We start from the raw sequence: 57095 nt of genomic DNA, 5'->3' as shown, positions 1-57095 counted from the left end.
TTCATCGGGGGGAGCGGCAGCGCGGCGCCGGCCGGTCCCGCTTGCGTCTCAGGTGCCATGCGTTACAGTTTCACACATCATGTCAAGTAGTAACGCCGAGTCCCCTGGCAGTCCCGCGCGCAGCACCGACGACGCGATCCTGGACGCCGCCGCCGACCTGATCGTCCATCTCGGCGTGCGCCGAACGCAGTTGGCGGAGATCGCCCGCCGCGCCGGGGTCAGCCGGCCGACCGTCTACCGGCGCTGGCCGGACGTCCGGGCGGTGATCGGCGCCCTGCTCACCCGGGAGATCCGGGCCACCCGGGAGGGCGTCGCCCTGACCCTCGGGGGCGACGGCGCCCCGATCGGCCGGGAGGCCTTCGTCGACGGGGTCGTCGAGGTGGCCGTCCGGCTGCGGGACCACCCGGTGCTCGGCGCGCTGCTGCGCTCCTCCGACTCCGACCTGCTGCTGGAGTACGTCGTCGAGCGGCTCGGCACCAGCCAGCGCGGCCTGCTGGAGGCGCTGCGGGCCGGCATCGAGCAGGGGCAGGCGCACGGTTCGATCCGGGCCGGGGAGCCGGTCGAACTGGCCGCCATGGTCCTGCTGATCGCCCAGTCCACCGTCCAGTCGCACCGCATGGTCGCCTCCCTGCTGTCGGAGGCCGCCTGGCGGCGCGAACTGACCAGAGCACTGAACGGATACCTCGCGCCATGACCTCGACGCCCGCCGGATCCTCCGCCGCTCACTCCGCCGCTCCCTTCGCCGGCTCCAGCCGACTCGACGCCGGCCGGCGCCAGGCGGAACTCGAAGCGCTGGGGGACCGCCCGCGGGTCGACCTGCTGGTGATCGGCGGCGGCGTCACCGGTGCCGGGGTGGCCCTGGACGCCGCCTCGCGCGGGTTGCGCACGGTGCTGGTCGAGTCCCGCGACCTGGCGTTCGGCACCAGCCGCTGGAGCTCCAAGCTGGTGCACGGCGGCCTGCGCTACCTCGCCTCCGGACGGATCGGGGTGGCCCGGGAGAGCGCGATCGAGCGCGGCGTGCTGATGACCCGCACCGCCCCGCACCTGATCCGCGCGCTGCCCCAACTGGTGCCGCTGCTCCCGGGGTTGCTGCGCCCCGGGCAGGCCTCGCTGATCCGGGTGGGCTTCCACGCCGGGGACGCGCTGCGGATCGGCGCCGGGACGCCGGGCGCGCTGCTGCCCCGGGTGCGCCGGATCGGCGCCGCGCGGACGCGGCAGCTGGTGCCGGGCGTGCGGACCGCCGGGCTGTCCGGCGCGCTGGTCGCGCACGACGGCCAACTCGTCGACGACGCCCGGCTGGTGGTGGCGCTGGCGCGAACCGCGGCGCAGTACGGCGCCACCGTGCTGACCAGGGTGCGGGCGGAGTCCGTGACCGGCAGCTGCGCCCGGCTCACCGACACCGTCACCGGGCAGTCGCTGACCGTCGAAGCCGGCGCGGTGGTCAACGCCACCGGCGTCTGGGCGGGCGAGGTGGACCCGTCGATCAGGCTGCGCCCCAGCCGGGGCACCCACCTCCTGGTGGACGCCGCCGCGCTCGGCCACCCGACCGCGGCGCTCACCGTGCCGGTGCCCGGTTCGACCAGCCGCTTCGTCTTCGCGCTGCCCCAGCAACTCGGCCGGGTGGCGATCGGGCTGACCGACGAGGACGCGCCCGGTCCGATCCCGGACGAGCCGCAGCCCGCCGAGGGGGAGCTCGCCTTCCTGCTCGACACCGTCAACGCCGCCCTGAGCACCGCGCTGACCAGGGCGGACGTGCGCGGCGCGTACGCGGGGCTGCGGCCGCTGATCGACACCGGGGGCGGCAGCACCGCCGACATCTCCCGGGAGCACGCGGTGCTGGAGTCGCCGTCCGGGCTGGTCACGGTGGTCGGCGGCAAGCTCACCACCTACCGGCGGATGGCCGAGGACGCGGTGGACGCCGCCGTGCGGCTGCGCGGCCTGCCGGCCCGGGCCTGCTGGACGGCCCGCCTGCCGCTGGTCGGCGCCCCGGCCCACCGGGACAGCCGCCCGCTCCCGGCGGGCGCCGTGCCCGGCTCGCTGCTCGCCCGCCACGGCGGATCGTCCCAGGAGGTGGTGGCCGCCGGGGAGTTGACGCCGATCGCGGAAGGCCTGGACGTGACGCGCGCCGAGGTCGCCTACGCCGTCACGCACGAGGGCGCGTTGGACGTCGCCGACGTGCTCGACCGCCGGACCAGGATCGGCCTGGTCGCCGAGGACGCCGAGCGGGCCCGGAAAGCGATCGAGGAGATCGTGGCGCAGCGCCTGTAGCGGGCGGGCGGAGGGCTCAGCGCGCCGCGCGCTCCGGCATCGGGTGCTCGGCTCCCGCGACCTCCAGGACGCAGGAGTACGGGTGCTCGGCCGCGCCCGTGCGGTCCAGCCGCACCGAGAGCGGCAGCGGCGGCTCCTCGGCGAGCTGGGCGGCGAGCGTCAGCGGGTAGACGCCGTGCCCGTGGACGCGGTGGAAGGCGCACTCCTTGCCGTCCACCAGCAACTCGGTCTCGGTGATCCAGCCGGAGCGGACGTTGACGGTGACCGAGTGCCCGGCCTGGTCGAAGTGGAAGCTGTACCGCTGGCGCATGGGGAACCTCCCGCGCGGGGGCCGCCGGTCGGGGCGGACCAGGGGATCCACCGCCAGTCTAGGGCGTGTCTTCCAACCCCCGCCTGCGCGGCGGCGTGGGGGCGGTGCGGGCCGGGGTGATGGGTGGTTCCCGGTGGAACCCCTGAGAAATCCCCGGGGTGGGGCCCGACCGCAGGTGGATTCCCGTGATCTCTACAGTGTTGTAGATTCGTCCGCAGGGAGAGATCGAGGAGGGCATTGTGGGAGTTTCACTGGCCAAGGGCGGCAACGTCTCGCTGAGCAAGGAGGCGCCCGGTCTGAGCGCCGTGATCGTGGGTCTCGGCTGGGACGTGCGCACCACCACGGGCGCCGACTACGACCTGGACGCCAGTGCGCTGCTCTGCAACGCGCTCGGCAAGGTGGTCTCGGACCAGCACTTCGTCTTCTTCAACAACCTGCGCAGCCCCGACGGTTCGGTCGAGCACAGCGGCGACAACCTGACCGGTGGCGGCGACGGCGACGACGAGCAGATCAAGGTCGACCTGGCGCGGGTGCCGGCCGACGTGGCGAAGGTGGTCTTCCCGGTGTCGATCTACGACGCCGACGCCCGGCTGCAGAACTTCGGGCAGGTCCGCAACGCGTTCATCCGGGTGCTGAACCAGGCCAACGGCCAGGAGATCGCCCGCTACGACCTCAGCGAGGACGCGTCCACGGAGACCGCGATGGTCTTCGGTGAGCTGTACCGCAACGGCGCGGAGTGGAAGTTCCGCGCGATAGGGCAGGGTTACGCCTCCGGTCTGCGCGGCATCGCGACCGACTACGGCGTCAACGTCTGATCGCAGCAGGTGGATCGCGGCAGGTGATCTGACGGGGTTTCGGCGGCCACCGGCCTTTGCGGCCCACGCTCACTCGGGACGCCCGAGGGCGTGGCCGCCGAAACCCCCGCTGCCGGTCAGCTGACGGCGCCACCAGGCGTCCATCCCCGGTCCGTCCATGGCCGACCAGTCCGGTGCGGCGGCGACCTGCTCCCGGCCGAGCCGTCGGCCCAGTTCCACCAGCTCCCGCCCGACCACGCCCCGCTCCTGGTCGTACGCGGCCAGCAGGGCCGGCCAGAACCCGCCGTCCGCGGCGGCGGCCCGCCCGGCCTGCTCGAAGGCGTGCGCGTCCTGCAAGGCCTTCACGGCGCCGCTGGTGTTGTGCGGGCGGACGACGGTGGCCGCGTCCCCGCCGAGGAGCAGCCGGCCGGCCGTGCGGCGCGGGGTCTCCAGGTCGTAGACGGGCTGGAGGAAGGTCCGCTCGCGCGGGGTGAGGGTGACCAGGGCGGCCCAGTACGGCGGCAGGTGCCGTTCGGCGAGCTGGCGCAGGTCGTCCAGCCGCCCGTCGGTGAGGGTGCCCGCCGGGATGCTGGTCGGGCCGTCGAGGCGCAGCCAGGCGGGGGTGGGCGCGTAGAAGACCCAGTTCACCTGGGTGGTGCCGGGGGTGAGCCCGGGGATGCGGTAGATCACGACCTGGCCGCCGGGGTAGCAGACGGTGGCGCACTCGTCCTCCGGCCAGGCCGCGGCCCCGCCGGGCAGCTCCGCCAGCAGTGCGGCGTCGTAGCTGCCGCGCCAGCACACGTACCCGGCGTATGCGGGCCGGGCCTGCGGGCAGACCGCCGCGCGGACCACCGAGCGGTAGCCGTCGGCGCCGATCACCAGGTCGTACGGTTCGCGGGTGCCGTCGGGGCCGGCCGTCCAGGCGCCGTCCTGGTCGGTGCCGGCCGCGGTGACGGTGTGGCCTTGCCGGAACTCGACCCGGTCGGGGGTGCGTTCGCGCAGGGCCTGCCAGAGGACGGCCCAGTGGTGGGAGTGGAACGGCATCGGCTGGTTCCAGAGCACCCGCCCGCGCCCGTCCGGTCCGTCGCCGCCGCGGTCCTCGGCCGTCTCCCGGGTGACCCAGCGGCGGACGGTGAGGCGGTGACGGCGGACGCCGTCGTGGAGGTGGCCGGCGTGGACCAGTTCGTCGAAGCGGTCGTCGTTGATGCAGATCCCGACGCCGCGGTCCTCCAACTGGCCCTCGCTGCGTTCCAGGACCACGATCCGGTCCGCTCCCAGCCGGGCGGCGGCCCCGGCGAAGGCGCTTCCGGCGATGCTGCCGCCGATCACGGCTATCGAGCTATCCCGCATGGCGGTCCTCTCCCAGCTGCCCACACTACCGATCTGACAATACGCGGATCATGTCCGCGAGTTGGTGGGAACCGGCAGAGCGCGGGGCCTCGACCCGCGGCCCCCTTATGCAACTAGTTGCACATCGAGCCGCCGTCCCCTACTCTGCGGTAACACCGACCCCCGCCGCCCCCAGGAGACGTCGATGAGCGCGTCGATGAGCACCACCCCCGGCAGCAGCCGCTACCCGCACCTGCTCAGCCCGCTCGACCTCGGCTTCACCACCCTGCCCAACCGCGTCGTCATGGGCTCCATGCACGTCGGCCTGGAGGAGGCCCCCGACGGCTACCGGCGGATGGCCGAGTTCTACGCCGAGCGGGCCCGCGGCGGCGTCGGCCTCATCGTCACCGGCGGCATCGCCCCCAACGAGGCCGGGCGCCCCTGGGAGGGCGGCGCGATGCTCACCACCGGGGCCGAAGCCGACCGCCACCGCGTCGTCACCGACGCCGTGCACGCCGCCGGCGGGAAGATCGCCCTGCAGATCCTGCACTTCGGCCGCTACGCCTACCACCGCGACCTGGTCGCCCCCAGCGCCCTCCAGGCCCCGATCAGTCCCTTCGTCCCGCACGAGCTCACCGCCGCACAGGTCGAGCAGACCATCCAGGACTTCGTCCGCTGCGCCGAACTCGCCCGCCGCGCCGGGTACGACGGCGTCGAGATCATGGGCTCCGAGGGCTACCTGATCAACGAGTTCGTCGTCGCGGCCACCAACCGGCGCGAGGACGAATGGGGCGGCCCGTACGAGCGCCGGATGCGCTTCCCGGTGGAGATCGTCCGCCGGGTCCGCGAGCGGGTCGGCGAGGACTTCATCATCGTCTACCGCCTCTCCATGCTCGACCTGGTGCCCGGCGGCTCCACCCTCGACGAGGTCGTCCGCCTCGCCCAGGCCGTCGAGGCCGCCGGGACGACCATCATCAACACCGGCATCGGCTGGCACGAGGCCCGCATCCCCACCATCGCCACCTCCGTGCCGCGCGGCGCCTTCGCCTGGGCGACCAGGAAGGTGATGGGCACCGTCGGCATCCCGCTGGTCACCACCAACCGCATCAACACACCGGAAATCGCCGAGCAGTTGCTCGCCGACGGCTGCGCCGACCTGGTCTCGCTGGCCCGCCCGCTGCTCGCCGACGCCGACTTCGTCGCCAAGGCGGAGGACGGCCGCGCCGACGCCATCAACACCTGCATCGGCTGCAACCAGGCCTGCCTCGACCACACCTTCAGCGGCCTGATCACCTCCTGCCTGGTCAACCCGCGCGCCTGCCACGAGACCGAACTCGTGCTCACGCCCACCAGGTCGCGCAAGCGCATCGGCGTCGTCGGAGCCGGCCCGGCCGGGCTCGCCTTCGCCGTCTCCGCCGCCGAACGCGGCCACGACGTCACCCTGTTCGACGCCGCCGCGGCGATCGGCGGGCAGCTGAACACCGCCCGGCTCGTGCCCGGCAAGGAGGAGTTCGACGAGACGCTGCGCTACTACCGCACCCGGCTCGCCGAGTTGGCCGTCACCCAGCGCCTCGGCACCACCGCCACCGCCGACCGGCTCGCCGCCGAGAACTTCGACGAACTCGTCCTCGCCACCGGCGTCACCCCGCGAACCCCCGGCGACCTGCCGGGAGTTGACCACCCCAGCGTCGTCGGCTACCTCGACGTCCTGCGCGACGGCGCCCCCGTCGGCGAGCGGGTCGCCATCCTCGGCGCGGGCGGCATCGGCTTCGACGTGGCAGGCTTCCTCACCGACCAGGGGGACGCGGCCAGCCTCGACCCGGCCGTGTTCCAGGCCAAGTGGGGCATCGACCCGGAGTACCGCGAGCGCGGCGGACTGCGCCGCCCCGAGCGGCCCGCACCGCCGCGCGCCGTCCACCTGCTCCAGCGCAAGACCAGCAAGGTCGGTGCCGGGCTCGGCAAGACCACCGGCTGGATCCACCGCACCGAACTCCGGCACCGCGGCGTCACCATGGTCGCCGGCGCGACGTACGACCTGATCGACGACGCCGGCCTGCACTTCACCGTCGACGGCGAGCGCCAACTGCTGCCCGTGGACACCGTGGTGCTCTGCACCGGCCAGGAGCCGCGCCGCGACCTCTACGAGGCGCTGCGCGAGCGCGGCCTGGAGGCCCACCTGATCGGCGGCGCCGACGTCGCCGCCGAACTCGACGCCAAGCGGGCCATCAAGCAGGGCACCGAACTGGCCGCCGCGATCTGACCCTTCCTTGCGCGCTGGGTCCCTGTTCGGCCGGACAGGACCTGGGCACGCCTTGGGCACGCCCTAGGATCGACGGCATGTCGCTGCCGCACGCCATCCTCACCGCCCTGCTGGAGAAACCGTCCTCGGGGCTGGAGCTGACCCGGCGCTTCGACAAGTCGATCGGCTTCTTCTGGCCCGCCACCCACCAGCAGATCTACCGCGAACTGGGCCGGCTGGAGGCCTCCGGGCAGATCCGGGCCCTCCCGCCGTCCGGCCCCGTCCGCGGGCAGAAGAAGGAGTACGAGGTCCTGCCCGAGGGCCGTGCCGAACTCGCCCGCTGGACGGCCGAGGGCGCCGAGCCGCGCGCCGTCCGCGAACCGCTGCTGCTACGGCTGCGCGCCGCCGCGGTGGTCGGCACGGACGGCCTGGCGGCCGAGGTGCGGCGGCACCTGGCGCTGCACCGCGCGCAGTTGGACGACTACCGGGAGATCGAGCGGCACGACTTCCCGGCCGAGGCGACGGCCGGGGAGAACCGCCTCCAGCACGCCGTGCTGCGGGCGGGCATCGGGCTGGAGGCCTTCTGGGTGCAGTGGCTCGCCGAAACCCTCGAAACCCTCGAAGCGCTCGAAACCCCCGGCCCGCCCCCGGCGGACCAGGGGGACCAGCCGGACCAGGGGGTCTGACCTGCGGCGATCCGCGCCCGCGAGCCCCTTGCCAGGCCCGGTGGGACACTGGTGCCTGTCCCTGCCCGCACCCTCGACCGGGGGGCCCGCATGTCCCACCCGAAGCCGCTCCACGCCCTCGCCGCCGCCGCCCTCGCCGCGGCGGTCGCCTTGGGCCCGGCCCACCTCGCCGCGGCCGCGACGCCCGGCCAGCCCGCCCAGGGCCTGCCCACCTCCGAGCAACTCACCGCGGCCCTGCTCACCGTCGACGACGTCGGCCCAGGCTTCACCCAGGTCCCCAGCACGGCCAGCCCCAGCCCCAGCGCCGGCCCCAGTACGATGCCGTCCCCGGCCAACGGCTGCGACGCCCTCAGCGACCTGATCAACATGCACACCGGCGTCCCCGGCCCCGAGACCCCGCACGCCGAGGTCGAACTGGACGGCCCGGGCGGCAACCCGATGGTGACCGAGTCCCTCACCGCCGAGGACGCGGGAAAGCTCACCACCGACCTCGGCGCCGCCACCGCGGCCCTCAAGAGCTGCCACACCATCACCTTCAACGCCGGTGCCAACGACTCGGTGACCTTCACCGTCACCCCGGTCACCCTCGGCGACCGCCAGGACGCGCCCGCCGTCCGCCTCGACGGCACCCTGGCCGGCGTCCAACTGAACGCCTTCGTCGGCGTCGAGCGCTTCGGCACCGTCGGCATGGCCTTCGGCTTCTTCCAGCGCGGCGGCGACTCCCCCCAACTGGCCTCCTTCCAGTACCGCGCCGCCGTCGCCAAGGTCCAGCGCGCCCTCGGCACCACCGCCGGCAGCACCACCCCGCCCACCGCCACGGCCCCCGTCACCCAGGGCGCCTCGGTCTGAGCCGGGCAACGCGACGGCCCCCGTCGGGCAGGCAGCCCGACGGGGGCCGCGGCGTGCGGGGGCGCCGGTGCTGAGCGGATCGGCGCGCTGTTCGCCGACTACACGCCGGACGAGATCGCGGTGATCGCCGACTGGTTCACCCGGGCCAAGGGGGTGCTGGGGGAGTCGCTGGACGAGATCCGGGCCGAAACGCCGTAGCGGCCGGCCCCGGGGAGGGGCCGGCCGCCACGGTCGCGGGTTCACGGCAAGTAGGTCACCTCGGGGAAGGCCGCGGACGGGCCGTCGAGGAGGCGGCTGGCACGGTGCCGCAGGTGCAGGTCGAAGAAGGCCACCGGGTACGCCTGCTGGATCTTCACCGCGCGGGCCGGGTCGAGGGTGCCGATCATGCCCCGGACCTGCTCGTCGGTCAGGCCGAGGAGCTTCGCGGCCTGCGGGATCAGCACCTGGTTGTCGCCGTACGAGACGTGCACGGCGCCCTGGGCCTGGACGTCGAGGCGCCAGCCGCGCAGGTGCGGCCAGAACTCGGCGACGTCCGGCTGGCCGGCCCGGGTGAACGCGGCGGTCATCATCATGAACGGCCGGTCCAGGTCGGTGGTGATGGTCGGCTGCATCGGGCCGTCCAGGCTCAGCCCGGCGCGGACGCGCCGGTCGGTGAGCATGGTGTAGGCGGTGGCCGTACCGCCCTTCGACCAGCCGAACATGCCGATCCGGTCCGGGTCGAGGGCGTGCAGCAGCCCGGCGGGCAGCGGCCTGCCGTCGACGTCGGGGTTGCGCCCGGCGGCGAGGGCGTCGACCTGGTCGAGGAGGAAGCGGATGTCCGCGGCGAAGTCCTTCGGCCCCATCGGGACGCTCCGGTCCGGGGTGAGGACCAGGCCGTCGGGGAACTCGGTGATCGCGTCGCGGGTGTGGTCGACGGTGACCACCACGTAGCCGTGGCTGGCGAGTTCCTGGACCATCACGGTGTGGTCGGCGCGGTGGCTGTGCGCGCCGTGCGAGTAGACGACGACGGGCAGGCGGCGGCCCGCGCGGTGGACCGGGGCGCCCACGCGGCCGGAGGTGAGCGGGGCGAGGGCGGGGTCGATGGCGAAGCCCGTGTCCGCGAGGAACGCCCGCAGTGCGCCGTCGGCCATCCAGGGCGCGAGCGGGTACGCCCCGGCCTCGCGAGCGGGGTACCAGACGCTCGCCATCAGCTCGCGGAACCGGCCCGGGCCGGCCAGCGGGTCCGGGCGGGAGGCGTCGAGCAGGTGCAGCGGGACGGTGCCCACGGGGTGCGGCCCGGTGGGCTCGGGCAGGGTGAGGCGCGCCGGGCCGCCGGTGGCGGTGCTGGCGGCGGGCGTGGTGGTCCCGGGGGTGGTGGTCCCGCCCGCCGCCCACGCGGGGCGGGCGAGGGCGAGCGGTGCGGCGGCCCCGGCGGCCAGTGCGGCCCCCAGCAGGCGGCGGCGCGTCATGGCGTGTCGGCTCGTGAACGGCGTGGTGGTCATGGGCCCTCCCTGGGTGTGCTGGACAGAACCGGGCCGAGGCGCGCGGTCTTCGCAGGTGCGGCCGTCGTTCGACACCGGACCTCCGGGGAAGCGCCCCTGACGGGCCGTCCGATGGATCTCCGTGCACCTGAGCGGAAGGCTGTCATCGCGGCGCACCCGGCCACATCCGACCACCGGATGACAGTGCGGCCGCGCGCATTGGCCTGGGGGTTTACATCCGTGGGCTGATGCGGCGGCGCGCCGGGGCGGGGCGGCGCATAGCGTTCACGTGCAATCCAATGCAACGGTCGGCGCGACTGACGTTGCGTTAAATCTGCAACTGTTGCAACGATAATGAGGCATTGACCTGCGATGATGCTGATTGTACGCAACATAACTGTTGCCAGGAATCTTGAAGGCAACGTAGCGTTTCCGTTGTCAGAAACAACGAGCCGTAGGAGAGCATCATGCAGAAGTTCGCCACCCCCGCCCCGGTCTCCACCGTCCTCGACATCCCCGCCGGGCGCATCCGGTTCATCGCCGCCGACCGGCCCGACACCACGGTCGAGGTCCTGCCCGCCGACGCCTCGAAGAGCCGCGACGTGAAGGCGGCGGAGCGGACCACCGTCGAATACGCCGACGGCGTCCTGCGGATCGAGGCGGCGGCGGCCGAGAACCGGATCCTCGGCCAGTCCGGCACCGTCGAGGTGACCGTCCAACTGCCCGCCGGCTCCCGCATCCAGGCGAAGACGGCCAGCGCCGAACTCCGGGGCGTCGGGCGCCTCGGCGACGTCACCTTCGAAGGCGCGCAGGCCTCGGTCAAGCTCGACGAGACCGCCGGCGCCCACCTCGCCGTCCTCGCCGGCGACATCTCCGTCGGCCGCCTCAACGGCCCCGCCGAGATCACCACCGCCAAGGGCGACATCCACATCACCGAAGCCGTGCACGGCACGATCACGCTGCGCACCGAGGCCGGCGACGTCTCCGTCGGCGCCGCCCGCGGAGTCTCCGCCTCCCTGGACGCCGGCACCACCTACGGCCGGATCCACAACGCGCTCAAGAACGCCGACGGCGCCGCCGCCGGCCTGAGCATCCACGCGACCACCGCCTACGGCGACATCACCGCCCGCAGTCTCTGACGCGGCACCGCTCACCCACCCCTGAACTGCGCCGCGCACATCCCACCGCGAGACGAGGAACGACCATGACCAGCACCCTCCACACCGTCGAGAACGACACCGCCCAGGACCGCCCGGAACTGCAGCAGGCCACCCAGGAGTTCGTCGACGCCGGCTTCGCCGGGATACAGCTGCGCGTGCACGACGAGCGCGGGGAGTGGGTCGGCAGCGCCGGGGTGCGCAAGCTGGGCGAGGCCGCGAAGCCGTCGGTGGACGGGAAGTTCTGGGTCGGCAGCACCACCAAGACCTTCGTCGCGACCCTGGTGCTGCACCTGGTGGCCGACGGCGCCATCGGGCTGGACACCCCGGTGGCCGACCACCTGCCGCAGTTCGGGCTGGACCGGCGGATCACCGTGCGGATGCTGCTCCAGCACACCAGCGGATTGGCCAGCTACACCGGCGACCTCGAACCCGACGGGACGTTCGCACCGGGGATCCCCGCGATGGGCAAGGAGTGGGTGGACAACCGGTTCCACAGCTACCGGCCCGGGGAACTCGTGCAGTTCGCCCTCTCCAGGCCGGCACGGTTCGAACCGGGCACCGACCAGAGCTACTCCAACACCAACTACACGCTGGCCGTGCTCCTGATCGAGCAGGCCACCGGCCGCCCGTACGCCGAGGAGATGCGGCGGCGGATCCTGCGGCCGCTCGGACTGCGGGACACCGTGGTGCCGGGCGACTCGCCGGAGCTCCCCCGGCCGCACGCCCACGGCTACTACCGCTACCAGGACGGCGACCAGTGGAAGGTGGCCGACGTCGCCCGCCAGAACCTCTCCCTCCTGGTCGGCGCCGGCGACCTGATCTCGACCACCCGGGATCTCCACACGTTCTTCGCCGCACTCCTGGGCGGCACGCTCCTGCCCGCCCCGCTGCTGGACGAGATGCGCACGCCGCACGGGATGCTCGGCTACGGCCTGGGCCTGTTCGTCCAGGACCTCGGCCCGGACGGCGGCACCATCGTCCACCACAACGGCGGCGCCCCCGGCGGCTACGGGGCACTGATGATCGGAACCCCCGACGGCAGCAAGACCCTGACCGCCGGACTGACCACCGGCGACTCCGCGTCCGACCCGGCGCAGGAGTTCCCGAAGGCGCTGGACCGGCTCATCAAGGCGGTGTTCGGCGGCGGCGGCGTACGGGCCGAGGGCTGACGGGACTGCGTTTCGGCACGTGGAGTGGGAAGTCGGCGGGGCCGACTTCCCACTCCGTTCGTCTTGAGGGGTGGTGCCCCGGCGCGCGGTGGTGGTGAGGCAGGGGTGAAGCGCGAAGCCGCGCTCCGGAACGCGGGCTGCGCAGTCGCGTCGGCGGCGTGCTCCGCGATGGTGAAGCAGTTTGGCTCACTGTGAGACAAGTTCTTTCTCCAGATGGGCAGTTGCCTTTCGCCCGAGTGCTGGAAGATCGTGGCGCCCTGGGCGTGGCGGCTCGATCACTGAGGGGGATTTCGGCCGGCGCGGGAAAAATCGCGGCGCCCTGGACGTGCGCTGACCATGGATTCGATGGACACCGAGAGTGCTGGTTCGGATGCGGAGGGTTGACCCGTCGGTCGACCTGGATCAATGGGTCGAAAGGGTGGGTGGCGTCGAGCGCACGGTCTTCGATGACGGCGAGACGGTGGAGAACTCCGACGGGGTCGCGGAGTTCTATGCGGCGGTGGGGAAGCTGATCAAGCATTTCCGGGAGCGGGCCGGGCTGACGCAGCGCGAGCTGGCCGAGCGGCTCGGGTACAGCGAGGACCAGTTGGGGGCGGTCGAGCGCGGCAAGCGGACACCGAGAGTCGAGATCCTGACGAAGGCGGACGAAGTCCTCAATGCGGGTGGCGCGTTGCTGGTCGTCGCGGACGACGTGATGAAGGCGAAGATCCGGATCAGCGAGCGGCACCCGGCTTCCTCAAGGGCCTTCACGTCTGAGGAGGGCAGGGCAGTCGAGATCCACGAGTACAGCACGATGGTCATCCCGGGGCTTCTCCAGACTGAGGCCTACATCAAGAGCAGCTACAGCACGAACGAGGAAGCTCAGTGCGTCGAGGTCGCCGAGACGCCCGGCATCGTCCACGTGCGTGACTCCAAGGACAAGAGCGGCCCGCAGCTGGTGTTCGAGCCGGCTGCGTGGCAGGCGTTCGTGGCGTTCGCCGCGACCGCCGAGGTCTGATTCAGCCTTCTCCTGACGGCCCGTCGCTTCCACGCGGCGGGCCGTCGGCGTTCCGTCGGCGGTCCGCCGGGAGATGACGGCCAATCGGCGGACGGGCGGGCGGAGTGCGGGTGTCGTCGGGCCGGTGCCGGGTGGGGGCTGCTACCAACGGTCCCATGTCCCATCACCTCAGTGGCCCCAACCTGCGCTCCCCCCGGGGCGACGCGCGGCTCGACCTGACCGACGTGTTCGCCTTCCCGGCCGCCGATGCGCCCGGCCGGACCGTCCTGATCATGAACGCGAACCCCTACGCCCCCACCCAGGCGGCCGAGTTCCACCCCGACGCCGTCTACCGCATCAACATCGACAACGACGGCGACCACCGCGCCGACGTCGCCTACTCCTTCACCTTCTCCGCCCCCACCCACACCGGCGCCCAGACCGTCACCGTCCACCGGGCGACCGGCGCCGCCGCGCAGAAGCACGAGCCCACCGGGGACGTCCTGTTCTCCGAAGCCCCGGTCGCCTTCGGGGACGCGCCCGACGTCATCGAGGCGAACGGCCGCAAGCTCTCCGTCGGCCTGCGCAGCGACCCCTTCTTCGCCGACCTCGAAGGGATCGTCAACAACTTCACCTGGACCGGCAAGGACGCCATGGCCGACGCCAACGTCTTCGGCATCGCCCTCGAAGTCCCCGACACCGACCTCGGCCCCGACCCGACGATCGGCGTCTGGGCCCGGGTCAGCCTCCGCCAGGACGGCCGGCTCGTCTCCGTCGACCGTGGCGCGCACCCCTCCCTCACCGCCTACTTCAACAAGGAGGAGGTGAAGGACGCGTACAACGCGGGCGAGCCGGCCGACGACTGGGAAACCTACCGCGAGGCCTGGACGGCCGTCCTCCAGCACACCGGGGACTACACCACTGCGGCCGCCACCGAGACCCTCAAGCTCGTCCTCCCGGACATCCTCCGCTACGACCGCTCCCGCCCCGCCGCCTACCCCAACGGCCGCACCCTCGTCGACGACGTGACCTCGGCCCGCCTCACCATGGTCTCCGGCGGCAAGATCACCAGCGACCACATCCCCCCGCACACCGACGTCCTCCCCGTCTTCCCCCACCTCGGCCACCCGCACCCCGTCAAGTAGCGAGTCAAGTGGCCGGACGACAAAGCGGCGGTCAAGAATCCTTGACCGCCGCTTCGCACTTCCCGCTCTGATCATGTGCCAGGCTGTGCGCCCCCACCCGCGTATGAGGAGGTTCGGTGAACCACGCGCGCCCCCTGATCGAGGACTTCCCCGCCCACCCGGACGGAGACCCGGCCGGCGCCCTCGCCCGCGTCGTCCGCGAGCGCCGCACCGCCCTCGGCCTCTCCACCGCGGACCTCGCCAAGCGCGCCGACCTCACCGACGCCCAGATCCGCGCCATCGAGGCCGGCCACGTCGCCCCCACCCTCCCCCTCCTCACCGCCCTCTCCCGGGCGCTGGAGGTTGCGCCGAAGCCGTGAGCGCGGCGGCCCGCGCCCGGAGCAGCCCGCAGTACTTCACGCTGTCCGCGCCGAAGGAGACCCCGTGGACCGGGGAGCGGAGCGTCAGGACCAGGCCCGGAACCCCGGCGAGGACGATCGGCATGAGGTCGTCGACCCTGGTGAAGAACGCCGCCGACGATGCCGCGATCAGTGCGCACACGAGCCCGATCGGGAAGTACGCGAGAGCCCAGGGACTGCGCCTCTTCTGCATGTCCCACCCCAGTTGCGTTGTGCGTAGGGGCGCCATCCGAACTTCGGATGGCGCCCCTACGGGTTCGTTCAGTAGATCAATGGTTGGTCGAGCCGCAGGGGGACGAGCCCCCTGCGGCCGATGTGCTTCGAGAGGAAGTGGGAAAGCCGAGGACTTCCGGGGACGGGGCCCCTCAGTCTCCAGCGACGTAGACGAAGGTGCCGGGCGCCTCACTGCATTTGCTCAGCAGTGTGTCCAGGCGCACCAACTGCGGATTCTCCCTCCAATCGGGAATCGTTCGCACCTCTGCGCGTGCGGTCGCACACTGTCGGGAGTCCAGCAGTGTGTCGCCGTAGAGGTCGATGCGGAACAGTGTCGGGAAACCCTCGCGGGGGAGGTTGGCAATGGCGTCCATGAGCACGTCATCCTCATCCCCGAACGATTCGGTGACCGTCCTCTGCGAGAGTCCCCAGCTTGTCAGATCGGGGAGTTCGGAATTCCAGAAGACATCCAGCCCCATGTAGTGACCTCCAACTCGTGTCAAACCGGGTAGGCAGTGACGACCTTGCCATGGCGCACCACCACCTTGATGCTGGTCTTCCGTATGCCGTTCTTGTTGTGGCCGACCGTCCTGTTGCCGAAGTCGTAGACGTGGAAGTGGCCGGGCGTGCCATTGGTGTTCGGCTGAGCCGGGGCCTTCTTGATGGCCGTCTTGATCATTCGCTTGATCGTTCGCGGATTGCTCGTGGCGAACTTCGACTTCCAGGGGTTGGCCAACCGGAGCACGTGACGCGGGAAGATGTGGCCCATGTACGTCAGGTGGGAAAGGCTGGCGCCTGAGCAGTTGTGCACCACGACGTCGTTGCTCGCGTCGCGCACCGAGTAGGTGTGCCGGTTGCCGACGTTGAGGTTGACGACCAGTTGCCCGTCCAGGTCACCGAGGTCGTCGACCGCAGTGACCACCGGCGTGGTGCCGTCGGGTGAGCGCAGCCGGTCTCCCGGTCGGACCTCCAGGGCCTTCACCCAGCCGCGGCCCTCCACCCAGATCGGGTGGCCGTCAGTGGCCTGTAGCGGGGCGGCCGAGGCGTCCGCGTCGGTGCTGATCTCGACGATGTGTCGAGTGCCGTAGCCGGTGATGACGTCCAGCACCGGCTCGGCGGAGGTGGTTCCGGTCTCCGGATCCGTTGCCGCCACATGGTCACCCACCCGCACGTCACCGATCGGCAGGTAGGTGCCGTCGGCCATGAGTACGGGAGTGTCGGGCGTGAAGGAGTTCCCGATCGGGCAGGCAACGGCCTCCGTGCGCCGGAAGACCGTTCTGGCGGCCGAGGCGATCTTGCCCGCCTTGGCCGCGACCCTGGTCGTCGTGGCGGCTGCCGCGACGGCCTTGACCACCGGGCCGGCGCCGACGGTGGCGGCGACCGCGGTGATGGCCATCTCCGCGGCCTTCCCCCAGTTGCCGGTCGCGGCGTAGGAGACCGCCGAGACGGTGGCGGCGACGGCGCCGATGGGGCCGGGGATGTAGGACGCGACTTCAGCGACCTTGGCGACGACCTCCACTGTCTTCTTCAGCCACTTGGGCATGCCCCAGTTGCCGTCGAGGTCGGTGCAGTTGACCGGATCGCCGGTGCAGTAGTCGTACGGACTGGCGTTGCCGCCGGGGACGGGGTCGATCTGGAGGAAGCGGCCCAGGGCCGGGCTGTAGAGGCGGGCACCCATGAGGATGTCGCCGTCCAGCGCCTCCGCGGAGCGCTCCTTGCCGCCGAGCCAGCCGTAGCGGACGTTGGCCTGGCCGTCCTGGGGGATGCCGAACTCGTCGAAGTCCAGCACGACCGGCTTGGTCAGCGCGGTGTCCGTGGTGACGACCACCGACCCGAACAGGTTGGTCAGTTGGAGCTGGATGTCACCGGTCCTGCTGGTGGTGGCGGCCAGACCGGCGTCCGGACCCGTGACGTTACGGGTCAGGTTGCCCTGGGTGGTGTCTTCGACCGTCCAGCGGACCTGGTCGGAGTCGTCGCCGTAGTGGTTGAGCTTCGACGTGGCGTTGGCCCAGGTGCCGTCGGCCTGCTTCTTGCTGGTGGTGAACGCGGTGAGGCGGTGGGCGGCGTCGACGGCCCACTCCTGCTTGGTGTCCCCCTTCTCCTGGACGGCGACCTTGTCGTTCGCCCAGTAGGTGTTGGTCGCGCCGGTGGCCGTCTTCACGGTGCGCCCGAACGCGTCGTAGACGAAGCCCGCGTCGGTGAGCCGGTCGGCGCTGTCGTAGGTGTGGTTCTCCGCCGTGGCCCCGGCCGTGCTGCACTCGCCGGCCGCCCCGCGCGGGGAGGTCTGCTTGGACAGGCGGTTGGAGTGGGCGTCGAAGGCGTACTGCCGGGTGACGCAGCCGGTGGCGGCCGTGGTCTGCTCGGCCTTCACCAGCCGGCCGAGCCGGTCGTACTGGTAGGAACGGGTGGCGGTGGAGCTGGTGTCCTTGGCGACCTGGCCCTGGGTGGACATGTCGGTGGTCTGGGCCCAGACCACCGTGTTGTCCGAGGTGCGGGTGTAGGTGCGGCCGGTGGCCTCACCGACGGCGTTGAAGGTGTCCTTGCGGACGATGCCGCCGGGGTAGGTCTGCTCGACCAGCTGGCCGTCCGGACCGTACTTGGCGGTGAACTCGCCTGCCACGCTGTCGGTCACGGAGGTGACCAGCCCGCGGGGCTCCTTCACCCGGTCGTAGGCGTAGCCGGTGGACCCGGTCGGGTCGCTCACCTTCACCGGCTTGCCGAACCGGTCGAACTCCGTGGTGGTGGTGCCGCCGTCGGCGTCCGTGTAGGAGATCAGTCGGCCCAGTTGGTCCATGACCCGGGTCAGGGACTTGCCGTCGGAGGTGGTCTTCACCGCGTCGCCGGTGGCCGGGTCGTACTCGACGGTGACCTTCGGCAGCGGCTTGCCCTCGTCCGAGGTGATCTCGGTCGAGAGGATCCGGTCCAGCTCGTTGTAGACGGTGACGGTCTTGCGGGACTTGCCCGCGTTGGTCTCGGTGACCTCCTCCGGCTCGTTGAACGCCGAGTACCGCGTGACCCGCTTCACCGGCAGGGTGGTGGGCATCCGCGAGGCGTCGGCCCCGGTGACGGCCCCGCCCGGCAGCGTGACGCAGGGCAGGCCCGCCCACTCGGGACGGTTGGCGCACGCGGCGTCGTCCGCATTGGTCCCGGCGGTGTAGAACACCGACTTGACCGTTCCGGCGTCGGTGCCGTTGGAGCCCGGCTTGCGGGATTCCAGCGCCCGCCCGGAGGCGTCGAACTTGACGTAGGCGGTCAGCTTGGCGCCGAGGGCGTCGGTGGTGACCGAGGTCGCCTTCTTCAGCGTCCAGCCGGGGGTGCCGCCGATCGGAGTGTCGAAACCGTGCTTGGTGACGCGCAGCTCCACGTCGTCGGCGTAGCCGTCGATGCGGGCGCCGTCGGTGGCGGTGGTGACCAGGTGGTAGGCCTGGCCGTCGGGCTTCCCTTCGTCGTAGGTGTTGGTGTTGTGGTCCCGCGCGACGACCGAGGTCCCGGCGGCGAGCGTCGGGTTGACGGTCGCCTTGGTGAGGGTGACGGTGTCGATGCCGGTGTGGAACCGCTCGCCGCTGCTGGCCGCGTTGGTGTCGACCACGGTGAGCTTCAGCTCGTGGTCGCCGCGCGTCAGCTTCACGGGTGCGCCGGTGGTGTACGGGGCCACCGCGGCGCTGGCGCTGTAGGTGTCGAGCCGCTGGCCGACGTCCTTGCCGTCGATCGCCCACTGGATGACGCCGTGGTCGCTGTTCTTCGTCAGCTGGCCGGAGAGGACGTACTCGCCCTCCTCGGGAACGGTGACGCGCATGGCGTCGAACGCTCCCGCCGCCGTGCCGCGGATGCCCAGCTGGGCACCGCCGGACCAGGTGACGCCGCAGCAGTCGTTGTCGATCTGGACCTTGGCGTTGGTCCCCAGCTGCGGCAGCTTCTCGGCCTCGGCCGTGACGACGGCCGGGTTGGTCTGCCCGTTGACCTGTTCGGCGAGCGAGGCTCGGTAGACCGGGCCGAGGATCTCCGTCACGTCCAGGCCGTCGGCCGTGTAGACGGTGCGGGAGTCCAGCAGCCGGGCGCGCGAGACGGAGTCGGCCGTCGTCAGGTTCAGCTCGGCAGCGAGCTTGTCCGCGTCCGGGTGGACGCCGAGCGCGATGGAGCGGTTGGTGGCCGACAGGCCGCGCACGGCGTGGCCGTAGCGGTCGTACTCGGTGGTGCTGATGTCACCGCCCGGTGTAGTGGACGGTGCCGCGGTGTTGACCTCGTTGCCGGAGGCGTTGAGGTAGTGGACGGTGGCCGGCTTGTAGCCGTCCGGACCGGGCTTCGCTGCCGAGGCGGTGTTGGCGCCAGGGTCGTCCTCGGGGCCGAACACGGCGGTGGCGTCGGTCGGCGCATCGGTCTGCGCCCACTTGGCGACGTCCGCGCCCGCCAGGTCGTTCGGACCGCCGGCGCCGCGGGTCAGCGGCACCTCGTAGACGACCGACGTCGCGTTCTCGCCGGTGACCTGGTCCTTGCTGCCCGGCGCGAGCGTGCCGCGACGGACCTTCAGCAGGCGGCCAGGATCCTGGTCGGCCGCTGCCTTGCCGTAGTCGAAGTTCCACGGCAGCTCACCGGCGGCGCCGATCCGGGTGACCCGGCCGGCGTCGTCGTAGCTGTACGCGGTCTTCAGCGGGGTGGCCAGGCGCGGGTCCCAGACCTGGGCGAGGCGGCCGCGGTCGTCGTACGCGTAGTGCGCGACCTCGACGGCCTCCTGCTTGGAGGTGGCCGGGTTCCACGTCCAGACCTTCACGCCCCGGACGCGGTCCAGATAGTCACCCGGGGTCGCGGCCGTGGCGGTGGTCGCCTTGGCGTAGTCGTACTCCATCACCTCGCAGCCGCGCGGCAGCGGGTCGACGGTGCAGCCGTTGACGTCGTCGACGCCCGGCTCGACGGCCGGGATGATGCGCTTGACGAGCGAGCGGCCGTCGGTGGTGTCGTACTGGTAGCGGGTGGTCGAGGCCGCGTCGGGCCCCGTCTCGCTCACCACCTGGTAGATGTTCGAACCGGCCTGGCGGGCGAAGACGGTCTTGGAACCGTCGAGCTCGCCGAGCTCGTAGGCGGTGCCGGAGGTCTGGAGGTCCCAGACCTGGTTGGGCCCGGTCCAGCAGACCCAGATCGAGGCGCCCTTGTCGGCGTCGAGGCACTGGCCCGACTGGCGGTTCATGACCGTGCCGTTGGTGCGCACCTCCCACTGCTGGTTGGCGCCGCCGTTGCAGTCCCAGAGCGTGAGCGCGGTGGCGTTGGCGGTCTGGCCCCAGGGGTTGTCCAGGCAGTAGCCGAGCAGGCGCAGGGTCAGGTCGTCCCCACGGGTCCACTGCTGGTTCGACCCGCCCGTGCAGGCGGCGGGCCGCAGTCCGGCGCCGTTGCCGGCGGCCCCGTTCGGGACCTCCAGGCACTGGCCGGTGGCCGACAGGACGATCGCGCCGGACTTGGCCGGCACGGCCTTGAGCGACATCGACTCGGCGCCCGGTTCGGGGAAGAACGTTCCGTCCGTGCCCTTGGCGAAGGTCAGCGAGTTGTCGTCGTTGCTCTTGATCTCGACCAGGTCGGACTGCGGGAAGGACAGCGCCCGGTAGTCCGAGCCGGTGCCCGCGTCCGGGCCGCCGGCCCACTGCGGGCCGAACGGGGCGACGATCTCCTTCAGCGACAGGTCGTCGAAGAAGACCTCCTTGCCGCTGCCGGCGGTGTTGCCGTTGTAGAGGCGGAACCAGGCCTCGGTGGCGTCCTTGGGCACCGTCAGGTCCAGCGTCAGCTGTTGCCAGCCGTCGGTGAACGACGCCTTCGGAGAGGCGGTCTCGCCGTAGCCGGCCGGGGTGCGGTAGACGCCGACCATCCGCAGGCCGCGGTTGGCCAGCGGGTTGTCCAGGCCGGTCGCGCCGGGGACGTAGATCCAACCGGTGAGCCGGTAGGTCCTGCCGGGCTGCATGCCCTGGCCGAGCGTGTACTCGGGGCCGAGCGCGGCGAAGGAGTCCCACCCGGAGCTGGCCGGGACGACCAGGAGCGAGTCGGGCGAGTTGTCGTGGCCGCGGACCGTGGAGCGGGACAGCGCCGCCTGCCCGGCGGTGAAGCCGGTGAGGTCGGTGCCGATCTGCCGCTGGTTGAGCGTCAGACGCTCGCCCTGGGGCTGCCAGCCGCGGCCGAGGTCACGCGAGGAGGCGGTGCGCTTGACCGACAGGCCGCGTTCGTCGGCGTCGGTGATGTCGGTCGAGTAGTCACCGGTGAGCAGGTTGACCGAGCCGGGGCCGATGCCGGCGCCGGCCGCGCCGTCGGCGTTGCGGTCGACCGTGATGGTGTTCCAGACGGTGGCGTAGCCGTTGCCGGAGCCGTCCTCGGGGAAGAGGAGAGCGCGGACCTGGACGACGCCGCCGACCTGGCCGAGCGTGTCGAGGACGCTCCAGTTGGCGTGCGGGCCGAGGTCCGCGAGACGCGGCTTGTCCTCGGTGACCGCGGTGTTGTCCGCCTTGGTCAGGTTGGTGCGCGGGACGTTGTACTCCGCGGCGCCGGGGCCCCGGCGGTACTGGTAGACGACGCGCTGGAACTGCGCCTGGGCGTCGACCGCGAGCTTGACGCGCTTCGCGGACTGGGTGCCGTTGACCGGCGAGCTCATGCCCGCCTGGCCGACCTGGAAGGTGTACGTCGCGGGCGGGGACAGGTTGCCCGCGCGGTCCTTGGACTGCACGCTGAGCACGCGCCGACCCTCGGTGGTCGGCGTGATCGACGTGGTCAGCGCGCCGGTGGCGGCGACCGTCACCGGGGTGCCGCCGTCCAGGGTGTAGACGTAGGCTGCGGTGTCGTCGGTGCCCGGGGCGGGGGAGAAGGTGAACGACCCGGCCTGGTTGGCGGTGCCGTGCCAGAGCCCATCCGCCGGGTAGTCCGCCGAACTCACGAACGGCGTACCGGGCTTGACGGTGTCGGCGATGACGTTGGTGCCGACCCAGCCGGAGCGGGACTTGCCGTCGTCGAGCATGGCCCAGATCGTGTACTGCACGCCCTCGTCGAGCTTGGCGATGCCGTAGTCGGAGGGGCGGACGGTCGCGATCGCGCCGTTCGGGGTGTCCCGGACGATGCTGCCGATGAACGTGCCGCCGCGCCACAGGTCCAGGTAGATCTTCAGCGGGTCGCCGTCGGGGTCGGCCGCCTGCACCTGGAAGCGCGGGTTCGCGTCCGAGGTGTAGCGCGGGTTGCCCTGCTGGGACGGCTGCACCTCCACTGTCGCCGGGGTGGCCGGGACGGTGTTGTAGGTGATCGAGAGGTACGGAGGCCAGTAGCCCTCGGCGGAGCTGAACTTCTTCCAGGACAGGTTGCTCGACTCGTCGGCCGCCTTGAGGGCGAACCCGTATTCGTTGTGACCGAACCCGGCGAAGTACCGGATCATCTCGGTGACGTCGGCCTTGGCCCAGAACGTGCCGTCGGAGGCGTAGCAGTCGTGGGTGTCACCGTCGTTCGCCACGTCGTACGTGTCGTTCGAGGTGGCCCACTTGCGCTCCATCGCGGGCTGGTTGCCCCAGCGGGTCCACCAGGCCGCGCCGGGCGCGTTCCAGACCTCCCACTGCTTCGGGATGCAGGACGAGGAGTGATGGTTGGCGAGGTTGAGCGTGGCGCCCAGGATCTGCTTGCCGTTGAACGACCCGCCCGGGACGGTCAGGAACGACCGGGCCACGACCTTGCCGTCGTAGCTGCCCAGCTTGAGGTCCGTCGACGAGGAGGCGTCGATGTTCTCGTTGGTCTGGACGTAGGTGTCGAAGGTCGTGCCGACGTCCACCACCGGGTCGACGGTGACCGGGAACTGGGTCTTCGGGTCCGCGAGGAAGGCGGCGTCCGGGGTGAACACCAGCTCGGTGTCCGCGCCCTGGCCGCGTACCTCCATCGTCACCGGGCCGCGGTTCAGGTGCTCCTGCGAGGCAGGGTCGACCGCGGCGTCCCACATGACGGGGGTCGGGATCTTGACCGCCGCCTTGCCGGTCGCCTTGTCGAGCAGCTGGATCGAACCGTCCTGCTGCGGCGAGACGGTGAGCCCGGTGGTGTCCAGCGGGAGCGTCACCGTGCCGGTCTGGGCGACGGCGGAGCGGTCCTTGACGATCAGGAACTGCTCGAAGCCGGTCCGGGTGGCTTCGAGGACCAGGTCGACGCCGGGGCGGGCGTTGACGTAGGTGGCCTTGTTGCCCTCCAGCTTGGGCTTGGGCAGCTTGCCCAGCCAGCCGAACTTGACCTGCTGCTCACCGGAGCCGATCCTGACCAGCTCGCGCTCGGCGGGGACCGGGGCCGGGGTGGACTGCGGGTCGGCGGCCGGGGCGGCGGCGCGGGCGCCGCTGCGGGAGGCCCGGCTCGCGTCGGCCGAAGCCGAAGCCGAGGTCGAAGCCGAAGCCGAAGCCGAAGCCGAGGCCGAAGCCGAGGCGGACGGAGACGATGACGGGGACGCGGAAGCGGGGGCCGTCGGTATCGCACTGGGCGACGTCGCCGGTGCCGTGGTCGGCGCAGTGGTGGCTGCGGCGCTCGGAGCCGTGGCCGGAGCCGTGGTCGGTGCGGTCGTCGGTATCGCGGCGCCCGGCAGGCTGTCGCCCACCGTCACCCCGGCGTCGCCGCCCTCGAAGACCACCCCGCCCGGGTGCGCCTTCGGCGCCACCTTGCCGTCCGGGGTCTGCACCAGCGTGGTGTCGACGGGCACCCAGGCCTCGCCGAGCTTCATCCGGATCGGGCCGGTGGAGCGGTCGGAGGTCAGCGTGCCGTCCGGGTTCGCCCACAGCGTGGTGAACTCCGTCCGGGCGTTGGTGACCTCGATCCGTCGCTTCTGCAGCCGGGCCGAGAGCAGCGCCGAAGCCTCGTCAGGCGCCTCGGTGGCCGGAACAGTGGGCGGAGTGGTGGGTGAGGGTGCGGCGGTGGCCGGAGCGGCTGTCACCGCGTCCACCACCACGCCGGCCTGCACCAGCAGGCCGAGCGTCAGGAGCGCTGATACGGGGCGCATCCGACGCGTAGAGAAGGCCCCGCCCGCAAAAGCGGACGAGGCCCGAGACCGTCGTTTCATCAAAAACTCTCTCAAGGGATGTGCATTGTTTTGAATGGCCTGATCGAAGCCGAAGCACAATCTCTCACCCCCAGCTGACTCCCAGTGACCAATCAGGATGACGATTGCGTAACAGATCGCTTACGCTGAGAAGCCGTGAGAAATGGAGTCATTTCGATGACATCGCCCCAGGTGAGCGAGGTGTCCGACATGCGAAGAGGGTCCCCAATCGCGTGCGCGAAAGGGCCTGGGACGGTCGTGAAATTAATAAGTGACGTGCAGTCAATTGCTGTGCGGGCTTTCCACCGCTACCCGCCGATGGCGGGACACCCGGAGGTGCCCCGCCATCGGCGCTGTTCGCAAAGTGGAACCCGAGCACAGGTGCCGTCAGACGGTGCCGCGGCCCGCCCGGCGGCGGCGCAGCAGCGCTGTGCCGAGCCCGAGGGCGGCGAGGAGGGTGCCGGCCCCGGTGAGCAGGGCGGCGGTCGGGGTGGAGTCGCCGGCCGGCGCCGCGACGGGGGCCGTTCCCCGGTCGAAGCCGCCGAGCAGGTGCGCCTTGGCGTAGTCGGTGCCGGGCAGCTTGTCGGCGTACCGGTCGTGGACCACCTGCTGGTACTGGGCGAGGGTGATGCCCGCGTCGCCCACGGACCGGACCGCGTCCGGGTTGAGCGGCCGTACCTGGCCGTCGACCAGGGCGTACCAGGCCCGGATCTGCGGTTCCTCGAAGGCCACGGCGCCCCGGCCCAGTGCTGCCGCGGCGGCGGCGTGGTCGGTCTCGTCGCTGCCGGAGGCTATGTTGATCTCGGCCCAGGACCCGCTGGCGTGCGGGTCGGGGGCCGTCCACACCGAGGCCTTGCGGCCGTCGGCCGCGTCGGCCTCGGTCGCCATGAACGCGAACTTCGCGACCGGCGCCCCGACGGAGGCCGCCGCGACGAAGTCCGGGTTGAGGTAGTACACGGGGACGGTGTCGCCGACGACCCGGGCCGGGGCGGCGGCCTGCGCCTGGCGGGCGTCGGAGGAGCCCTGGCCGGAGCCGTGGGCGAAGAACCCGCCGAGGGTCTGCACGACGGGGGCGGCCTTCGCCGCCGCGGCGGCCGCGGTGACGTCGGCCGCGGACGGGGCGCCGGCTGCCGTGGCCGGGGTGGCGGCGAGGGCGGGGGCGGCGGCGAGCAGTCCGCTGCCGGCCAGGGCGATGGCGGCGAGGGCGCGCGGGGCGCGGAAGTGCGTCATCGTGTCACGCCCCGATCCGGTACAGCGAGTCGTTCCAGTTGAACTGGCCGTTGTAGCCGGCGTAGTAGCTGTACGACGCCAGGTTGTAGCGGTTGCTGCTGGGCCACGGGTCGCCCCAGTAGATGGACTTGTTGCTCTGGTCGTAGCCGTAGATGACCTGGGCGTGCCCGCCGCCGGCCAGCCAGGAGATGCCGGTCTCGATCGGCCGGCCCGCGTTGATCTCGCTGACGATGGTGTTGAAGGACAGGGCGCCGGTCTCCTGGCCGGGGGACACCCCGAGGGCGGAGAGCGCGTTCTGCACCCAGGAGAGCTGGCCGGGCTGGTTGGGGCACTGGTACGAGGTGTCCTGGCCGTAGGCGAGGTCGCAGAACGAGTTCTGGTCGGTGCCGTGGCCGAGGAAGGTGGCGATGGTGTCGCCGGAGGCGGCCCAGCACCACTGGTCCTGCTCCTGCGTCTGCATGGAGATGTTGAGCCGGGAACTGGCGGCGAAGGTCTGGGAACTTCCGGCGGCGGCCTGGGGGGAGGCCGAGGCGGTGCCGGCGCCGGTGGTCACGACGGCGGCCAGCATGCACAGCGCGGCCAGTGCGGCGCGCAGGGACGACCCACGGATGGGTCCGCTCATGGGGGAACTCCTTCGTGCGGGGGCACGGGCGGCTCCGTGTGCACCCGGCGCCGCCCTGGGGTGTGCCTTGTGTGGGGGTGTGCTGTGTGGGGGTGTGCCGCGCGGCCGACGCGGCGGGCCCGGACCGGGGTTGCTAGGAAGAGTAGGCAGCCCGCCGGGCCTCTCCCAGACCCCCCGGAGGGGCGCGGGCGGTGCTGTGAACGGGGCTGTGAAGAGGGGTGCTGCGGCGGAGGTGCTGAGCCGCAGACGGGCGGCCGGGAGCGGGGCTCCCGGATATGGACGCGGCCGGGGTAAGCCGGTAATTTCACAGCGCGCCGCGTCCCCCCGTACCGCGTCCCCCCGCCCCCGCGCCGCCGTCCCCCGCACCCCCCGCCCCCGCACCGCCGCCGTGTCCCCTCGGCCCCGCCGCCGCGTGCCGGCCGGGCCAGTAGCCCCGGGAGTCCCGATGGTCAGTCGTCAGGAACCGCCGCCCGGTGTTGCCCCGGAGAGCGCCGCCGTGCTGGCCGCGCTGCGGAGCGGGCCCTTCGGTCTCGCGCTGCGCACCGCGATCGAGGCCCGCGGGCTGCCGCTGGAGCGGCTGCGCAGCCGGCTGGCCGAGCGCGGACTGCGGATCGCCGTCACGACCCTGAGCTACTGGCAGCGCGGGCTGCGCCGACCTGAGCGCCCGGAGTCGTTACGGGTGGTGGCCGCGCTGGAGGAGATCCTCGGGCTGCCGACGCACGCGCTCACCGCCCTGCTGGGTGCGCCGCGGCCGCGCGGCGGGGCGGACCGCGACGGCGGCGGGCCGCGTCCGTACCCGCAGATGGTGCGCACCCCCGGTGATCTGGGCGGGCTGCTCGCGGATCTGGACAGCCCGGCGGCCGGGAAGCTCCAGGTGGTCACCGAGTGCGCGACGGTGACGGTCGGGCCGCATCGTGAACTGGCGGCGCTCAGTTCGATGGTGGCGGTCCGGGCCCGTCAGGACGGGGTCGACCGGGCGCTGCTGATCTACGACTGCGACGAGGGGGTGGACGAGGGGGCCGTCGAGATCGTGGCGGGGGACAGCTGCCGGCTGGGCCGGGTGCGCCGGGATCCGGTGGCCCGGGTGGTGCTCGCGGAGCTGCTGTTCGACCGCTCGCTGCACTGCTCCGAGACCCAGGTGTTCTCCTTCGAGGTGCGCCCGCACAGCGCGGCCGAGTGCTGCCGCTACCGTGCGGCCTTCCGCTTCCCGGCGGACCACTACGTCCTGCGGGTGCGCTTCGATCCGGGTGAACTCCCGGTGCAGTGCCAGTGGTTCACGGCGAGTGACTCGGAGGGTCCGGACGACAGCCTGGCCGACCTCACCCTGGACAGCCACCACCTGGCGCACGTGGTGGCGACCGCGCTGGGGCCCGGGGTCGCGGGCATCCGCTGGGCGTGGACCTGAGGCGGCCCTGAGGTGTGGACCTGAGGTGTGGACCTGAGATCGGGGGTCAGGCCGGTTCGTGCGCGGTGCCGCCGACGAGGGCGCGGGCCTGCGGGGCGGTCATGGGGTGGGCGAAGAGGTAGCCCTGGCCGAGCGGGCAGCCCATGGCGGCGAGGAGGTCGCGCTGTTCGGGGTGTTCGATGCCTTCGGCGATGACCCGGACGCCGAGGGTGTCGGCGATGCGGGTGATGCCTTCGACGAGGGCGTACTGCTGCGGGGAGAGGCCGAGGCCGTCGATGAAGGACTTGTCGATCTTGAGGATGGAGATCGGGAACTCGCGCAGGTAGGAGAGCGAGGAGTAGCCGGTGCCGAAGTCGTCGATGGCGATGCCGACGCCGAGGTCGCCGAGGGTGGCCATGTCGGCGTGGACGCGGTCGTCGCGGCGCATCAGGACGGATTCGGTGAGTTCGAGGACGAGGGTGTGGGGGTCGATGCCGGAGCTGCGCAGGGCGCCGCGGACGACGTCGACGAAGCCGGCGTCGCGGAACTGGCGGGCGGAGACGTTGACGTTGACCCGCAGCGGGGGGAGGCCGGCGGCGGCGCGGTCGGCGGAGCTGGCGGCGTGCCAGGCGGCGGCCTCCTGGGCGGCGCGTTCCAGGACCCAGGCGCCGAGGGGGACGATCTGGCCACTCTCCTCGGCGAGGGCGATGAACTCGTCGGGCAGCACCATGCCGCGCCGCTGGTGCGGCCAGCGGACGAGCGCCTCGAAGGCGACCAGGCCGCCGGTGCGCAGGTCGACGATCGGCTGGTAGTACAGCTGGAAGGAGGATTCGGCGATCGCCGCGTCCAGGTTCTCGTTCAGCTCGTGCCGCTCCACCAGCCCGGTCTGGAGGGCGGGCTGGTAGTGGCGCCACTGGCGGCGGCCGGCCGCCTTGGCGGAGTAGAGCGCGAGGTCGGCATGGGTGAGCAGTTCGGCCGCGTCGACGCTGTCCTCGGTGGTGGCGACGCCGATGCTGGCCGTCACCCGGACGGCCCCCGCGCTCAGCTTGAACGGTTCTGCGAACACCGCCAGTACGGTGTCCGCGATGGCGTCCACGTCGGCCGGGCGCAGCGCGTCCTCGACCAGGACGGCGAACTCGTCGCCGCCGAGCCGGGCGGCGGTGTCCGAGCTGCGCAGCGCGGTGGAGACCCGCAGCGAGACGGCGATCAGCAGTTCGTCGCCGACCGCGTGCCCCTGGGTGTCGTTGACCACCTTGAAGTCGTCGAGGTCGAGGAAGAGCACCCCGGTGACGGCGCCGCTGCGCTCGCCGCGGGACAGCGCGTGGCCGACCCGGTCCAGGAACAGCACCCGGTTGGCGAGGCCGGTGAGGGAGTCGTGGAAGGCCCGGTGGGTGAGTTCACGCTCCATCTGGCGCTGCTCGGTCACGTCGCGCAGGGTGAGCACCAGGCCGCCGACCGTCGGGTCGGCGCGCAGGTCGTTGAAGCGGACCTCGGCCTCGATCGGGGTCCGGTCCTGCCGCAGCAGCCGCCAGTGCTCACGGGGCTGCTCGCGCAGCGGTTCGCGTGTCGGCGAGTGCTCCGGCGCGTGGGCCGGGGCGGCGTCCACCGGGCCGCGCATCCGGGCCAGCGCCCTGCCGACGGCCCGGCTGTCCTCGGGCGGGACGAGCTCGGTGAGCAGGGTGCCGTCCAGGCTGGGGTAGCCGAGGACCCGTTCGGCGGAGGAGGAAGCGTAGCGGACGCCGTCGTCGGCGTCCAGGATCAGGATGACGTCGCTGGCGTTCTGCACCAGGGTGCGGAAGTACAGCTCGCTGTTGCGGCGGTTGACCTCCTGGCTCAGCATGACCCGTTCGACGGCCAGCGCGGCCTGCGCGGCCAGGATCTCCAGCGAGCCCCACAGGCTGGTGAGCTCCTGCGCGGTGCCGGTGACGATGAGCGCGCCGATCAGCGGGTCGCCGGAGGGGCGCTCGTCGAGGGTGAGCGGGCACAGCAGGGCGGAGGGCATGCCGTCGAGGCGGGCGGCGAGGTCGCTGCCGATGTCCTCGACGGGCAGCAGCCGGGTCTCCCGGTAGGCGGCGAGGGCGAGCGCCTCGTCGGAGTCGGTGACGGGGCCGAGGTGGTGCTGGGCGGCGCCGCGTTCGGCGTGCCGCACGTGCAGGACGCCGGCCTCGGTGACGGCGAGCAGGGCGACGTGCCCGGGCTCGGTGGGCATCAGGGTGGAGGCGGTGGCCTGGACGGCGTCCGCGACCTCCTCGACGGTGACGGCCGCGGTGAGTCTGGCGCCGGCCTCGCGCAGGGCCCGCTCGCGGGCGATCGCCTGTCGGCGGGCGACCACGACGACCGCCAGCCGGGCCAGCACCAGCAGGTACAGGAGGGCGGAGAAGGCGCCGATCACGCCCGCGTTGCTGGTGTTGCCGTTCAGCGACTCGATGATCAGGATCGCCGGGGCGATCAGCGAGGCCAGGGTGAGCAGGGCGAGGCGGCCGGCGCTCAGGTCGGGCTGCTGGGTGGGGACGGGTCTGGTCAGCTCGACCATGGACGGGTGCAGCGCTGCCGCGCCCCAGGCGGTGTAGAAGGCGGCCCAGCCGAAGTCGACGGGGGTGCCGATGTGCCAGTTGCCGTGCAACTGGATCAGCCCGTAGAGGGTGTCCGCGACCAGCATGCCGACGGTGCCGACGGTGAGCAGTTGCAGCGCCCGGCTGTTGCCGCCGCGCGGGGTCAGCAGCCGCAGCAGCAGGGCGAGGACGACCACGTCGCCGAGCGGGTAGCCGATCGAGACGGCCTTCCGGAACCAGGAGAGGTCGGGGTTGCGGGCGTACGGGAGGATCAGGTAGATCCAGGCGAGCAGCGCCAGGCCCATGGTGAGGATCAGCGCGTCGAGCAGGCCGGCGCGGTCCTGACGGGCCGTGCGCCAGCGGATGAATCCGAGCACACCGGCCGCGTACAGCACGAACTCGGCCAGGTAGAAGCCGTCGGCGACGGACGGGAACGGGTTGTGCAGGTGCAGGAACTGGGTCTGGACGACCTGGACGACCTCGCCCGCGGTGAAGCTCAGGTTGGCGAGCGCCAGCACGTACCAGAACAGCGCGTGCGCGGGGCGGTTGAGGCGGACGCCGGCCACGATGGCCGCGCTGCTGCCGAGTCCGATGCCCGTCCACCAGATGATCCGCTGCGAGGGGTTGACATAGTAGACGCCGGTGAACAGCACCATCCACAGCAGGTAACAGACCATCAGGCGTTGTCGCCGACGTGTCAACGGGGCTACCTCCTCCGCGACGCCACCCGGCCGGTGGGACGGGGGAGTTCGGGCGAGGACGGGTCTTGGCGGTCGCAGGGTCGTCTCGCCCCGGGCTGACGGGCACACGGCAGCGTCGCGTCCGGTCGGGTTGCGATCGGACGTTCGTCCTGTGCCCTGAGTGCGTATAGTCGGAAATGTCGCACCTCCCAGGAAACTGCCGCCACAGCACGAGGTCAAGCCGGTGGACGACGCAGCAGACAGCGCACAGGGCGTACGAACGGATGTGAACTCCGGGCGTCACGCCGTGGTTCGCAACGACAGCGGTCAGTACGCGATCTGGCCCGGCGACTTGACCGTGCCGGGTGGCTGGCACCTGGTGTACGGGCCGGCCGGCCGCGACGACTGCCGGGCCCACGTGGCCCGCGAATGGCGCCCGCCCGGGCTCGGCTTCCCCGGGCTCGGCTCCCCCGGGGAGCGCGGCCGCGGGCGGGCCGAGGGCGACGGCGGCACCGTGCCCGGACTGCTGCGCTCCCGCGCCGCGCAGCACCCGGACGCGGTCGCCGTCGTCGCCGACGACGCCACGCTGAGCTACCGCGAGCTGGACCGGCGCAGCGACCGCCTGGCCAGGGCACTGCGGGCGCGCGGGGCCGGCCCCGAGCAGGTGGTGCCGGTCTGCCTCGAACGCGGTGCGGGCCTGGTCGTCGCCTGGCTCGGCGTGCTGAAGGCGGGCGCGGCGCTGCTGCCGCTGGATCCGGCGTACCCGGCGCGGCGGCTGGCCCGGCTGGTCGAGGACAGCGGGGCGCGGGTGGCGGTCACCGAGGGCGGGGCGCTGCCGGGCGTCGAGCCGGTGCCGGTGGACGCCGAGGACGGGCCGGACGGCGGCGGTGAGCCGGTCCTCGCCGGGTTATGCGGCGCGGGCGGGCCCGACGGCGCGGGTGAGCCCGACGGCGCCGGGCCCGACGGCGCCGGTGAGCCCGACGGTGCCGCGCCCGACGACCTCGCCTACCTGATCTACACCTCCGGCACCACCGGCACCCCCAAGGGCGTCCCCGTCACCCACCGCGCCCTGGTGTTCACCCTCGACCGGGTCGTCCACGCCTACGGCCTCGCCCCCGGCGAACGCGTCCTGCAACTCGCCGCGCTCGGCTTCGACACCGCACTGGAGCAGGTCTTCGCGACCCTGCTCGCCGGGGCCACCCTCGTCCTCGGCGGCGGCCGCACCTGGGCGCCCACCGAACTCGTCCACCGGATGCGCGGACTCGGCCTCGCCGTCGCCGACCTCACCCCCGCCTACTGGCACCACGTGCTCACGCTGCTCCCGCCCGGCGGGCCCGGCCCGGAGGGGCTGCGGCTGGTCGTCGTCGGCGGGGACGTCGTGCACGCCGACGACTGCCGCAGTTGCCTGGACCGGCTGCCCGGCGTCCGGCTGGTCAACGCCTACGGGGTCACCGAGGCCGCCGTCACCTCCACGCTCTGCGAGGTCACCCCCGCCCTGCTGGACGGCGCCGGCCCGGGCGGCCCGGCCGCGCCGGTGCCGATCGGCCGCCCACTGCCCGGCGTGCGGGTGCACGTCCTGGACGCCCGACTGTCCCCCGTACGGCCCGGCGAGAAGGGCGAGATCCACCTCGGCGGGCCCGGCCTCGCCCGGGGCTACTGGCGCGCCCCCGTGGCGACCGCCGAGGCCTTCGTCCCCGACCCGTACGCGCCGGTGCCCGGCGAGCGGATGTACCGCACCGGCGACGCCGGGCGCTGGCGGGCCGACGGGCAGCTGGAGATCCTCGGCCGCTTCGACGACCAGGTGAAGGTGCTCGGCCACCGCGTCGACCCCGCCGAGATCGAGGCCGCCCTCGCCGCCCACCCCGACGTCCGGCAGGCCCGCGTCGCCGCCGACGGCGGCGACCCCGACGGGGGCCGCGCGCTCACCGCCTACTACACGCTCGCCGACCACGCCGACGCCGGTGCAGAAGCCGGGGTCCGCCGCGACCGGCTCCGCGCCTACCTGGCCGAACGGCTGCCGGAGTACATGCTCCCGGCCGCCTTCGTGGCGCTGGACCGCATGCCGCTCACCCCGGCCGGAAAGGTCGACCGCCGCCGGCTGCCGCACGCCGAGCCCCGCACCCCGGGCCGGCCCGGCCCGGGCGGCACCGGGGCGGCGGGCGGTGGGGGAGCCGTCGAGGACGCCATCGGCCGGCTGTGGGCCGAACTGCTCGGCGTCGAGGAGGTCGGGCCCGCCGACGACTTCTTCGCCCTCGGCGGCAACTCCCTGCTGGCCATGGAGATGCTCGCCCGCGCCCGGATCATGCTCGGCCTCGACGTCACCCGCGTCCGCGCCCTCACCCGCGCCCTGCTGCGCGACGCCACCCTGCGCGCCTTCGCGACCGCCGTCCAGGCCGCCCGCGCCGACGGAGCCGCGCGCACCGCCCGCGTCGACGGAACCGACCCTGGCTCCGGCTCCGGCTCCGGCGAGGCCGCCGTCGACTGGGCCGCCGAAGCCCGGCTCGCCCACCCCGTCCAGCAGTCCTGGAGCCCGGCGCCCAGCCGGGCCGAACCCGCCGAGATCCTGCTCACCGGCGCCACCGGCTTCTGCGGCGCCCACCTGCTGCACGCGCTGCTCGCCACCACCGGGGCCCGGATCCACTGCCTGGTCCGCGCCCCCGACGAGGAACACGCGCTGGAACGCCTGCGCGCCGCCCAGCAGCGCTTCCTGCGCCACGACCTGACCGACAGCCGGGTGGTGCCCCTGGTCGGCGACCTCGCCGCACCCCGACTAGGACTGACGCAGCGTCAGTTCGACGGTTTGGCCGGGAGTCTGGACGCCGTCCACCACCTCGGCGGACAGGTCAACTTCCTCTACCCGTACCACCAGCTGCGCGCGCCCAACGTCGGCGGCACCCGCGAGATCATCCGCCTCGCCGGGCACAGCCGGGGCGTGCCCGTGCACTACCTGTCCACCCTCGCCGTGCTGGCCGGCTTCGGCGCGGCCGGCGTCCGCGAGGTCACCGAACGGACCCCGCTCGCCCACCCCGACCGGCTCGGCGTCGGCTACGTCGAGAGCAAGTGGGTCGCCGAACAGCTGCTGCACGAGGCAGTCGCCGCCGGTCTCCCGGTCACCGTGCTGCGCACCAACGACGTCACCGGGGACCTCGCCACCGGTGTGATGAACACCGGCACCGAGATCTGCGCGCTCATCGCGTACCTGGCGGACAGCGGCACCTGCCCGGACGTGCTGCTGCCGCTCGACTTCGTCCCGGCCGACCGCTTCGCGCGCGCCGTCGCCCACATCGCCGCCCACGCCCCCGCCGACGGCGAGGTCTACCACCTCACCTCGCCGCGCCCGGCCGACCTCGCCGATCTCGCCGAACGGCTCCGGGCCCGGGGCCACCCGATCGCCGAACTCCCTTACCGCGACTGGGTGCAGGGCCTGGTCCGGTTCGCCGCCAGGCACCCCGCCCACCCCATCACGCCGTTCGTCCCGCTGTTCGTCGACCGCGCTCCCGGGTCGGCGCTGTCGATCAGCGAGCTGTACTTCCGGCCCGTCTTCCCGCTGTTCGACCGCGCCAACACCGACGCCGCGCTCGCCGGCAGCGGCATCGACCTGCCCGCCGTGGACGCCGGCCTGCTCGACCACTACCTGGGGCGGTTGGCGGCGGAGGGCTTCCTCGGGCCGCCGGCGTGAGCCCCTTCGACGGGCTGGACGTCCAACGCGGGCCCGGGGACGGGCCGGTGGCGTTCGGCGCCGGCCTGGGCGCGTCGGACCTGCTGGCGGCGTACCGTCGCGGCCTGTTCCCGATGCCCGCGGCGGACGAGTACGCAGGCGCCTACAACGAGGCGCGCTACGAACAAGCCGTCGAGGCGGGCGAGGTGGCGCTGCTGCCCGGCGGGAACGACCCGTACGCGCTGGCCTGGTGGTCGCCCGACCCCCGGCCCGTCCTGCCGCCCGACGGCGTCCGGCTCGGCAGCCGCCTCGCCCGGCGGCTGCGCCACCGGCCGCAGTGGTGGACCAGCGCCGACCGGGCCTTCGGCGAGGTGGTGGCCCGCTGTGCCGAGGGCCGCCAACCGGCCTGGCTGACCGGAGAGTTGCGGTCCGCACTGGAGCGGCTGCATGCGCTCGGGGCCGCCCACAGCGGCGAGGTGTGGGAGGGCGAGGAGCTGATCGGCGGGGTGTTCGGCGTCGCCGCCGGGCCCGTCCTCAGCCTCGACTCGATGTTCCACCGCCGCCCCGACGCCGCCCGCGTCGCCGTCGCCGACCTCGGGGTGCGCTTCGGCGCGGCCGGCGGTCGGCTGCTCGACGCCCAGTGGGACAGTCCGCACATCCGCAGTCTCGGCGCCGAGCCGGTGCCCCGCTCCCGATACCTGGCCGCGTTGGCGGCGGACGCCGCGGTGGGCCCGCTGCCGGGAGCTCCGCTGCCCGTGGCCCGACTGGTCTGACCTGCGCCTTTTACCCTGCCTGGCCTGTCTTCGACAAACTTATTCCCCGTCAGTAACATGACGCCGCGTGTTCAAAAGCTCCATAGGCAGGGCCGTCGGCCCCGCCCTCCTCACCCTCGCCCTCGCCGGGGTCGCCGCCTGCGGGCCGACCACCTCCGGCACTCCGCAGGCCACCGCCGGCACCACCGAAGCGGCCGTCACCACCGGCACGACCACGACCGCGTCCGCCGCCGGCAGTCAGGCCCCGACAGCCCAGGCCGCCGGCACCCCCCGCGCCCGGGCCGCCGCCGCCCCGACCACCGCCGCTGCCACCGCACGGCCGACCGGTACGGCAGGTGCCGCCGGTACGCCGGTCACCGCCGCCCCGGCCGGCGACCGGCAGGCCGCCGTGGCCGCCCCCGCCAAGGACGGCGGCGCGGCCACCCCCGCCGGGCAGAACCTCCAGCTCACCGCGTACGACCCGGCGGGCGGCACGGCCGTCCTCTCGGCGCCGCCGGCCGCCGGGCCCACCGCGACCGCCGGCGCGACGCCGCCCCCCGCGCCCGCCCCCGCCGTTCAACCCGGGCAGCTCATCGCCAGCCCGCCCACCGCCGCCGCGCCCCAGGGCGCGCTGGTCGCCGTCACCGGCGTCCGCCCCGGCGCGGGCGCCAGCCTCAACCTGACCACTCGCCCCGCCACCCTCGCCGAACTCCTCGGCGGCACCGAGGCCGACGGCCAGGTGCCCGTCGACCCGCACGGCATCACCGTCACCCCGCTGGTCAAGGACCTCAAGGCCGTCGTCGGTGCGGACGGCGGCGGTGTGAAGGCCGACGCCTCCGGCACCCTGGAGGTCGACGTCAAGGCCCCCGTCCCGCTGCCCGACGGCGCGAGCGTGGACGCCTCCGGCTCCCTCCAGCTGCACCCCGCCGTCCACTTCGCCTACCACGGCGCCGCCGCCGGCAGCCCGCGCACGGCCTCCATCGGCTTCGACCTCGGCGCCCACGCCCAGTGGAAGGTCACCGGCGACGTCGCGCGCAGCACCGGCGCCGCGCCCGTCCGGCTGCCCTTCGCCACGTTGCAGGCCAGCCCGGTGCTCACCGTCGCCGGACTGCCCGTCGTGGTCAACCTGAAGCTCACCTGCTACCTGGAGGTCGGCGCCGACGGCCAGGTCCACCTGGAGGCCGAACAGGAGGCCACCGGCACCTGGGCCGTCCGCGCCGACTACACCGGCGGCAAGGGCTGGACCCCGACCACCGACGCCGACACCAAGGTCTCCCCGGTCCGGGTGCGCCTCACCGGCAGGGCCGGGGTGCGGGCCGCGCTCGGCGCCGAGGTCTCCGTCGGCCTCTACGACACCGTCGGCGTCCAGACCACCGTCGCCCCCTACCTGCGGGCCCGGGCCGAGGGCTCGCTGATCGCCGACTCCTCTGGCAACCCGCCGCAGGCCCAAGGGAGTTGGTCGCTGGTCGGCGGCGTCGACCTGACCGGCTCGCTGCTCGCCCACCTCAAGGTCTTCGGCACCCCTGTCATCGAGGGCACGTACCCGCTGCCGCCGTTCCACCGCGAATGGCCCCTGGCGGAGGGCTCCGCGGCCCTGCCGTCCCCGCGCCCGAGCGGCTGACCCGGGCACGCTCCGGCCCCGGGGTCCGGTTACTGCCCGGGTGGTACGCCGGGCAGCGGGGCTACTGCTCCTGACGTACCGACAGTTCGTGTCCCAGGGCGATGATCCGGCGCCGGGTGCGCTGGAAGGCTGACGCGCAGGAAGTCGGCCTGACCGACTTCCTGCGCATCCGCACCCGCATCCGCACCCGTCATCGTCAGGAGACCGCATGACCACCCCCAAGGCCCTGCGCCGCGTCGCGGCCGCGGGCCTCGCCCTCACCGCCTGCCTCGCCACGGCGCCCGCCGCCACGGCCGCCGCCGCCGAGCGTGACGGCGGCCCCGCGAGCGCCGGAGCCGGACTCGACCGCTACCACCACCAGCGCCTCGACTGGCGCAGCTGCGTCCTGGGCCCCGACGACGAGGTGGGCCGCGGCCTGGAGAGCGCGGGCGCGCGCTGCGCGGACGTGACCGTGCCGCTCGACTACAGCGACCCCCGGGGGCGGACGATCACCGTCGCGATCTCCCGGCTCAAGGCCACCGACACCCGGCACCGGATCGGCTCCCTCCTGCTCAACTTCGGCGGCCCCGGCGGGCCGGGCCTCGCCAACTCCGTACTGGTGCGCGGGGCGATGAAGGAGGCCGGCGCCCGCTACGACGTGATCGGCATGGACCCGCGCTTCGTCGGCCGCAGCACTCCGCTGGACTGCGGCCTGTCCACCGGCCCCGTCCTGCCCTCGGCCGGCGCCGACCGGGCGGTCTTCGACCGCCAGACGGCGTGGGCCAGGAGCGTGGCCGACCGGTGCCGCGCCACCAACGGCTCGGTGCTGCCGCACGTCACGACCCGGAACACGGCCCGCGACCTGGACGTCGTCCGGGCCGCGCTCGGCGAACGGAAGATCTCCTACCTGGGCTACTCGTACGGCACCTACCTGGGCACGGCCTACACCCAGCTGTTCCCCGGCCGCTACGACCGGGTGGTCCTCGACGGCGGGATCGACCCGCGCGGCTACAACCCCCGGCTGATGCGGGGCACCGAGAACGAGCACGAGCGGGCGCTCGACGGCTGGGCCGACTGGGCGGCCGCGCACCACGCCGACTACGGCCTCGGCGACACCCGCGCGCAGGTGCGCGCCACGATCGACCGCGTCGTCGCGGCGGCCGAGCGGGAGCCGCTCACCGTCGGTACCGCCCCCGACGTCTTCCGGCTCGACGGCAGCCAGGTCCCCTCCCTGGTGTTCGCCGGGATCGCGAGCGACCTCGATCCGGCGCGGGCGGGCCTCGCCGAGCAGCTGTCCGTGCTGGCCGGGGCCGCGGACGGGCGGCCCACCCGGGTGTCGCCCGGCTTCGCCGCCTTCCTGCGGGGGACGTTCACCAGCGCGGGTTCGGCCACCGGCAGCGTGCAGACCGCCATCCTGTGCGGGGACGTGGCCGCCCCGCGCGACCCGGAGCAGTACTGGCGCGACATCGAGCGCGGCCGGGCCGCCCACCCGCTGTTCAGCCCGATGACCGAGAACATCACCCCGTGCGCGTTCTGGGACGCGCCGCGCGAGGAGCCCACCCGGGTCCGGCGCGACACCGCGGCGCTGATCGTGGCCGCCAGCAACGACCCGCGCACCCCGTACCGGGGCAGTGTGGCCCTGCACGGCATGCTGCCCAGCTCCCGGCTGGTCACCCTCGAAGGCGCTTTCCAGCACACCAGCTTCGGCGTCTACGGCAACGCCTGCGTCGACGACTCGGTGAACACCTACCTGGCCACCGGCCGGCTGCCGGGCAGGGACCGCACCTGCGCCAAGCAGTCCTGAGCAGCCCTCAACAGTGCCGAGCAGCCGTGGGCAGCCCTTCCTGACCAGCCGAAGGCTGCCCTAGGCTGCGGCCATGCTCTCTGTGGTGGTGGCCCCCTGGGCGGGCGAGGCGGAGCCGGTGTTCGTGCGGGCGCCGGACGAACTGCACGATGCCGCGAGCACGATGAAGGTCGCGGTGTTGGCGGCGCTCGCCCGTGGCGGGGCGGATCTCGATGCCGAGGTGCCGGTGGTGAACCGGTTCGAGTCCGTGGTGGGCGGGGAGTTCGGCAACAATCCCGACTGGGACAGCGATCCGCTGCCGTGGGAGCTGCTGGGCACGCACGTGCCGCTGCGGCTGCTCGCCGAACGGATGATCACGCACTCCTCCAACCTGGCCACCAACCTGTGCCTGGCCCGGGTCGACCGGGCGGCGGTGGCCGAGGCGTGGCGGCGGGCCGGGGCGACGCGCAGCGCGAGCCCGCGCGGGATCGAGGACTACGCGGCGCGCGACGCCGGGGTGCACAACCTGGTGAGCGCGCGGGACCTGGTGCGGCTGCTGCACTCCCTGGGCGGGGAGCCGGAGTTGCTGGCGCTGCTGGAGCGCAACGCGTTCCGGGTGGACCTGGCGGCGGGCCTGCCGCCGGGCACCCGGATCGCCTTCAAGAACGGCTGGGTGCCCGGCGCCCGGCACAGCGTGGGCCTGGTCCACCCGCAGGACTGCCCGCCCTACCTGATCGCGGTCTGCTACACCGGCCCGCTGGCCTCGGGCGAGGACCGCACGGACCCGGCGGCCCGGCTGCTGGCCCGGGTCTCGGCGGCGGTGTGGCGGCGGCGGCACGAGCTCGCCGGCGCGTGAGCCGACGCGTGAGCTGCCGCGCGAGCCGACGCGAGAGCTGGCCGGCCGCCCGCCCGCCTGCTGCGCGGCTTCGCGCAGCAGGCGGGACAGCGGTCAGTACGGCTGGACGAGGACGTGGGCGGCGCCGGGGATGCCGACCTTGAGGAGTTCGTCCTCCTCCGGGGTGGTGGGCGTGCCGGTCTCCTGCTTGAGGACGGCCCGGGAGAGCGCCTGGACCCACATGGCGCGGGGCCGGCGGCGCTCCTCCCAGGCGGCGAGCGCGGCGGGGACGGCCTCGGCGGCGTCCAGGCTCTGGGCGAGGACGAGGGCGTCCTCGACGGCCATCGCGGCGCCCTGGGCGAGGTGCGGGGTGGAGGCGTGGGCGGCGTCGCCGGCGAGCGCGATCCGGCCGACGTGCCAGGGCTCCTCGACGCTGACCTGGGAGATCCGCGAGTAGACCACGGCGGACGGGTCGGTGACCTGGGCGAGGGCCTCGGCGATCGGGCCGCCGAAGCCGGCCAGGCGCTCGGCGAGCTGCTCGTGGGCGTGCCCGGGGTCGGGCCGGAAGTCCTCGGCCTCGGCGAACACCGAGCCCAGGTACATGAGGTCGTCGGTGATCGGGGTGAGCAGTGCCTTGGCCTTGAGGTTGCCGGTGGACATCACCACGCCCTGGACCTCGGGTGAACGCGGCAGGGTGACGCGCCAGTTGGCGAAGCCGGTGTACTCGGGCGCGTACTTCTCCCCGTAGAGGCGCTTGCGCAGCGGGGAGCCGATGCCGTCGAAGCCGACGACGAGGTCGTAGCGGTCGCGGTGCCCGTCGGTGAGGGTGGCGTCGACGCCGTCGGCGTCCTCGGCGAGGTCGGCGATGGTGGTGCCGAAGCGCAGGGTGGCGCCGGCCCGGGTGGCGGCGGTGGCGAGCACCTGGGCGAGGGCGGGGCGGGGGATGCCGTTGTTGGAGGGGGCGTCGCCCATCCGGGGCTGCGGGATCTTGGCGAGGGTGGCACCGGTCGGGTCGCAGATGGTGAGCACCTCCCACTCGAAGCCGGCGGCGAGGCAGTCGTCGAGGACGCCTATCTCGCGCATCACGTGGAGGGCGTTGGAGGGCTGGATGATGCCGACGCCGAGGGCTTCCAGCTGGTCGCGGAGTTCGGCGACGTCGACGTGGTGGCCGCGCTTGGCGAGGGCGGTGGCGAGGGTGAGCCCGCCGATGCCGCCGCCGTGGACGAGGACGCGCAGGGGTGAGGTCATGGGGTAGCTCCTGGGGAAGGGAGGTGGTTCAGCCGACGTTCAGCCGACGGGGGCGGCGGAGAGGTCCATCAGGTGGTCGACCAGGGCGAGCAGCAGGTCGCGTCCGAAGGCGCGTTCGCGGACGTCGCCGAGGAGCATCGGTACCTGCGGGTCCAGGTCGAGGGCGGCGCGGATCTCGTCGGGGGTGCGGGTGTTGTGGCTGTGGAAGCAGTTGATGGCGACGACGAAGGGGATGCCCCGACTCTCGAAGAAGTCGATGGAGGCGAAGCTGGTGTCGAGCCGGCGGGTGTCGGCGATGACGATGCCGCCGAGGGCGCCGTTGACGAGGTCGTTCCACATGAACCAGAAGCGTTCCTGCCCGGGGGTGCCGAACAGGTAGACGACGAGGTCCGGGTTGACGGTGATCCGGCCGAAGTCGAGGGCGACGGTGGTGGTGTCCTTCTGGTCGACGCCGGACAGGTCGTCCACGCCGACGCTGGCCCGGGTCAGGTACTCCTCGGTGCGCAGCGGGGCGACCTCGCTGACGGAGCCGACGAGGGTGGTCTTGCCGACGCCGAAGCCGCCCGCGATGAGGATCTTGACGGCGGCCGGCGCGGTGGCGACGCCGGCGTCAGCGGCACTGCTGGGGTGGGGTGTTGCCATGGTTCAGAGTCTCCGGAGTCCTTCGCGAACGGCCGTGAGCAGGCCGAGGTCCACGCCTCCGGCGGCCCGGGCCACCGAGAGCGGTGCCCGGGCCCGCAGCAGGCCCTGGGCGACCAGGTCGCCCAACAGGATCTTGGTGACCGAGACCGGGAGGTCCAGGCCGGCCGACACCTCGGCGACGGCGGCGGGCCGCCGGCAGTGGTCGAGGATCATCCGGTGCTCGGGCTGGAGGCCGCGGGCACCGGCGCGGCTGCCCCGCGCCAGGGCCCGGGTGGCCTCGTCCTCGACGGTGGTGAGCACGGTGATCAGGGTGAGGTCGTCGCGCTCGGGCGCGGTGCGGCCGCGGGTGATGGTGTACGGGCGCACCATGGCGCCCGACTCGTCCTCGGCGTCCTCGTCCGGCAGTTCGCTCCAGTGCGGGACCCCGCCGCGCTGCCCGCTCCCGTTTCCGCTCCCGTACGGGCCCACCGGTGTCAGCTCCGGTTCCGGGCGGCGAAGGCGTCGAAGCCGGCGGGGGAGGCGGCGCCGGCCTCGGCACGCACCGGGGTGGTCATCTTCTGGCCGACCTGCTGCACCAGGGTGTGCATGGCGACCGACATGACCTCGGCGTCGACCTCCTGGGAGGCGACGACGGCCAGGTGGGTGCCCCGGGCGGCGGCGATGATGAACAGCCAGCACTCGGCGAGTTCGACGATCACCTGGTGGACGGCCCCGCCGTCGAAGAGCTGGCCGACGCCGCGGGCCAGGCTCTGCTGGCCGGTGGCGACGGCGGCGAGGCGTTCGGCGTCGGCCCGTTCGATGGTGCGGGAGTGGCTGACGACCAGGCCGTCGTCGGAGAGCAGGACGGCGTTCCTGGTCCCGGGCACCGAGTCGACGAGTCCGTCCAGCAGCCAGTCCAGGTCCTGGTGGGTGGCGATCGTTCGGTTCATGACTGGTCATCCGTTCGTGTGGTTCGGGGGTCCGCGGCCGGCAGGGCCCAGGGGGAGGGGCCGGGCGCGGGCGTCGGGGAGCCGGCGGGGGCGGTGGGGGGAGCCGGTGGGGTCACGGCCCCGGGCAGCGGGTGCTCGCCGCTGTCCTGGGCGCGGGCGGCACGGGACTGGCGCTGGAAGGCGCCGATCGTCGCACCGGAACGCTTCGCCGGGCGCTGGAAGGGGCCGCCGGCGGGCTCGGTGGCCGGGGCGGCGGGTTCGGCGGCGGGCTCGGCCCACTGCGGGCGGGGCGCCGGCGGGACGCGCAGTTCGGCGGCCAGGCTGGCCTGCCGGACGCGCTGGGGCAGCGGGGGCTGCTCGGTCTCGCTGGGGCTGAGCGGCACCGCGGAGGCGTACTCGCGGCGCCGGCGCCGTTCGGCCAGCCGGTAGTGGTCGGCCGGGCGGTACTGCTCGTCGGCGTACGGGGCCTCGGCGTCGGTGACCCGGGCGTAGGCGATGTCCGGGTAGGCGGGCACGTCGTGCGAGGGCAGCTGGTCGACCGGGGCGTCGGGGGCCGGCGAGCTGTGCTCGATCGGCTGCTCGGCGTACGGGGCGGGGAACGGCGCGGGCTCGGCGGCGGGCGCGGCCTCGGGCTGGACGTACTCGACGTGCCCGAAGGCCTGGAGGGGGGCGGTCAGCGGGTCGTGCGGGAGCTGCTGGGTCTGCCCGAGCGGTTCCGCGTACCCGAGCGATTCCGCGTACCCGAGCGGTGCGACGTACCCGGGCTGCTCCACGTGCTGGACCTGCCCGAACGCCTCCACCGGGGGGAAGGATTCGGCCGCGGCGAAGGCCTCCACCGGTGGGAGGGGCTCCGCCGGCGCGAAGGACTCTCCCGGCGGGAAGGAGTCCACGGGCGCGACCGGCGGCCCCGCCGGCTCCGGCTCCGGGGCCTCGTTGGAGGCGGTGAGCAGCGCCTTGCGGGAGCGCCGCACGAGCGGGATCGGTTCGACGGGGGCGGCGTCGGGGAGTCCGGCGTCGCCGTCGATGACGAGCTCGTCGGGGACGAGCACGACGACCCGGGTGCCGCCGAAGGCGGACGGCCGGAACTCGATCTTGAGTCCGTTGTGCGCGGCCAGCCGGGCGATGACGTAGAAGCCGAGGCGGACGTCGTCCGCCCGGGCGAGCACGTCGGTGCGGGGCGGGCGGCTCATCAGTTCGTTGGCGGCGTCGTACTGCTCGGGGTCCATGCCGAGGCCGCGGTCCTCGATCTCGACGGCGAGTCCGCGGCCGACCATGGCGGCCCGGACCTCGACCGGGGTGGGCGGCTTGGAGAAGGTGGTGGCGTTCTCCATCAGCTCGGCGAGCACGTGCGCGACCGGGCCGACGGCCCGCTCGGACAGCCACGGGTGGCCCTCGACGTCGATCATGATCCGGCGGTAGTCCTGCACCTCGCCCTGCGCGGCGCGCAGCACGTCCAGCAGCGGGACGGGCTTGCGCCAGCGCCGCTGCGGCTGGCCGCCGGCCATGATGACGAGGTTCTCCTCGTAGCGGCGCAGGCGGGCGGTGAGGTGGTCGAGGTCGAACAGGCCCTCCAGGACCTCAGGGTCCTCGTGCTTGCGCTCCAGCTCGTCGAGCTTGCGCAGCTGGCGGCCGATCAGCAGCTGGGTGCGGCGGGCGATGCGCTGGAGCAGCCGCTCGAAGCCTCGGTGCTGCTCGGCCTGCTTGACGGCGGCCTCGACGGCGGAGGCGCGGGCCAGGTTGAGGGCCTGGCCGAGGCGGGCGAGCTCGTCGGTGCCGTTGCCGTGCGGGCCGGCGGTGATGGTGCGGCTGTCGGTCTCGACGTCGACCTGCTCGCCGCGGCCGAGGCGTTCGACGACCTCGGGGAGGGTGCGCTCCATCTCCTCGGCCTGGGTCTGGAGTTCCTTGATGCGCCGGCGCAGCGAGCGGCTGAGCCGCCAGGAGGCGATGATCACCGCGACGACGGTGATCAGGCCGACGACGGTGGTCAGGACGACCTTGGTGAGGAGGGAGAGGATGGTGCCCTTGCCGACGTCGACGATGGCGCTGGTGCGGTTCTCGATGGCCTTGACCAGCTGCGGGTTGAGCTGGTCGAGGGCCTGGCGCCACTGGTCCTGGGCGGCGGGGAGCTTGACGGTGCCGTTGGCCTCGGCGGCGGTGGGCTTGGTGAGCGACTGCTCGACGGCGGCCTTGGCCTGCCAGGCGGGGCTGTTCATCAGGTCGTGCCAGGCGGCGGCCTCGCCGTCCGGGATGTACGGGAGGACCTGGACGGTGAAGAGGTGCTCCTGCGCCCCGACGGCCTGCTGCACCTGCTGGTAGTCGGCGGCGGAGAGTCGCCCGGTGGGCCAGCCGCGGGCCAGGATGGCGTCCTCGCGGGCGAGCATCTCCTTGGCCCAGAAGGTGTTCACCAGGGTCTTGGAGACCCAGGTGACCTCGCCGGCGTCGACGCGGCTGAGTGCGGTGAACAGCCGCAGGTCGACGGCGATCAGGTCGGTGTAGTACGCGTAGAGGGCCTGCTGGTCGATCGAGCCGTGGTCGACGGCGGTGCGCTGCTCGGCGAGCTTGCCCATCGCCTGGCGGGCTTCGGTGACGGCGGTTCGGACCTCTTCGGGGGCGCTGTCGGCGGTCTCGCCGGAGAGGACCTGGAACTGGCGGACCGCGTCGTCGGTCTGCTGGCGCTGGCGGCGCAGCTGGTCGGTGTTGCCGCCGGGCCGGGCGAGCGCCTCGGCGCTGAGCCGGCGTTCTTCCTGGAGGCTGTAGTAGACGATGTTGGACGGCTGGCCGGCCTTCTGGGCGAGCAGGCCCTGGGCGGCCTGGCGCTGGAAGTCGAAGACGGTCTCGCCGCTGGTGACCGCCCACAGGGCGGCCAGGGCGATGCTGGGGACGACGGCGAGGACGAGCAGCGCCGTCCGCAGTGACAGGCGCGGACGCCTGCGGGGGGCCTTCGGCGTCGGGGGCCGCCGATTCGCACGCGCGCGCAGAGCAGTCTCCTTGGGGATGGCGGCCGGCCTGAGCGGGGCGGCCGTCCGGGGCACGGGCTTGACGAGGCGATACTAGTCATACCGTGTGATTGGAGTGAAAGTGCGTTCGCCGCCTGGGCCGTGGTCACACACGCTCCGGACACAATGTCATCTGACGGTTGATCGTGCGTGCTCGAAGCATCCCAGTTCGGAGCGGGTTGACGAGGCGTCGGCCATCGGAGCGGGCGGCCGGGTGGCCGCCGTGTGAAAACTGTGTGTCCGCGCTCCGGATATCCGCCCGACCGGTCGGTCGGTGGCCCCGGTGCCCGCTCCGCCCGCTCCGCTCAGTCGGCCAGCAGGCGCGACCGGGTGGCCTCCAGCTCGGCCGCCAGCACCCGCCCGGCCTCCTCGGGATCGCCCCGGTGCAGCGCCCCGACGAGGTCCGCGTGCGACGCGTAGCCGTGGTTCGGGTCCCCGCTGCGCAGCCCCAGCACCCCCACCAGGTCCACCAGGTGCTCCCTCAGGACCGGCGCGAACTGGGCGAACAGGTCGTCCAGCACCGGGTTGTGCGCGGCCGCCACCACGGCGGTGTGCAGCGCGATGTCGGCGTCCACGAAGGCCGCGTCGTCCGCGCCGCCCGCCGCCAGCCGGGTGGCCAGCGCCGTGTCCACGGCGGTGAGGTCCGTCTCCGTGCGGCGCGCGGCCGCCAGTCGGGCCGCCTGCACCTCGACCATGGTGCGCACCTCGTAGACGTGCGCCAGCTCCGCCCGGCGCAGCCGGGTCGGCCAGTCCAGGGCGGGCCGGTCCGCCGTCACGAACACGCCCGACCCCTGCCGGCTCTGCACCATCCCGGCGCCGGCCAGCGCGCGCAGCGCCTCCCGGACGGTCGAGCGGCCGACGCCCAGCTCCTTCGCCAGGGTCACCTCGCCCGGCAGCTTCCCGCCCACCGGCCAGTGTCCGGCGGTGATCTGCTCCTCCAGGCGTCGGGTGGCCTGGTCGACCAGGGGGGAGCGGTGGAGGGGGCCGAGCGGGGGCATTCGCGTTCACCTGTCAGCTTGTCTGAGGACTTGGTTCGTGGTTAGTCTACCCGGCATGCAGCCGTGGAGTCTCCCTCTGGGTGGCCTTCTTCTTGGTGGCCGCAGCGGGGCGTGACCGGACCGGCACCCCGCTGCGGGGCGCCGTCCTGCCGGTCCACCGGTACCTCCGTAAGGACTCATCATGCGATTCCCGACCCTGCGTACCCCCGCCGGCCCCGTCCCGGTCACCGCCCCCGCCTGGAACCCGCAGCGCCCGGGTGCCATGCCCTCCCACCGCTACCGGCCCGCCCACGAGCGCGTGCACGTCCCCGCGCTGATGCGGCGCTGGCCCGGCCGACGGATCGACCACGCCCCGCTGTGGGTCCCCGTCGACCTGCGCGACGGCAACCAGGCACTGGCCGAACCCATGGACCCGGCACGCAAACAGCGGATGTTCGACCTGCTCCTGGCCATGGGCTTCAAGGAGATCGAGGTCGGCTACCCCTCCGCCAGCCGCACCGACTTCGACTTCGTCCGGCAACTGGCCACCGTGCCCGGCGCGGTGCCCGAGGACGTCACCGTCGTCGTCTTCACGGCGGCGCGCGCCGACCTGATCGACCGCACCTTCGAGGCCGTCGAAGGCCTGCCCCGCGTCGTCGTCCACCTCTACACCGCCACCGCCCCGCTCTGGCGCGAGGTCGTCCTCGGGCGCGACCGGCACGAACTGCGGGCCCTGATCACCGAGGCCGCCACCCACCTGGCACGGCGGGCCGACGGCCGGCCCGGGGTGCGCTTCCAGTTCTCGCCCGAGGTGTTCAACCTGACCGAACCGGACTACGTCCTGGAGGTCTGCAACGGACTCACCGAACTGTGGGACGCCGGCCCCGACCGGCCCGTCGTCCACAACCTGCCCGCCACCGTCGAGATCGCCACCCCCAACGTCTACGCCGACCAGATCGAGTACCTGCACCGGCACCTGGAGCGCCGCGAGTCGGTGATCCTCTCCGTCCACCCGCACAACGACCGGGGGACGGGCGTCGCCTGCGCCGAACTGGCCGTGCTGGCCGGCGCGCAGCGGGTGGAGGGGTGCCTGTTCGGCAACGGCGAGCGGACGGGCAACGTCGACCTGGTGACGCTGGCGCTCAACCTGCACACCCAGGGCGTCGACCCCATGCTCGACTTCTCCGACCTCGACGAGATCCGCCGCACCGTCGAGCACTGCAACCGGCTGCCCGTGCACGAGCGCCACCCCTACGCGGGGGACCTGGTGCACACCGCCTTCTCCGGCACCCACCAGGACGCCATCAAGAAGGGCTTCGCCCACCACGCCAAGGTGGCGGCCGAGTCCGGCGTCCCGGCGCGCGAGGCGCCCTGGTCGGTGCCGTACCTGCCGATCGACCCGGCCGACCTCGGCCGCGACTACGAGGCGGTCATCCGGGTGAACAGCCAGTCCGGCAAGGGCGGCATCGCCTACCTGCTCCAGACCGGGCACGGGCTGGAACTGCCGAGGCGGCTCCAGATCGAGTTCTCCCGGGTCGTGCAGGAGGCCACCGACGACAGCGGGCGGGAGGTGACGGCGGAGGGACTGTACGGGCTCTTCCGCGCGGAGTACCTGGACGCGGCGCCGGACTGGCCGTGGCAGGCCGGCGACGACTGGGCGGAGGTGGACGGCCGGCGCGGCGAGGGCGCCGGGCCGCTCGACGCGGTGGCCGACGCGCTGCGGGTCGACATCCTGCACTTCAGCGAGCACGCCGTCGGGGCTGGTGCGGGTGCGGGTGCGGGTGCGGGCGCTGGTGCCGGCTCCGGTACCGACGCCGTCGCCTACGTCGAGGCCCGGGTCGGGGGACAGGTGGTGTGGGGCGCCGGGCGGGACGGCTCGGTGCTCACGGCGGGCGTACGGGCGGTGCTCAGCGCCGTCGGCCGCGCGCAGCGGGGGTGACGGACGGGGTGCCGTCGGCCGTCGCGCCGGAGTGACCCGTACGGACGGGAGTTGTACGGAGACGGCCCACCGCGACACCGTGCGCGGTGGGCCGCGCCGCCTACATCGGTTTCGGTGCGATCACCGCGAACGGCGCGCCCTGCGGGTCGGTCACCACCGACATCCGGCCCGCCACCATGTCGAACGGCGGGGCGAGGACGGTGCCGCCGTGCTTGACCAGGGCGTCCACGGTGGAGTCGACGTCGTCCACCGCGAAGTACGTCAGCCAGTGCGCGGGCGTGCCGGGCGGGTCGTCGGCGAGCAGCGAGGCCCCGCCGACGGCCCGGCCGCCGACCCGCAGCTCCCAGTACTGCTCGGCGCCCTGCGCCGGCTCGATCTCGATGCCGAACGCCTCGCCGTAGAAGGCGGTGGCGCCGGGCAGGTCGCTGGTGTGCAGCTCGTTCCAGATCAGCGCGCCACTCTCGTTGACGACCCGGGCGCCGAAGAACTCGCCCGGCTGCCAGACGCCGAACACCGCGCCCTGCGGGTCGGCGGCGATCAGCATCCGGCCGAGCTCGCCGACGTCCATCGCCGGGACGAGCAGGGTGCCGCCCGCGCCGACGATCGCGTCCTGGGTGGCCTGGGCGTCGGTGGTGGACAGGTAGCTGGTCCACACGGTCGGCGGGGTGGGCATCCCCTCCGGCGCCATCGCCGGTCCGATCCCGGCCGACGGCTTGCCGTTCAGCTCGCAGACCGCGTACCCGCCGAACTCGGCCGGGCCGACCTGCCCCTGCCAGCCCAACAGGTCGCGGTAGAAATCCAGTGCCGCCTGCTGGTCCTGCGCCATCAGATCGACCCAGCACGGGGTGCCGGTCGGGTACGGAGTGGTGACTTCGGGCATTCTCGCTCCTTCAGGTGAGGTCCTGCGTCGGTCACCCTCTCGTCGCGGACCGTGCGCCGCCACTCGACACGCTGTCACGACCCGCCGGGCGGCCGGTGACGAGCCGGTCAGCGCCGGTCAGCACCGGTCAGCGCCGGTCACCGCCGTCGAAGCGGGCAGAGCGGGGGCGTTTCGGAGGTGGGGCCGAACGTCCGGGGGCACGCCACGGCGGCGACCGACCGGAGCTGCTGGCCGGGTGTCCAGTACGTCCACACCACGTCGTGCGGGAACGTGTCGAGGAACGCCAGGGCGTGATCCAGCCGGGTGAACGCGGGGAGGTCGGCCTCCGAAGCGGGGGAGTCGGCGAGCTGCTTGCCCAGCCAGTCGAGCGCCTCGGCGGGGTCGTTGGTGGTGAGCCTGATCTGCGCCGCCGACTTGGCGAGCCAGTGCATGACCTCCAACGGCGGTATGGGGCTGCCCCATTCGGGCCGCGAGCCGTTCTGCGGTTCCGGCGGCCGCCGCTCGGCGTCGTCGGGTCGCTTGCTGCCCGCCCACGCGTAGCAGTGCCAGTGGAGGCCGGGCCTGTTCCAGTGATCCATGAGCGCCCTACCCTGGGTGTGAGGCGGGCCCCGCTCCCAGTTGCGTTGGGAGCGGGGCCCGCTGGTGCGAGGTGGTGCGTCAGGCGGAGGCGGTGAAGCGGTCCGGGTCGATGCCGGCGGAGCTCAACTCCACGGTGGTGAAGCGCAGTTCCCGCCCCGGCGCCTTGGTGTCGCCCATCACCCACAAACCGCCGGCCACCCCCGGCACCTCCTGCAGGGTCACGCACGACTCCCCGTCGTCACCCCCACCCTGGTTCCCGCCACGCGCCTTGTAGGCGGCGAGTCCGGCCGGGATCTCGATCTCGTACAGGTCGCTCACTGCACTGCCTTCCTGTTCGGTGAAAGGGGAATCCGTTCCCACGCGGTGGTGCACCCGCACGCGGTCGGATTCCCCAAATGGCCGGATGCGGGAGTCTGTTGGTTTTGCCTCACGCGGCGGTGTCCGGGTTCAGGCACTCCCCGACCTCGCGATGCTTCCGCCGGAGGACCGTCACGTCCGTGAGCTTCGAACGGTCCAAGCCCTCCGGGTCCTTGAACGCCTCCCGCGCCATGGCGTCGTGCCAGCAACAGGTGGGGCACAGTCCGGAGTCCGGTGCGGCCGGCTCGGGTTCACGCTGGGCGATCTCACGTAGAGACATCTGGCCGGCTCCCTTCCTGGGGCGCTTCGTTGACGAGGAAGACGCTACGGAGGGTAGGCGGTTGGTCTCTACGAGGTTCTACAAGATTGCACACCCATCACCCGAGTGCATCAATCGCCGCCGTGATCAGCGCGCGGGCCGGGGCGCCGTACACCGCTATGTCGGACAGCTTCTGAAACGCGGCGAGGTACTGGGCGATCTCGCCCGGCGCGGTCATGGTCACGGCAGCGGTGAGGGTTTCGACCTGCGCCTGTTCGCTGTCGTAGACGCTGAACGTCTCCAGTGGCCAGATGTCCCGGTCGGCGTTGAGGGGGATGACCCCGAGCGACACGGCGGGCAGGGACATGATCGCCAGCAGGTAACCGAGTTGCCCAGACATCGCGTCCGCGTCGCCGACCCGGTATCGCAGGACGGACTCCTCCACCACCACGGCGAACCGGTGGTCGCCCTCCCGCAGGATGTGCGACCGTGCGAGCCGGGCGGAAACGGCGTCTGCCACGTCATCGGGCGTGCCGCGAAAGCGGGTGATGGAAGAGAGCAACGCCGTTGCGTAACCGTGGTTCTGAAACAGCCCGGGAACCACTGTCGAACAGTAGACCCGGAACACGCGGGTGCGCTCGAACAGGGGCACATAGGAATCCTGCAACCTCCTGAGCCCGGTACGCTGGAGGCGCTTCCACTCCACGTACATCTCATCCGCTGAGCGTGATGCGGCGATGAGATCGGCGGTCTGATCGTCGGCTCTGCACAGCCGACACCAGATCCGAATGTCCTCATCGGACGGCGGAGTTACCGCGTTGATGATCCGAGACGATTTCGAGGGATGCCAGCCGGCTTGGCGAGCCAGCTCACGCCCGTTGAGTCCAGCGTCCTTGCAGAGGTCTCGCAGGCGGGCGGCGAGCGCTTTGCGTGCTGATTGGACGCTGGATGACGGAGATGTGGGCATGAGCTGGCAGTCCGGTGCTTCGTAGGTCAGATCCGATAGTTCTCGTGAGGAACGGCCCGCGACCAGACCGCTTCGAACGCCGAGGCGCAGAGCTTCGCCACGGCAGGATCCCCCGTCACCTCGTCGCCCAGATAGGCACCCGCCCCCGAGAAGTGGCCGAACCTCACAACCGTGTCGTCGAACACCCAGAAGTCGTTACCGGGAAGGGCGAGGTCAGATGCCCGGCGACGCGGCAGCCACCGGATCTGCTCGCCCGCGGACACATTGGCGAACGTACCTTCGTGGAGGTACTGCGTGTACTCGCTGACCGGCTCGGAGACGATTCGCGCGCGGCGGATCTCGACACCCCGCGCCACCGCGCCCGATACGAGATCGAGCCAAGGGCGCCACCAGGAGGCGCGGTCGGCCAGGTTGTGGCGATGCCCCGCCCGCCATGCGGCGACGCGCGGGGCCTCGTCCGGGTCGTCGTACGAGTCCCGCATCTCAAGGTGAACCGCCGAGCGCTGGGCGGCGTCCAGAAGCTCAACGAACGTGGGCGCCTTCGGCGACATCAATAGCCTCCCTGAGAGCGGCAGCCATGCGGACGGGCAGCCGCAGCACGGTCTCACTGTCGGGGATCGGCCCTGCGGCCAAGCACTCCTCTTCGGTTGCCTGGTCGACCTTCCAGCCCTGAATGACGAATTCCCCCGCGTCCTTGTCGACCCACACCGTCGGGCAGTTGGCCCCATCCGTGTTCGGGTCCTTGGCGATGAAGGTTAGTGCCATCGTTCCCTCCGTGCCTCGCGGTTGCATGGATGTGCAAGACCATCCACCCGCAGCCAGACTGTAGTCAAGAGGTTACAAGCGGTTGATCTGCGCACTCGGGTGATCCGGGCACTCATTGTGACCGGCATGGAGCCGGGGCGGCGCTGGGATTGTGCGGCCTTCCGAGCCTGAGCCCAGGGAGGCCGCCGTGTCCCGAACGCCGCAGCAGATCTTCCGCATCCGGGACGGGAAGGTCGCTCGACTGCGTGACTACTTCGGGCCTGAGCTGGCGAGTTGATGAGCTGAGAACATCCGACCAGTCACGGCCGGCGTCACGCCAGGGTGCGGAAGAAGGTCCGGATGTCGGTCACCAGCAACTCGGGCTGTTCCAGGGCGGCGAAGTGGCCGCCGTGGTCGAACTCCGTCCAGTGCACGATGTTGTCGATGCGTTCGGCGAAGGCGCGGACCGGCAGGGTGATGTCGTGGGGGAAGACGGCCATGCCGGTGGGGACGGTGGAGGGGGTGGCCTCGGTCCAGCCGTTGCGGGCCGACTCCTTGTACAGCCGCGCGGAGGAGCCGGCGGTGGCGGTCAGCCAGTACAGCATCACGTTGGTGAGGAGGTGGTCCCGGGGCACGGCACCTTCGGGAACGCCGCCGTCGCAGTCCGTCCATTCGCGGAACTTCTCGACAATCCAGGCGAGTTGGCCGACCGGTGAGTCGGTGAGCGCGTAGCCGACGGTGTGCGGGCGGGTCGCCTGGACGGCGGTGTAGCCGGAGGTTTCGGCCTGGTGGCGGGCCCAGGTGTCGAGCCGTTCGCGGTCGAGGGCGTCGAGGGTGGACGGGTCGCCGGTGGGGAAGGTGGGGGAGGTGTTGACGTGCACGCCGATGACCCGGGTGGGGGCGGCGAGGCCGAGTTCGCGGGAGATGCCGGAGCCCCAGTCGCCGCCCTGGGCGCCGTAGCGCGGGTAGCCGAGGCGGTCCATCAGTTCGGCCCAGGCGCGTGCCACGCGCCGGTAGTCCCAGTCGAGTTGGCCGGTCGGTCCGGAGAAGCCGTAGCCCGGGATGGAGGGCGCGACCACGTGGAAGGCGTCGCGCGGGTCGCCGCCGTGGGCGCGGGGGTCGGTGAGCGGGCCCAGGATGTCCAGGAATTCGGCCACCGAGCCGGGCCAGCCGTGCGTGATGATCAGCGGGGTGGCGTCGGGTTCGGGTGAACGGACGTGCAGGAAGTGCACGTTGGCGCCGTCGAGGGTGGTGGTGTACTGCGGGAAGGTGTTGAGCCTGGCTTCGTGTGCGCGCCAGTCGTAGCCGGTCCGCCAGTACTCGGCCAGGTCCTGGAGGTAGTGGAGCGGGACGCCGTAGTCCCAGTCGGCGCCGGGCAACGAGTCGGGCCAGCGGGTGCGGGCGAGGCGGTCGCGCAGGTCGTCGAGCTGGTGCTGTTCGATGGCGATGCGGTAGGGGCGGATGTCGGTTTCGGCGGTCATGGCGGGGCCTTTCGAAGCATGGGGTGGGGTCAGGTCGTCGGCAGGATGTGGGCGAGCAGGGCCGCTTCCAGGTCGCGCAGCGGGAAGGTCGGGTCCTCGGCGGCGAGGGTGAGGCCGCCGCGGATGCCGGCGAGGAGGAGCAGGCGGGCGGCGGCGGGGTCGGAGACGCGGCAGGCCGCCAGGGCTTCGTCCAAGGCCTGTAGGAGGTCGGCGGAGGCGAGGTCGGCGCCTGCGGCGACCAGGACGGCGCGGGCTTCGGGGTCGGCGAGCAGGGCGGAGACGGCCCGGCTCTCCTCGACCTCCTCGGGGGCGGAGTCCAGGCCGAGCAGGGCGGAGCGGACCAGGAGTTGCAGGGTGGCGGCAGGGCTGTCGGCCGGCTGGGCGGCGAGCGCCGCGCGGGTCCGTTCGCGCCAGCCGTCGGCGATGTCGATCAGCAGGCCGTCCTTGCTGCCGAAGTAGCGGGAGGGCAGTCCGTCGGCGACGCCGGCCCGGGTGGCGACCTGGCGCAGGGTGGTGGCGCGGTAGCCCTGTTCGGCCATGAGCAGGACGGCGGCGCGCCGGATCTTGGCGCGGGTCGCTTCGCGGACGGCCGCCGAGGCCTCAGGCGTGCGGGGCATGGGGGTGTCCGGTGTTTGGTTGAACCATTGTTCAATATAAACACACGGCAAAGGTCCGCGTCACGCCCGGCGCGGGCCCCGGGGAGTCGGAGGTGGCGGGGCAGCCGCTAGCCCAGTTCGTAGCGGACGATCTCGTCGGTCGCGGTGGTCACGGCGAAGCCGGTCTTCACCAGGACCCTTCCCGAAGCGGGGTTGCCCACGCGGTGCTCGGCGGTGACCCGTGGGGTGCGGTGGTGGGCGAGGAACCGGCGCACCGCTGTGGTGGCGTAGCCGTGACCCCGGGCGTCCTCGCGCAGGATGTAGCTGAGGCTGCCCGTGTGGCCGGTGATGCGGAGCCGGACGATGCCGAGCAGGTCGTCGTGGACGTCGATGCCGAGGACGCGTGCGGTGCGCGGCCGGCGGGCGTCGGCCTCCTGGGCTTCGCGTATGTAGTCGTGGGCCTGGGCGGCGGTCATCTGGCCGAACCACAGGTCGGCGACCGACCTGCCGCTGTAGATGCGGCGGACGGCGTGGGCGTCGCCCGGCCGGAGCTCGCGCAGGTGCACCCTTCCTCCAAGTCGTGGCGTCGGTCCGGGGCTTCCGCGCGCCGCGCGGGAAGCCGACGGGAGGCCCCGGGCCTGGACGGCTCAGGCGAAGATGAGGCGGAAGATCTGGTTGTGGACGAAGAAGCCGCCGGGCTGGCCGGGGATCGGCTGCAGGTTGAACGTCTCGGCGAACTGCAGGGGCTTGTCGAAGGCGTTGTCGATGAGGAGGTTGCCCGTGACGGTGACCAGTACGCCGTTGCCCGGGGCGGGCTGTGCGTCGGTGGTGTTCACCTTGTGCTTGACGGTGGCCAGTTGGGGCGTCGTCAGCTTCGCGAGGATGTTCTGCTGTCCCTGGACCTGGGCGTTCTCCCAGGTGAGCATCGACTCGGGTCGGTAGAGGCTGTTGAGGTTCGGGCGACCCGAGATGCCGGAGTCGAAGGTGTTGTAGTAGTGCGGCACGAACGAGTTGGCAACGGCGTTGAAGTCCATGCGCGGAACGTACCAGTCCGCTCACAGCGGGTGTGCGCTGTTTGACGGAACTGCCACCGGGGTGACCGGATCCCCTTATCCTGGACGGCTCCTGACGAGCCCGGTGCCCGTGCCCGTCTTGACCCTCCCGTCGTGGGAGAGCCGACAGTGGAGCGCAAGCACGTCGATGAGGTCGATGAAGCGGTGCTGTTGAGCCTCGGAGAGGTCGCGCGGCTGCGAGCGCCCTGCTGCCGGCGGCCAGTGTTCCGGCGCACCGCCGGTGTCGGTGGGTGCGGGTAGCGTGAGCGCACGTGGGCAGTTGGGCCGACACCCGGGGGGACCGATGGAGAACGCGCCGGACCACGGCCGGACCGTGCGGAACGGTTCGCTCGCCATGATCGGCCTGGGGGTCCTGCTGTTCGTCCTCAGCCTGGTCTACCTGATACCGCACGACATGGGGGTGACGTCGGCTCTCCGCAGTCGCGGCGTCCACATGCCGGCGGTCGTCACCGAGTGCACTGAGGTGAGCGCGCCGCAGGACAACCCGGCGGGCAACGCCAACTGCCGGGTGCGGTTCACGACCTCCGAGGGGGCGTCCGTCGAGACCCGACTCGCCTACGTGACCGACACCGTCAAGGCCCGCGACACCGTGGCGGTGGTGTACGACCCCCGGCACACGGACGTCGCCGCCCTTGCTTCAAGCATCGGTTTCTGGAACTCACTGGGCCGGAACGCGCTCGATGTGGTCGCACTGGTGGCGTCCGTCGTCATGACCCTGCTGGGCCTCGCGGTCCATCTCGCGTACCGCCGGCTCACCCGGGCACGCAGGCGGCCCACCGCTCTTTAGGCGGTGAGGAGTGGGAAGTCGGCCCCGCCGATGTGGCCGTGCCGCGCTTGCCGCCAGTCGATGTAACTATTACAGTTACGACATGGAGAGGGGTGATGGGCGGCATGAGCGCGAACAGTAGGTTGACCGTCGCCGCACACGCCCTGACCTGGATCGGGCTGTACCAGCGCCGTGGCCACGAGGTCGCCACCTCCGAGCAGATCGCGACGAGCGTCAACACCAACCCCGTGGTGATCCGCCGCCTGCTGGCCCAGCTGCGCACGGCGGGCCTGGTCGACTCGCGAAGGGGTGCCGGGGCCGGCTGGACGCTGTCGCGGGACCTGTCGGCGATCACCCTGCTCGACGTCTACGAGGCGGTGGAGCCAGGGCCGATCTTCGCCCTGCACCCCGCCACGCCCGACCCCGAGTGCGTCGTGGGCCACGGCATCGCTCCGGTGATGGCCGCCGTCTACGACGGGATCGAGGCCACCCTCCGCCGGGAGCTGTCGGGAACCACGCTGGAGGATGTGCTGCGCGATGTGCTGAAGGCCGCCTAGCCTCGGCCGTGGCAGTGCTTCCTGCGCCGGTTTTTGCGCCCAAAAATGTAACAAGAATAGTTACGTCAAGATTCGGAGAATCTCATGGGACAGCTGGACAACAAGACCGCCCTCGTCACCGGCGCCTCCACCGGCATCGGCCTGGCCATCGCCCGCCGCTTCGCCGCCGAGGGGGCGACCGTCTACCTCACCGGCCGCCGTGAAGCCGAGCTGGCGGCCGCCGTCGAGCAGGTCGGCAGCCGGGGCATCGGCGTCCGGGGCGACGTGTCGAAGCTCGACGACCTCGACCGGCTCTTCGCCGAGATCACCGAACGCAGCGGCCGGCTCGACATCGTCGTGGCCAACGCGGGCCTCGGGGACTTCGGCCCGCTCGGCGAGATCACCGAGGAGGAGTACGACCACACCACCTCCGTGAACCTCAAGGGCACGGTGTTCACCGTGCAGAAGGCGCTCCCGCTGCTGTCGGCCGGCGCCTCGGTGATCCTGCTCTCGTCCAGTGCGGCCCTGCGCGGCGTCCCGGGTCTGGGCGTCTACGCCGCGACCAAGGCCGCGATCCGCAGCCTCGCCCGCACCTGGGCCACCGAACTCGCCGGTCGCGGCATCCGGGTCAACGCCCTCACCCCGGGCCCGGTCACGACCCCCGGCGCCGACGAGCTGCGGGCCGCGTCCCCCCAGGTCGATCAGGCCGTCGCCACGACCCCGCTCGGTCGCGTCGGCCGACCCGAGGAGGTCGCCGCCACCGCCCTCTACCTGGCCGGGGACCAGAGCTCCTTCACCACCGGCGCGGAACTGCTCGTCGACGGCGGCCTCACGCAGCTCTAGGGTTGTTCCGTCTCGGCACGGAACCTGAGCGGGGTGGAAAGGCGGAGTGGGGGGGGGGGGGGACCCCCCCCCCCCCCCCCCCCCCCCCCTCCCCCCCCCCCCCCCCACCCCCTCCCCCCCCCCCCACCCCCCTCCCCCCCCCACGCTCCACCCGTGTGTGATCGAGGAGATC

The 57095-nt window shown here is 72.7% G+C and carries 47 protein-coding genes (1 of these 47 running past the window's edge); 21 read left to right on the top strand and 26 right to left on the bottom strand.

Translation table 11 applies throughout. The features are described 5' to 3' along the window. Window positions 1–59, bottom strand: the 5' portion of a protein-coding gene (locus AC07AL_RS25195; RefSeq protein ID WP_478318248.1) for an FAD-binding oxidoreductase. It extends 1564 nt beyond the left edge of the window; only the first 59 of its 1623 coding nucleotides appear in the window; its start codon is at window positions 57–59; its stop codon lies off the left edge, out of view. A 20-nt stretch (window positions 60–79) separates the two neighbouring features. On the opposite strand from AC07AL_RS25195, the gene AC07AL_RS25190 reads away from it, so the two are divergent. Together AC07AL_RS25190 and AC07AL_RS25185 are read left to right on the top strand one after the other, a co-directional pair. Beyond that, window positions 80–694 carry a TetR/AcrR family transcriptional regulator gene (locus tag AC07AL_RS25190; RefSeq protein ID WP_363579644.1) on the top strand — a complete coding sequence of 205 codons (615 nt, stop codon included), beginning with the start codon at window positions 80–82 and terminating at the stop codon, window positions 692–694. Beyond that, window positions 691–2268, top strand: a complete 1578-nt coding sequence (locus tag AC07AL_RS25185; RefSeq protein WP_478318246.1) for a glycerol-3-phosphate dehydrogenase/oxidase — start codon at window positions 691–693, stop codon at window positions 2266–2268. Before AC07AL_RS25190 ends, AC07AL_RS25185 begins: the two co-directional genes overlap by 4 nt. Window positions 2269–2284: 16 nt before the next feature. On the opposite strand, the gene AC07AL_RS25180 is transcribed toward AC07AL_RS25185, so the two are convergent. Continuing rightward, on the bottom strand, window positions 2285–2578 hold the full coding sequence (locus tag AC07AL_RS25180; protein ID WP_063349769.1) for a hypothetical protein: 294 nt from the start codon (window positions 2576–2578) through the stop codon (window positions 2285–2287). A gap of 239 nt (window positions 2579–2817) precedes the next feature. Here AC07AL_RS25180 and AC07AL_RS25175 point away from each other — a divergent pair, with 239 nt between their 5' ends. Next, the gene (locus tag AC07AL_RS25175; RefSeq protein ID WP_350883073.1) at window positions 2818–3393 is read left to right on the top strand and encodes a TerD family protein; all 576 of its coding nucleotides are present in this window, start codon (window positions 2818–2820) and stop codon (window positions 3391–3393) included. 69 nt (window positions 3394–3462) lie between these two features. On the opposite strand, the gene AC07AL_RS25170 is transcribed toward AC07AL_RS25175, so the two are convergent. After that, a complete protein-coding gene (locus AC07AL_RS25170) occupies window positions 3463–4722 on the bottom strand; it encodes an FAD binding domain-containing protein (protein WP_478318243.1) in 1260 nt (419 codons plus the stop codon). Between the two features lie 184 nt (window positions 4723–4906). Between AC07AL_RS25170 and AC07AL_RS25165 the strand changes: the two genes are divergently transcribed. The 3 genes from AC07AL_RS25165 to AC07AL_RS25155 all read left to right on the top strand — a co-directional run bounded on the left by AC07AL_RS25165 (window position 4907) and on the right by AC07AL_RS25155 (window position 8475). Further along, a complete protein-coding gene (locus AC07AL_RS25165; RefSeq protein ID WP_478318241.1) occupies window positions 4907–6961 on the top strand; it encodes an oxidoreductase in 2055 nt (684 codons plus the stop codon). Between the two features lie 77 nt (window positions 6962–7038). Then, window positions 7039–7626 carry a PadR family transcriptional regulator gene (locus tag AC07AL_RS25160; RefSeq protein WP_400984124.1) on the top strand — a complete coding sequence of 196 codons (588 nt, stop codon included), beginning with the start codon at window positions 7039–7041 and terminating at the stop codon, window positions 7624–7626. Window positions 7627–7716: 90 nt separating this feature from the next. Further along, window positions 7717–8475: a hypothetical protein gene (locus AC07AL_RS25155; RefSeq protein ID WP_478318240.1), complete on the top strand. Its 759-nt coding sequence runs from the start codon at window positions 7717–7719 to the stop codon at window positions 8473–8475. 239 nt (window positions 8476–8714) lie between these two features. On the opposite strand, the gene AC07AL_RS25150 is transcribed toward AC07AL_RS25155, so the two are convergent. Then, the gene (locus AC07AL_RS25150) at window positions 8715–9956 is read right to left on the bottom strand and encodes an alpha/beta hydrolase family protein (RefSeq protein WP_478318238.1); all 1242 of its coding nucleotides are present in this window, start codon (window positions 9954–9956) and stop codon (window positions 8715–8717) included. Window positions 9957–10402: 446 nt separating this feature from the next. On the opposite strand from AC07AL_RS25150, the gene AC07AL_RS25145 reads away from it, so the two are divergent. The 5 genes from AC07AL_RS25145 to AC07AL_RS25125 all read left to right on the top strand — a co-directional run bounded on the left by AC07AL_RS25145 (window position 10403) and on the right by AC07AL_RS25125 (window position 14744). Further along, entirely contained in the window at window positions 10403–11074 is a 672-nt protein-coding gene (locus tag AC07AL_RS25145; protein ID WP_478318236.1) for a DUF4097 family beta strand repeat-containing protein, read from the top strand. 65 nt (window positions 11075–11139) lie between these two features. Next, window positions 11140–12264, top strand: a complete 1125-nt coding sequence (locus tag AC07AL_RS25140; protein ID WP_478318234.1) for a serine hydrolase domain-containing protein — start codon at window positions 11140–11142, stop codon at window positions 12262–12264. Window positions 12265–12622: 358 nt separating this feature from the next. Next, on the top strand, window positions 12623–13261 hold the full coding sequence (locus AC07AL_RS25135) for a Scr1 family TA system antitoxin-like transcriptional regulator (protein WP_400804611.1): 639 nt from the start codon (window positions 12623–12625) through the stop codon (window positions 13259–13261). Between the two features lie 155 nt (window positions 13262–13416). Then, window positions 13417–14385, top strand: a complete 969-nt coding sequence (locus tag AC07AL_RS25130) for a DUF4331 family protein (protein WP_363579634.1) — start codon at window positions 13417–13419, stop codon at window positions 14383–14385. A 116-nt stretch (window positions 14386–14501) separates the two neighbouring features. After that, entirely contained in the window at window positions 14502–14744 is a 243-nt protein-coding gene (locus tag AC07AL_RS25125) for a helix-turn-helix transcriptional regulator (RefSeq protein WP_478318232.1), read from the top strand. A gap of 404 nt (window positions 14745–15148) precedes the next feature. Here the strand turns inward: AC07AL_RS25125 and AC07AL_RS25120 are convergent, their stop codons facing one another. From AC07AL_RS25120 to AC07AL_RS25105, 4 genes are all read right to left on the bottom strand, one after another. After that, complete coding sequence (locus tag AC07AL_RS25120) at window positions 15149–15475, bottom strand: hypothetical protein (RefSeq protein WP_363579631.1); 327 nt, start codon at window positions 15473–15475, stop codon at window positions 15149–15151. 20 nt (window positions 15476–15495) lie between these two features. After that, the gene (locus AC07AL_RS25115; protein ID WP_478318230.1) at window positions 15496–23976 is read right to left on the bottom strand and encodes a ricin-type beta-trefoil lectin domain protein; all 8481 of its coding nucleotides are present in this window, start codon (window positions 23974–23976) and stop codon (window positions 15496–15498) included. Between the two features lie 426 nt (window positions 23977–24402). After that, window positions 24403–25245: a hypothetical protein gene (locus AC07AL_RS25110; protein ID WP_478318229.1), complete on the bottom strand. Its 843-nt coding sequence runs from the start codon at window positions 25243–25245 to the stop codon at window positions 24403–24405. 4 nt (window positions 25246–25249) lie between these two features. After that, window positions 25250–25867: a papain-like cysteine protease family protein gene (locus AC07AL_RS25105; protein ID WP_363579628.1), complete on the bottom strand. Its 618-nt coding sequence runs from the start codon at window positions 25865–25867 to the stop codon at window positions 25250–25252. A gap of 445 nt (window positions 25868–26312) precedes the next feature. On the opposite strand from AC07AL_RS25105, the gene AC07AL_RS25100 reads away from it, so the two are divergent. After that, window positions 26313–27272 (top strand): helix-turn-helix domain-containing protein, encoded by a 960-nt coding sequence (locus AC07AL_RS25100; RefSeq protein WP_363579627.1) that lies wholly within the window; start codon window positions 26313–26315, stop codon window positions 27270–27272. A 46-nt stretch (window positions 27273–27318) separates the two neighbouring features. Here the strand turns inward: AC07AL_RS25100 and AC07AL_RS25095 are convergent, their stop codons facing one another. Beyond that, a complete protein-coding gene (locus AC07AL_RS25095; protein ID WP_478318227.1) occupies window positions 27319–30504 on the bottom strand; it encodes an EAL domain-containing protein in 3186 nt (1061 codons plus the stop codon). Window positions 30505–30727: 223 nt separating this feature from the next. On the opposite strand from AC07AL_RS25095, the gene AC07AL_RS25090 reads away from it, so the two are divergent. From AC07AL_RS25090 to AC07AL_RS25070, 5 genes are all read left to right on the top strand, one after another. Continuing rightward, the gene (locus AC07AL_RS25090; RefSeq protein WP_478318225.1) at window positions 30728–34162 is read left to right on the top strand and encodes an amino acid adenylation domain-containing protein; all 3435 of its coding nucleotides are present in this window, start codon (window positions 30728–30730) and stop codon (window positions 34160–34162) included. Then, the gene (locus AC07AL_RS25085) at window positions 34159–34914 is read left to right on the top strand and encodes a leucyl/phenylalanyl-tRNA--protein transferase (RefSeq protein WP_363579624.1); all 756 of its coding nucleotides are present in this window, start codon (window positions 34159–34161) and stop codon (window positions 34912–34914) included. The genes AC07AL_RS25090 and AC07AL_RS25085 overlap by 4 nt, the downstream gene beginning before the upstream one ends. A gap of 67 nt (window positions 34915–34981) precedes the next feature. Continuing rightward, entirely contained in the window at window positions 34982–36514 is a 1533-nt protein-coding gene (locus AC07AL_RS25080) for a hypothetical protein (RefSeq protein WP_478318223.1), read from the top strand. A gap of 208 nt (window positions 36515–36722) precedes the next feature. Further along, complete coding sequence (locus AC07AL_RS25075; RefSeq protein WP_478318222.1) at window positions 36723–38297, top strand: alpha/beta hydrolase; 1575 nt, start codon at window positions 36723–36725, stop codon at window positions 38295–38297. 73 nt (window positions 38298–38370) lie between these two features. Beyond that, window positions 38371–39132, top strand: coding sequence for a serine hydrolase (locus AC07AL_RS25070; RefSeq protein WP_478318220.1), 762 nt, complete (start codon window positions 38371–38373; stop codon window positions 39130–39132). A 93-nt stretch (window positions 39133–39225) separates the two neighbouring features. Here AC07AL_RS25070 and AC07AL_RS25065 read toward each other — a convergent pair whose 3' ends face one another. The 6 genes from AC07AL_RS25065 to AC07AL_RS25040 all read right to left on the bottom strand — a co-directional run bounded on the left by AC07AL_RS25065 (window position 39226) and on the right by AC07AL_RS25040 (window position 45924). Further along, on the bottom strand, window positions 39226–40359 hold the full coding sequence (locus tag AC07AL_RS25065) for an FAD-dependent monooxygenase (RefSeq protein WP_400984149.1): 1134 nt from the start codon (window positions 40357–40359) through the stop codon (window positions 39226–39228). A 39-nt stretch (window positions 40360–40398) separates the two neighbouring features. After that, window positions 40399–41001: a GTP-binding protein gene (locus AC07AL_RS25060; RefSeq protein ID WP_363579619.1), complete on the bottom strand. Its 603-nt coding sequence runs from the start codon at window positions 40999–41001 to the stop codon at window positions 40399–40401. A 3-nt stretch (window positions 41002–41004) separates the two neighbouring features. Beyond that, window positions 41005–41469 (bottom strand): DUF742 domain-containing protein, encoded by a 465-nt coding sequence (locus AC07AL_RS25055; protein WP_400804632.1) that lies wholly within the window; start codon window positions 41467–41469, stop codon window positions 41005–41007. Window positions 41470–41474: 5 nt separating this feature from the next. Beyond that, a complete protein-coding gene (locus tag AC07AL_RS25050; RefSeq protein WP_363579618.1) occupies window positions 41475–41930 on the bottom strand; it encodes a roadblock/LC7 domain-containing protein in 456 nt (151 codons plus the stop codon). Further along, a complete protein-coding gene (locus AC07AL_RS25045; RefSeq protein WP_363579617.1) occupies window positions 41927–44962 on the bottom strand; it encodes a sensor histidine kinase in 3036 nt (1011 codons plus the stop codon). Before AC07AL_RS25045 ends, AC07AL_RS25050 begins: the two co-directional genes overlap by 4 nt. A 269-nt stretch (window positions 44963–45231) precedes the next feature. Beyond that, the gene (locus AC07AL_RS25040; RefSeq protein WP_400843676.1) at window positions 45232–45924 is read right to left on the bottom strand and encodes a FadR/GntR family transcriptional regulator; all 693 of its coding nucleotides are present in this window, start codon (window positions 45922–45924) and stop codon (window positions 45232–45234) included. Between the two features lie 181 nt (window positions 45925–46105). On the opposite strand from AC07AL_RS25040, the gene AC07AL_RS25035 reads away from it, so the two are divergent. Further along, the gene (locus tag AC07AL_RS25035) at window positions 46106–47842 is read left to right on the top strand and encodes a 2-isopropylmalate synthase (RefSeq protein ID WP_478318219.1); all 1737 of its coding nucleotides are present in this window, start codon (window positions 46106–46108) and stop codon (window positions 47840–47842) included. Window positions 47843–47942: 100 nt separating this feature from the next. On the opposite strand, the gene AC07AL_RS25030 is transcribed toward AC07AL_RS25035, so the two are convergent. From AC07AL_RS25030 to AC07AL_RS24980, 11 genes are all read right to left on the bottom strand, one after another. After that, the gene (locus AC07AL_RS25030; protein ID WP_400843672.1) at window positions 47943–48722 is read right to left on the bottom strand and encodes a VOC family protein; all 780 of its coding nucleotides are present in this window, start codon (window positions 48720–48722) and stop codon (window positions 47943–47945) included. A 137-nt stretch (window positions 48723–48859) separates the two neighbouring features. Further along, window positions 48860–49300 (bottom strand): hypothetical protein, encoded by a 441-nt coding sequence (locus tag AC07AL_RS25025; protein WP_400843669.1) that lies wholly within the window; start codon window positions 49298–49300, stop codon window positions 48860–48862. A 79-nt stretch (window positions 49301–49379) separates the two neighbouring features. Then, complete coding sequence (locus tag AC07AL_RS25020; protein WP_363579612.1) at window positions 49380–49619, bottom strand: DUF397 domain-containing protein; 240 nt, start codon at window positions 49617–49619, stop codon at window positions 49380–49382. Between the two features lie 109 nt (window positions 49620–49728). Next, a complete protein-coding gene (locus AC07AL_RS25015; protein ID WP_363579611.1) occupies window positions 49729–49938 on the bottom strand; it encodes a hypothetical protein in 210 nt (69 codons plus the stop codon). A 97-nt stretch (window positions 49939–50035) separates the two neighbouring features. Then, on the bottom strand, window positions 50036–50884 hold the full coding sequence (locus AC07AL_RS25010) for a helix-turn-helix domain-containing protein (protein ID WP_400843661.1): 849 nt from the start codon (window positions 50882–50884) through the stop codon (window positions 50036–50038). Window positions 50885–50910: 26 nt separating this feature from the next. Beyond that, a complete protein-coding gene (locus AC07AL_RS25005; protein ID WP_400984158.1) occupies window positions 50911–51435 on the bottom strand; it encodes a DUF6879 family protein in 525 nt (174 codons plus the stop codon). Next, on the bottom strand, window positions 51407–51649 hold the full coding sequence (locus AC07AL_RS25000; protein ID WP_363579608.1) for a hypothetical protein: 243 nt from the start codon (window positions 51647–51649) through the stop codon (window positions 51407–51409). The genes AC07AL_RS25005 and AC07AL_RS25000 overlap by 29 nt, the downstream gene beginning before the upstream one ends. A gap of 311 nt (window positions 51650–51960) precedes the next feature. Next, window positions 51961–53109, bottom strand: a complete 1149-nt coding sequence (locus AC07AL_RS24995) for an epoxide hydrolase family protein (RefSeq protein ID WP_478318218.1) — start codon at window positions 53107–53109, stop codon at window positions 51961–51963. Window positions 53110–53138: 29 nt separating this feature from the next. Then, the gene (locus AC07AL_RS24990) at window positions 53139–53726 is read right to left on the bottom strand and encodes a TetR/AcrR family transcriptional regulator (protein ID WP_478318217.1); all 588 of its coding nucleotides are present in this window, start codon (window positions 53724–53726) and stop codon (window positions 53139–53141) included. A 107-nt stretch (window positions 53727–53833) separates the two neighbouring features. Continuing rightward, window positions 53834–54271 carry a GNAT family N-acetyltransferase gene (locus tag AC07AL_RS24985; protein WP_478318216.1) on the bottom strand — a complete coding sequence of 146 codons (438 nt, stop codon included), beginning with the start codon at window positions 54269–54271 and terminating at the stop codon, window positions 53834–53836. A gap of 81 nt (window positions 54272–54352) precedes the next feature. Next, window positions 54353–54739 (bottom strand): nuclear transport factor 2 family protein, encoded by a 387-nt coding sequence (locus AC07AL_RS24980; RefSeq protein WP_363579604.1) that lies wholly within the window; start codon window positions 54737–54739, stop codon window positions 54353–54355. Window positions 54740–55061: 322 nt separating this feature from the next. Between AC07AL_RS24980 and AC07AL_RS24975 the strand changes: the two genes are divergently transcribed. The 3 genes from AC07AL_RS24975 (at window position 55062) to AC07AL_RS24965 (ending at window position 56923) form a co-directional block, all read left to right on the top strand. Then, entirely contained in the window at window positions 55062–55565 is a 504-nt protein-coding gene (locus tag AC07AL_RS24975; protein ID WP_363627613.1) for a DUF3592 domain-containing protein, read from the top strand. Window positions 55566–55669: 104 nt separating this feature from the next. After that, entirely contained in the window at window positions 55670–56101 is a 432-nt protein-coding gene (locus AC07AL_RS24970) for an Rrf2 family transcriptional regulator (protein WP_363627612.1), read from the top strand. A gap of 84 nt (window positions 56102–56185) precedes the next feature. Further along, entirely contained in the window at window positions 56186–56923 is a 738-nt protein-coding gene (locus AC07AL_RS24965; protein ID WP_363579601.1) for an SDR family NAD(P)-dependent oxidoreductase, read from the top strand. The last annotated feature ends 172 nt before the right edge of the window (window positions 56924–57095 follow it).

The sequence above is a fragment of the Kitasatospora sp. NPDC043949 genome (genome assembly GCF_056435365.1).
This window is presented reverse-complemented; position numbering and strand designations above follow the sequence as displayed.

What these genes read in the sequence shown, in the direction of transcription:
- AC07AL_RS25190 (WP_363579644.1), top strand. Translation starts at nt 80, where the DNA reads ATGTCAAGTAGTAACGCCGAGTCCCCTGGCAGTCCCGCGCGCAGCACC.
- AC07AL_RS25185 (WP_478318246.1), top strand. Translation starts at nt 691, where the DNA reads ATGACCTCGACGCCCGCCGGATCCTCCGCCGCTCACTCCGCCGCTCCC.
- AC07AL_RS25180 (WP_063349769.1), bottom strand. Translation starts at nt 2,578, where the DNA reads ATGCGCCAGCGGTACAGCTTCCACTTCGACCAGGCCGGGCACTCGGTC.
- AC07AL_RS25170 (WP_478318243.1), bottom strand. Translation starts at nt 4,722, where the DNA reads ATGCGGGATAGCTCGATAGCCGTGATCGGCGGCAGCATCGCCGGAAGC.
- AC07AL_RS25165 (WP_478318241.1), top strand. Translation starts at nt 4,907, where the DNA reads ATGAGCGCGTCGATGAGCACCACCCCCGGCAGCAGCCGCTACCCGCAC.
- AC07AL_RS25160 (WP_400984124.1), top strand. Translation starts at nt 7,039, where the DNA reads ATGTCGCTGCCGCACGCCATCCTCACCGCCCTGCTGGAGAAACCGTCC.
- AC07AL_RS25155 (WP_478318240.1), top strand. Translation starts at nt 7,717, where the DNA reads ATGTCCCACCCGAAGCCGCTCCACGCCCTCGCCGCCGCCGCCCTCGCC.
- AC07AL_RS25150 (WP_478318238.1), bottom strand. Translation starts at nt 9,956, where the DNA reads ATGACCACCACGCCGTTCACGAGCCGACACGCCATGACGCGCCGCCGC.
- AC07AL_RS25145 (WP_478318236.1), top strand. Translation starts at nt 10,403, where the DNA reads ATGCAGAAGTTCGCCACCCCCGCCCCGGTCTCCACCGTCCTCGACATC.
- AC07AL_RS25140 (WP_478318234.1), top strand. Translation starts at nt 11,140, where the DNA reads ATGACCAGCACCCTCCACACCGTCGAGAACGACACCGCCCAGGACCGC.
- AC07AL_RS25130 (WP_363579634.1), top strand. Translation starts at nt 13,417, where the DNA reads ATGTCCCATCACCTCAGTGGCCCCAACCTGCGCTCCCCCCGGGGCGAC.
- AC07AL_RS25120 (WP_363579631.1), bottom strand. Translation starts at nt 15,475, where the DNA reads ATGGGGCTGGATGTCTTCTGGAATTCCGAACTCCCCGATCTGACAAGC.
- AC07AL_RS25115 (WP_478318230.1), bottom strand. Translation starts at nt 23,976, where the DNA reads ATGCGCCCCGTATCAGCGCTCCTGACGCTCGGCCTGCTGGTGCAGGCC.
- AC07AL_RS25110 (WP_478318229.1), bottom strand. Translation starts at nt 25,245, where the DNA reads ATGACGCACTTCCGCGCCCCGCGCGCCCTCGCCGCCATCGCCCTGGCC.
- AC07AL_RS25105 (WP_363579628.1), bottom strand. Translation starts at nt 25,867, where the DNA reads ATGAGCGGACCCATCCGTGGGTCGTCCCTGCGCGCCGCACTGGCCGCG.
- AC07AL_RS25100 (WP_363579627.1), top strand. Translation starts at nt 26,313, where the DNA reads ATGGTCAGTCGTCAGGAACCGCCGCCCGGTGTTGCCCCGGAGAGCGCC.
- AC07AL_RS25075 (WP_478318222.1), top strand. Translation starts at nt 36,723, where the DNA reads ATGACCACCCCCAAGGCCCTGCGCCGCGTCGCGGCCGCGGGCCTCGCC.
- AC07AL_RS25070 (WP_478318220.1), top strand. Translation starts at nt 38,371, where the DNA reads ATGCTCTCTGTGGTGGTGGCCCCCTGGGCGGGCGAGGCGGAGCCGGTG.
- AC07AL_RS25065 (WP_400984149.1), bottom strand. Translation starts at nt 40,359, where the DNA reads ATGACCTCACCCCTGCGCGTCCTCGTCCACGGCGGCGGCATCGGCGGG.
- AC07AL_RS25060 (WP_363579619.1), bottom strand. Translation starts at nt 41,001, where the DNA reads ATGGCAACACCCCACCCCAGCAGTGCCGCTGACGCCGGCGTCGCCACC.
- AC07AL_RS25050 (WP_363579618.1), bottom strand. Translation starts at nt 41,930, where the DNA reads ATGAACCGAACGATCGCCACCCACCAGGACCTGGACTGGCTGCTGGAC.
- AC07AL_RS25040 (WP_400843676.1), bottom strand. Translation starts at nt 45,924, where the DNA reads ATGCCCCCGCTCGGCCCCCTCCACCGCTCCCCCCTGGTCGACCAGGCC.
- AC07AL_RS25035 (WP_478318219.1), top strand. Translation starts at nt 46,106, where the DNA reads ATGCGATTCCCGACCCTGCGTACCCCCGCCGGCCCCGTCCCGGTCACC.
- AC07AL_RS25030 (WP_400843672.1), bottom strand. Translation starts at nt 48,722, where the DNA reads ATGCCCGAAGTCACCACTCCGTACCCGACCGGCACCCCGTGCTGGGTC.
- AC07AL_RS25025 (WP_400843669.1), bottom strand. Translation starts at nt 49,300, where the DNA reads ATGGATCACTGGAACAGGCCCGGCCTCCACTGGCACTGCTACGCGTGG.
- AC07AL_RS25015 (WP_363579611.1), bottom strand. Translation starts at nt 49,938, where the DNA reads ATGTCTCTACGTGAGATCGCCCAGCGTGAACCCGAGCCGGCCGCACCG.
- AC07AL_RS25010 (WP_400843661.1), bottom strand. Translation starts at nt 50,884, where the DNA reads ATGCCCACATCTCCGTCATCCAGCGTCCAATCAGCACGCAAAGCGCTC.
- AC07AL_RS25005 (WP_400984158.1), bottom strand. Translation starts at nt 51,435, where the DNA reads ATGTCGCCGAAGGCGCCCACGTTCGTTGAGCTTCTGGACGCCGCCCAG.
- AC07AL_RS25000 (WP_363579608.1), bottom strand. Translation starts at nt 51,649, where the DNA reads ATGGCACTAACCTTCATCGCCAAGGACCCGAACACGGATGGGGCCAAC.
- AC07AL_RS24995 (WP_478318218.1), bottom strand. Translation starts at nt 53,109, where the DNA reads ATGACCGCCGAAACCGACATCCGCCCCTACCGCATCGCCATCGAACAG.
- AC07AL_RS24990 (WP_478318217.1), bottom strand. Translation starts at nt 53,726, where the DNA reads ATGCCCCGCACGCCTGAGGCCTCGGCGGCCGTCCGCGAAGCGACCCGC.
- AC07AL_RS24980 (WP_363579604.1), bottom strand. Translation starts at nt 54,739, where the DNA reads ATGGACTTCAACGCCGTTGCCAACTCGTTCGTGCCGCACTACTACAAC.
- AC07AL_RS24975 (WP_363627613.1), top strand. Translation starts at nt 55,062, where the DNA reads ATGGAGAACGCGCCGGACCACGGCCGGACCGTGCGGAACGGTTCGCTC.
- AC07AL_RS24970 (WP_363627612.1), top strand. Translation starts at nt 55,670, where the DNA reads ATGAGCGCGAACAGTAGGTTGACCGTCGCCGCACACGCCCTGACCTGG.
- AC07AL_RS24965 (WP_363579601.1), top strand. Translation starts at nt 56,186, where the DNA reads ATGGGACAGCTGGACAACAAGACCGCCCTCGTCACCGGCGCCTCCACC.